Source organism: Chryseobacterium sp. GW821-FHT04C04, from assembly GCF_059420365.1.
The window spans coordinates 1,134,903-1,192,573 of record NZ_JBWKTO010000001.1 but is presented as its reverse complement, the minus strand read 5'-3'; the positions used below and the strand labels follow the sequence as shown (position 1 = coordinate 1,192,573).

Here is a 57,671-nt window from a genome sequence, read left to right as displayed (position 1 = left end):
TTTACCATAAAAATTGTTAGAAAAGAAAGAATCCGTCTCACGTTAAGTTGAGGCGGATTCTCTTTTTTAATATTCTTTCTTATAATTCCGGAGAACAAACTTGATTCCAGTTTCTATAATATCTCCCATAGATTTACAATACTTGAAATTGACATCGTAGGTAAGTTTTTGTAAAGCAGTCTTTAATTCTATGACATTGGCTTCCGGCGCGATATTGTCTTTTTTCATAATAGAAATAAGTTCATCGAATCTGTTTTGGCTGCTGGTCACTCTTTTTACAATTTGTGAGCGTACTTCTTTGCGATATTGTTCTATAGAACTAGGCTTTAGTTTTTCCAGTACCATATTCACCATTTGACTGTTTTCTTTGAAATACTGTGGAAGATACACTTTCAGATTTCCCTCATACGTTTGTTGGTCAAAATCAATGGGACGAATTCTGTAAATAACCTGGTCGAAATCGTGTATAGGAATCACAACATAATTATAAGAACGCATGTCACCAAGAAGCCCAATGAGGCACCGCTCATTGAATTTCACAAATTCCTTGGAAATCTGTGCCTTTTCCAATTCATTACAATTGAATAGATGTTTCTGAATAAAAACATCTCCGGGAATTCCTAAAATATGCTCCTCAATCAGCGTATTTTTATACACCAGAAAGTTAATTCGATTGGGAGAAAGCAGGTCTTCAAGTTCCAGCCCGAATATCCGGGAAGCATCCGCCTGTTTAATATAAAAATAAGTATAATTATCATTCAGTATATTTCTCACCCGAATCCGAAAAGGTTTAGAATTTCCGAAGGTGCAAAAGTCAATTGTATCTACTTTCAGATAAGGTAGAGTAGCAATATCCCCATCAGAATGAAGAAGGGTATAAATCTTATTTAAATTAGCTTCTATTTCTTTAAATTCATATTCAGAATATAATACTCCAAGCCACAAAGTATCTTTGCCCTCTTTATCCAGAATATTCACACTGTCGCTAAATCTGAGAAGGTCTTCATACAGAAACTTAATCTTGGTCGTTCTGTTATATTTTTCCAAATATTGCTGTAATGCTTCTGAAACTGGAAATATGGGTTTTCTAAACGCTATTTTTACATCTTTCATGACACGGTTCACTTTCTTTAAATATAAAAAATATTTTTTTGTAATGTCTGAGGAATTCCTATTTTAATATCCATTTGATACTTTTGGATAAGAGTAAAGCGGACAAAAATTTTATTTATTTTTTTTCTTGAATTTTTTTATTTATTTTTTCATAGCTTAGTGATATCGTAATATCGTGATTTTATGTTGAATAAATGTAAATAGAAAGAGGTAATTCAAGAAAAATCTTAGTAAAATTTTGTATGTTACAGTTTTTTTTTAAATTTAAACACTGGATTGGTAATTTATTTGATTCATCTGTAAATTACTCAAAGACAGATCCAAACCAAATTAATAAATCTCAAAATAACAATAATATGGCAATGTTTAATTATGGTGTTGGCGGAAACGAAGTAAAAGTAGACGCTAATGAAGCTATTCAGGAAATTCAGGAAAATAAATCACTGATAGTAAGCCAGCTTACAACAGACGAGTCTTATACTCCTGAAATCGTAACAGGATTAAAAACAGTGGAAGACGTTTTCAAACATTTCCAGCCTTCAATATCGGTACAACACGAAACGGAAGACGGTGGAATGGTAGAAGAAGAATTCCGATTTCAAAACCTTGGAGACTTTACCCCTAAAAGCCTTACTCAGAAGTCAGATTATCTGCAGCAGCTGAGCATAGAGCAGGAGCAGTACAATAAAATAGTACGTCAGCTGAAAACAAACAAAATTCTACGCAATATGCTGGAGAACGATCAGACAAGAGCGGCGTTCATAGAAGTATTGAAAGAAGTGGGACAAGAACTTGAAAAATAACTAAAGACTTACATTAAATCATGGATAGCAAATTACAGGCACAAGAAAGCCAGCAGCAGGGGCAGCAGCAACATGCAGGACAGCCGAAAGGCAACCCGCTTGCAGAACTCAATAAAATGGGAGGATTTGGCTTTGTTGAATCCGTCGTAGACGGTATTGCCAATATGAACCCAACAAGAAAGGCAAGAAAAGAAATCTTCCTGAATGACAGCAATAAAGCGGACGAAAGAAAAGAACTTCTTCAGAAGATCAATCTTTGGGTAAGCCTTTTAGAAGGTAGTGAATCAGCAGATAAAATGGCTGAAACGTGCAAAACCAAAGCACAACAAGCCGATCAGAACTTAAAAACAAACCTAAAAAGTACACTGGATGCCGTTCGTATGTTGGAAACCAACTACAGAACAGTCGCTCAATTCTATAAAAATACAGAATTGGATAAAGTGGATAACGTAAGCATCGTAAATGCAAGCCTTGAACAGGTTTCCGACCTGGATAACCCTTTGTTCATCGATGCAATCTCAGAAGAATTCAAAAATTACTACGACCGTCTTGACCTTAGAGATAACTACTCAATCCTTGCAATACCAGGATATTTAGGCTCCAATAAAGTCATCGAAAAATGGGCAAAAATCTGTAACGAAAACAAAGTAATGATGGTTACAGACTTCGCCAACCTTGATAAGCCGGATGATGTGGTAGACTTATTCCACTCTGCAAACCTTACAGGAGGAGAACTTCACAGAAGTAACGTTATTATGACGTGTAACTGGCTGGTGGGACGTGGTAAAGCAGAAGAAGTAGGAGAAGAAGATAATGTAGAACTTCCACCTTCCACTTCATTAGCAGGAAAAATTCACAAAACCCTGATGTCTCAGGTGGCAGCAGGTAAAAAACATGGTAATATCAACGAAGTAGATGCTGTAAAATTCGAATTGAAGAAAAGTGAAATTTCTCAGTTGGAAAAAATGGGTCTGGTACCAATGGTTAACGAGTATGGAAAAATTATGGCCTTCTCTGCGAAGACATTATTTACAGGAGACAATATCGGTCTTCAGACGTATTCCGTAGTTCGTGTATTCGACTATGTAACCAAAGTATTACTGGACTTCCTGAACAGAAGAGCTTTCGAAAACTGGAATGCTAAAAACGAAGACGATTTGAGAAGACAGATCGTAACGTTCCTTGACAATATCAAAGGACCGGACAAGTTGATCGAAAAATTCAAAATTGTTCGTTTCGAGCAGGATAGAGTAAACAAAGACAGAGTATGGCTGGATATCCGTATGACCCCTTATTTCCCTACAAAAAGTTTCGTTATTAAATTGGACGGACACAAAGGAGATGATGGTAATGAATGGGATGCAGAATATACTCAGGAATAAAATAAACTTACCTTAAATAACAAAAACCGATGCAATTTTACATCGGTTTTTTTTCAACCAACACCTAATTTAATATGAATAAAAAACTTATCATTGGTTTACCAGCCATAGTGATGACACTTTTGATAAGCTGTGAAAAAAAATACCAGAGTCCGGGACATTATGAAAATGATCTTTTTGCAGACGAACGTCAGGAGGGAAAGGCATACATCATGAATGAATCTGAATGCTTTGATGGCAGTGAACTGGTTATTGCAAGTTCAACTGTAAAACTGGCAGACAGCTCCAAAGGCCGCGGGAAATCATTCTTTCTTTATAAAGTAAAATCAGGAAAAGTATTAAAAACGGTAAGAGATTCTACGGTAGATACTCCATTCATGTTTTTATCTCCTTATAAATTGAAGATAAAAAATACTGATTCTATATATGTTTACCTGAAAAAACTGGAAGGATACCGTTTTATAGCTAAAGACAGAAACCTAAAATATCAATGGTTAAAGGCTGCTCCCGTATATTCTGTGAAAGCTGGCAAATAAATTTTATCTTTGCAAAATATAAGATAGCTCGTCAATTTTCAGTATATGCTCAGCATGACATTGCTGATCCTGATTGTTTTCAAAATAATACAAAGGGTATTCATTTTGTCTAAAGGGAAAGTTGAAGGATCTCATAAAAAAGCAAAACAAAAAATTTTTGGAGAAGGATAGCAGAAATTCAGACTTTTTACATGTCGGTAACAAAATTCTGGAATGGTATGGGAACAATGCAAGAGACCTGCCTTTCAGACAGACAAAAGATCCGTATAAGATCTGGATCTGTGAAATTGTGTTTCAGCAGACAAGGATCAATCAGGGATTGAACCATTATAATAATTTCATTAAAAGATTTCCGGATGTAAAAACATTGGCAGAAGCTGAAGAAAATGAAGTTTTGCTATACTGGAAAGGATTAGGGTACTATTCCAGGGCCATTAATATTCATAAAGCTGCCCAGCAGATCATGAATGACTATCATGGAGTATTTCCAGATCAGTATGAAGAAATTCTAAAATTAAAAGGAGTGGGGAAATATACCGCTGCAGCTGTTTCAAGTATCTGTTTCGGGGGAAGAATGCCTGCTGTTGACGGAAATTTCTACCGTGTCTTGAGCCGTATTTTTGCCGATGATTTTGATATTTCGAATTCAAAAGCATTTACCTACTTTTCTGAGCTGGCAGTTTTGGTGATGCCTGAAAATGTCGGAGATTTTAATCAGGCGATGATGGATATAGGCTCAGAGATTTGCAAGCCTAAAAACCCACTTTGTGGAGAATGCCCTGTCAATGAAGACTGTCTGGCATTTTCTATACAGAAAATTTCAGATTACCCAGTAAAAACGAAAAAAGTAAAAGCAGAAGACCTTGCGCTAACCTATTATTTTGTTCACAGCAATGGACAATTTCTGATCCGCCAGAGAAAAGAAGACTTCATCTGGAAAAAATTATTTGAATTTCCTGATGCCATTTCTTCGAATATGGAAACATTTATTACAGGTTCAAAAACGGTCAATCATAAGCTGACTCACAAGAATTTAAGCATTGAAATAGTTAATGTTGAGGTTACTTCTGAGAAGATATGGAATGATTTTATCGCTGAGAATCAATACCTGATTACCGATGTTGAGGGTTCTCATGAAAAATCGTTTCCGAAGCCTTTGGAAAATTACATTCAAAACTCTCTGAAAGACTGAAATTTGTCTTCCGAAATCTGAAATCTAATTTGTACTTTTGCAAAATGATTAAAAAAGTCATTTTTATTTTTGTATCACTGCTTTTAATTTCATGCGGAAAAGACACTACTCCGAAACCTTATGGAGAACTGCGTCTTGAGTATCCGGCACCGAAATATCAAAAGTTTGAAAACGATTGTGCCTATACCTTTGAATATTCGGAGTTTGCTTCCATTGCACCCGCAAAAAAACCTTGCTGGTTCTATCTGAACTATCCTAAAATGAAGGCTAAGCTTTTCGTTACCTATTATCCGATACAGAATGACTTTGCAGACCATATCAAGGAAGCTGAAAAAATGGTATATGAGCATACCATCAAAGCAAGTTCCATAGACACAAAATCCTTCGAATACCCTGAAAAGAAAGTATACGGGAACTTCTATGAACTGAAAGGGCAGAGTGCTTCCAATCTTCAGTTTTACATTACAGACAGTACGAAACACTTCGTTACTGCTTATTTATACTTTAATACGAGGCCGAAACCGGACTCTCTTGCTCCTGCAGTGAACTATATCAAAAATGATATGAAACACCTGCTGGACTCTTTTGAATGGAAAAAATAATTACTTTTAATATACATTGAAAAATATATGAAACTTTTAGTTGTAGGAAGTGTTGCATTTGATGCAATTGAAACACCATTTGGTAAAACGGACAAAATTTTAGGAGGTGCAGCCACTTATATCGGAATCACTTCATCAATTTTAGGCGTTAAATCCGGAATTGTTTCTGTAGTAGGAGGAGACTTTCCACAAGAACATCTTGATATGTTCACAGACAGAGATGTAAACATCGAAGGAATTGAAATCGTAAAAGAAGGAAAAACATTCTTCTGGTCTGGAAAATACCACAATGATCTGAACACAAGAGATACTTTGGTTACAGAAGTAAACGTGTTGGAGAATTTTGATCCAAAAATCCCGGATTCAATGCAGGATGCCGAAATTTTGTTACTTGGAAACCTACACCCTGGAGTTCAGTTATCAGTACTTGAAAAAATGAACAACCGTCCTAAGCTTGTGATCCTTGACACCATGAACTTCTGGATGGATTCTGCATGGGATATCTTAATGGATATGATTGCGAAAACAGACGTAATTACCATCAATGATGAAGAGGCAAGACAGCTTTCAGGAGAATATTCTTTAGTAAAAGCTGCTAAAAAGATCCACACAATGGGACCTGATTACGTAATCATCAAAAAAGGAGAGCACGGAGCGTTACTTTTCCATGATAATAAAGTATTTGCTATTCCGGCACTTCCGCTGGAAGATGTTTTCGACCCGACTGGAGCTGGAGATACATTTGCCGGAGGTTTTGCAGCCTATCTTGCTAAAAAAGAGAAAATTGATTTCGATACTATGAAGTCTGCTCTTATCGTAGGATCTGCAATGGCTTCATTCACGGTAGAGAAATTCGGAACAGAAAGAATAGAAGAAGTAAGCGAGGCGGATATGTTCAGCAGATTGAGACAATTCAAAGAATTGACGACATTTGATATCGAACTGCAGTAAATAAGTCTTTTTAAGAAATATTTATAATAAAAAATTGAGTGAAATTCGTTAAGAATTCTAAATTTGCAACTTGTTAAAATAGTAAAATGACAAATAAACTAAAAATCACTTTTCTTCTTGGGGTTTTCATCATGATATTCTCTTCAAACATGATGCATGCCCAGCTAAAACAAGGAGATTTGGTGGATGGTATTGCCGCTGTTATCGGGGATGAGATTGTTTTGGAATCTGATGTGAATGAGCAGATGAATTATGGGAAACAGCAGGGAGCTTCAAACACAGACAAATGTGAATTCCTGGAAAACCTTATCAGCAATAAGCTTCTTGTATATGAAGCAAAAAAAGATACCTTAATTGAAAACCGTTCTGCAGCAATCAAAGAACAGGCTAACGCAAAATACCGTCAGTTGCTTTCTCAATTTCCGGATGAAAAAACATTGCTTGCCGCTTATAAGTTCAGAAATGGTTATGAAATGAAGAATGCTATCGAAAAGATAGACACAGACCAGTATTATGGACAGGCAAAATACCAGAGAGTTACTGATAAAGCTGACGTAACACCCAATGAGGTAACTGACTTCTACAATATGTATAAAACACAGTTGCCACAGATAAAAGATGAAGTTACTTTGGCCCAGATTATGATCTATCCTACATTAACGGAAGCTCATAAGCAGGACCTTATCAACAGGTTGAAAAAAATCAAACAGGATATTGCTGGAGGTGAAACTTTTGAAAGCCAGGCGAGAATCTATTCTGAAGATGAAGGATCAGCGGCTAATGGAGGTTTGTATAAAAATATTAACAAAGGGCAGATGGTTAAGCCATTCGAAGCTGCAGCGTTAAACCTTCAGGAAAATGAAATTTCAGATCCTATTGAATCTGAATTCGGATTCCATATTATCCAGTTGTTGAAAAGATCTGGTAAAGTATATGACGCAAGACATATCTTACTAAAAGCAACACCTACTGATGATGAGATCAAAACAGCAAAAGCAAAATTAGACAGTATCAGAGGTCTTATTGAGAATGGTAAAATTACATTTAAAGATGCTGCTTTTAAATTTTCAGATGATAAAAGAACAAAATTCAATGCAGGGGTTATTCCTGGTGCTGATGGTTCTGATAAAATTGAAAGAGAAAGTATTCCGGGAACAATCAGCTACGAATTAGCAGGTTTGAACAAAGGAGATATTACCACTGCTTTTGAAGATGAAGAAAACAAGAGAAAGCAGATCAAGATCATCAAAATTGATGATGTAATTCCTTCTCACCAGATTACTCTGGAAACAGACTTCAGCAGAATCAAGCAGATGGCGCTGAATAAAAAGAAAAATGAAATGGTTGAAAAGTTTGTTAACTCTAAGTTACCGACAACTTTTATTTCAATTGACGGACGTTACGACAACTGTAACTTTAAGTCGAACTGGAAGAAACAATCCATGAAAAAATAATAAAAAAGCCTTCAGAACTTCTGAAGGCTTTTTTTATACATTTAGATTTCCAAAAAATAAGGTATCGGCTAAAACTTATTATTTTCTTCTCTATACCTGAAGGAAGTATTTAATATATTTACAAAAACTAAGAGTATGGACTCTACTTTTTACCTTAGAAAATTTCATTCGGCAGCAGCCGAAATTCCTGAGAAGATACTTAGCAATAACGGATTGAAACTGTCTGTAGAGATCGTTTTGGAATCTGTTGCACTTAAGGTTTACCATCCGGAATGGTCTGGAAATCCTCAGTCGCCTTTAGATGCTGAGGGACGGATTTTCTTTTCGGTTTGGATCAACGATAAGACCATCAGTGAAAGAAAAATATATTACAATATCCATGCTCTGAAGCTAAGAACGTTAAAAAGCTATAGAATAGCCAGCAGAAATTTTGCCCAGGATTTTAGGAGAGAATTTGTAAAATACCAGAAAGAATGGCCTAATGTGAGGGTAAATTATGGTCCTCTAACATTAATGGAAGGCTGGGTAGAGATAAAAGAAGATAATATAGAAAAAGATATACAGGAACTTGCTCAACGGTTTTTGAAAATAAGCCCTATTATTGACAACGTTTTGAAGCAATATAAGAAATAATAATATTAGGTTTTTCTATATATTTTTAGTCAATAGAAGGTTCTGATAATCGTTGTTTTTAGTATTTTTACATATGAGCAATTTTATAGATTTCAACACTGCAAAAAAGCTTCGTGATATGGAAGCTGCACAAAATAGAATTTCACATCTTTTTAATATTAAATATCCAATTATCCAGGCAGGTATGATCTGGCATTCAGGATGGAGATTGGCTTCTGCGGTTTCCAACTGTGGTGGTTTAGGGATAATCGGGGCGGGAAGTATGTACCCTGACATCCTAAGAGAAAACATTCAAAAATGCAAACTGGCTACAGATAAACCTTTTGGAGTTAATGTACCGATGCTGTATCCTAATCTTGAAGAAATCATTCAAATCATTTTGGAAGAAGGTGTAAAGATTGTATTTACCTCTGCAGGTAACCCAAAAACCTATACAGAAACCCTTAAGAAAGAAGGAATAACTGTTGCTCACGTGGTTTCTTCTACCAAATTTGCTGTAAAATGCGAAGATGCAGGAGTAGATGCTATCGTAGCGGAAGGTTTCGAAGCAGGAGGACACAACGGAAGAGATGAAACAACTACTTTCTGCCTTATTCCGAATGTAAAGAAACATATTTCTAAGCCGTTAATTGCTGCAGGGGGAATTGCTTTAGGCTCACAGATAAAAGCGGCTATGATTCTTGGTGCAGACGGTGTACAAATCGGGTCCCGTTTTGCTGCCACTACAGAAGCAAGTGCCCATGAAAACTGGAAAAAGAAAATCACAGAATTGCAGGAGGGAGACACCCATCTTACCCTGAAAGAATTGGCACCTGTAAGGATGGTTAAAAATAAATTCTTCAATGAACTTGAAGATATTTACCAAAACGGAAGAAATAAAGAAGCTTTGAACACTTCACTAGGAAGAGCCAGAGCAAAACGCGGAATGTTTGAAGGAGATATGGAAGATGGGGAACTGGAAATAGGTCAGGTTTCTGCCCTGATTGATGAAGTTCTTCCAGTGGAAGCTGTTTTCAATCAACTTTTAAAGGAATTTGAAGAAACAAAAATGCCTACTTTTTAAATATAATTGTATTCAATGGAGGGAAGAATAATTGATGTAAAGGGTAAAAAATTATATATTGAACACCATAATCCGTTTAAAGGCAGACCTACCATTGTTTTTCTGCATGATTCACTTGGTTCAGTACAGCTTTGGAGAGACTTTCCAGTCAAATTATCTGAGGCTGCGGAATGCAATATTCTTGCCTATGACCGTTTAGGTTATGGAAGATCATATCCAATGTCTACTTATGAAAGACCGGTAAATTATATGGAACTGGAAGCACATTTGCTGAATGATCTATTGATGGAAATTGAACCTGAAATTGAGGATGTTATTTTATTCGGACATAGTGATGGAGGAACGATAGCTTTGATTATGGCAGCGGTTTATCCGGAATGGGTTAGGGCCGTTATCTGTGAAGCGGGTCATATTTTTGTGGAAGATGTAACTTTAAAAGGTGTTTATGACGCATGGGAAGCCTACAAAACCACCAATCTTGCTGAACGTTTACAAAAGTACCATGGTGATAAAGTAGAAATGCTTTTCAGAGCATGGACAGAAACCTGGACGCGGGACGATTACAGAACCTGGAATATTGAATATCTGCTGAAAGACATCACAGCTCCATTACTATTTATTCAGGGAGAAGCTGATGAATACGGTACACTGGATCAGGTTGAAAAAACAATTTCGCAGGTGAGTGGAAGTACTGAAAAATATATCATTCCCGGCATAGGACATACCCCGCATAAAGAAATCCCGGAACTCGTATTGGAAAAAACAACAGCGTTTATCAATAAAAATTTTTAATTCGGAATTACGCACAATATATTAAATAAGGCACCTTGGCAACGGGGTGTCTTATTGATGTAAAAAGGGTAATGAAAAAGATTGAAATGATATCCTCGTTAATTACAGCAACCGAAGTTCAGCCGCAATATTTTCCTTTGCCTGAGCCTCATATTTATCCTTAAAATAGTCTGTTTTAAAGATGCTTTCGAGTTCCAGAAAATGTTTGAGTACTTTTTTTCGTCCCGGTTTATAAAGGAAATCAGGATAAATAGAATATTCTTTCCTTATATTCTGGGTGTATTCTAAATAGGTTTTAAAATCTTTACCCAATACAGAAAGGTCAGCATCTAAAAGATAATTGGTGTCCTCATGATCAGACTTCTGGTGCAGTTTTGTGGCAAGAATCTGCTCAGAAATCAATGAAATTTTGTCTTTATTGACATGAAATTCAGCAAGTCTTTTCTCCGCCTTAACAGCACTTTTTTCCTCATTAGACTTGGAAGTGGCATCATAGATAATGTCATGGTAAAATACTGAAAAAGAAATAGCCGTAAAATCTGAGATATTTACCTTCACCACTTCAAGCTCTCGAAATATATTTGCAAGATGAAGCAAGTCATGATAATGTCTGCCTTTTTCAGAATATTTGGTTTCAATCTCATCCCATAGATTACGGATTAGCTGATAATCTTCTGTAAATGGAGAGCAAAGCTGCTCAAATTGATTTTTCAGATGCATAGAAATAATGGTATAAAAAAAGGAACTTTTAAAAAGTTCCCTGATTTGCTTCCAGAACAGCCTTCAGATCAGCCCAGCCGCCGCCGTTATAACCGTCCTTTAATCCTTGAGTATTAAGGTACTCCAATGCTTTTCCGCTTCTGTTTCCACTTCTGCAGAATAAGATTACCGGTTTTTCAATAGAAAGAATTTCGTCTTGTCTATCTTCCACCTCACCTAAAGGAATATTCTTAGCACCATCTATATTACCGTCCATTTCAAGCTCCATTGGCTCACGAACGTCAATTAATTCATAGTTTCCGGATTGTATTACTTCTATTAAAGACATAATTGTTTGTTTTAAACATTAAATTAGAAACGAAATTACGCAATTTTTTTTTGAAAAAAATCCTAATGAAAACATAATTTTTCAGAAAAGAAACCAGTTGTGGTATGAACTTCCTCCAAAATCAGAAGATTGATAAAATAATCTTAATTTTGCAGTGTGAAATCTATGAATGCAGGCGCTGAAAAATATTCTCAACTGATAAAATCCAAGGCAAAAAGTTTTGGATTCCAGAGTTGTGGCATTTCCAAAGCAGATTTTCTCGAGGAAGATGCTCCCCATCTTGAAAAATGGCTGAAGAATAATTATAACGGCGAAATGAAGTACATGGAAAATCATTTCGACAAAAGGCTTGATCCCAGACTTTTGGTGGAGGGCTCCAAGTCTGTTATTTCACTTTCTTATAATTACTTTCCCGAAGAAAAAATTTCAACATTAGAGAATTATAAGATCTCAAAATATGCCTATGCAGAAGACTACCATGAAGTAATCAAAGAGATACTCCGTGAGATGGTAGCCGAGCTGCAGGAAGAAATAGGAGAATTTGGATTCCGCGTTTTTGTAGACTCTGCACCGATTATGGAAAGAAGCTGGGCCAGGAAAGCTGGGCTAGGGTGGGTAGGAAAAAATGCCAACCTGATTACCAGACAAAATGGATCTTTTTATTTTCTTGCCGAAATTATCTGTGATCTTGAGCTTATACCGGATCATGCAACTACAGATCATTGCGGAACATGCAGGAAATGTATTGATGCCTGTCCTACAAATGCCATCGTTTCTGAAAAAATTATTGATGGGAGCCGTTGTATTTCTTATGCAACCATAGAACTGAAAGAAGAGATTCCGGATTATTTTAAAGATAAAATGGAAGACTGGATGTTCGGCTGTGATATCTGCCAGGATGTATGTCCCTGGAATCGTTTCTCAGCACCCAATAAACAAAGCCGTTTCAAACCTAATGAAACTTTGAAAAACTTCAAAAAAGGAGAATGGAAAGAACTTACTCAGGAAATTTTCTCTGAAATCTTCAGAAAGTCTCCCGTAAAACGTACCAAATTTACAGGGCTGAAGAGAAATATTGAGTTTCTGCAAAGGTCTTCTGATTGATTTTTCCCTGAACTTTCGGTGACAATTCCTCCTTTGGAATTTTTTGAAGTTCCAAACCAGAGCTGATAATCGACCGTTCCTTAAATTTTCTATTTTAAGGAAGTAAAGATTTACGACAGTAAATTTCTTGAAAAACTTTTCCTATAAAGAAAAATTGATTCTCAGGAGATCAGAATCTCACCGAAAATCAACGTTTTTTTTGTACTCTTTTAGGAGCTGTTTTTACTCTTACTTTAAATCTTTTTTGGGATTTGATATTTTTACGCATATTTGTGAATATTTCGTAACTAAATATAGCCTTTTTTTCGATTAAAACAAATACTTTTACTGAAAATTATAGATTAAATTTTATTAAAACATGACTGTGAAAACGATAGTATTGTATCTCCTGAAAGTGGTAGGAATTATTTTAGGAATTGTGGTTATTTATGTAATTCTTGGGCTATTGATTCCCTATATTCCGGTTTCGGCTAAAGATGATGGAGAGAAGAAAGAAATTCCAATCTATATTTATACCAATGGAGTGCATACCGACATCGTAATGCCTGTGAAAAACGATTTGCAGGACTGGAGCCTGAAAATTCCTTTTGCCAATATAAAATCCAAAAAGACAGATTATCAATATATCGGAATAGGATGGGGGGACAAAGGTTTTTATCTTGATACTCCGACCTGGGCTGACCTGAAATTTTCAACAGCCGTGAAAGCTGCATTCTGGCTAAGCGATTCTGCCATGCATTGTACTTATTATAATACGATGAAAGAAGGTGATGACTGTAAAATGATCATGATCAGCAGAAGCCAGTATCAGAATTTGGTGAAATTTGTAGAAGATAAATTTGACAGAGATCAAAACGGAAACTTTATGTTGATCCCTACAAACGCTGTATACAGCGATAATGACGCTTTTTACGATGCTAAAGGCACTTACAGCTTTCTTTACACTTGCAATACCTGGTCAAATAATGCTTTAAAAGCTGCCGGACAAAAAGCCGCACTTTGGACTCCTACAGATTTCGGAATTTTTCAGCACTATAAATAAGAATGAAGAAAATAGGTCTTTTATTTGTCGTTTTTTGGATGTGTTCCTGCTCTAGGGAGAAAAAAGATAATATAAGAAGCATTGCTGAACCCACTATCGTTGCAGAAAAGAAACCTGAGGTTGAGCTTTCCAAGCTGAAAATAAAAGCGGAAGAAGCCTTGGAATTCTGTACTTCAAAAAATCTTAACCGTGACTTTTGTATTCTGATAGATATGAGCCTTCATTCCGGAATTAAGCGCTTTTTTGTCTGGGATTTTAAAAATAATAAGATATCAAAAGAATATCTTGTAGGGCATGGTTGTGGCTCCAATTCCTGGAGTAAAGATAATTCTAAAGCAAATCCGGGATTCAGTAACGAAGATGGAAGCCACCTTTCATCTCTGGGAAAATATAAACTCGAAGGAAGAGGCTACAGTGATTGGGGAATCAATATAAAATACCTGATGCACGGTCTTGAAGAAACCAACAGCAATGCGTTAAAAAGATTTATTGTCTTTCATTCATGGAACATGATGAGTGATACCGAAGTATTTCCCAAAGGTTCACCCGAAGGTTGGGGATGTCCTACCGTTTCCAATAATGCAATGAAAGAAATTGATCCGATGATTCAGAAATCCGGAAAACCTGTGCTGATGTGGATCTATAATTAAATCTTTGTCATACATTTGTTTCATAATCATTATAGAAATTGATTTCATCCTATGAAACATACGCTTTTCCGTGAACAGCAGCTCAACTGTGATATAGAAACCGCCTGGAAATTCTTTTCTTCAGCCAATAACCTTTCAGAAATTACCCCGAAAGACATGGGTTTTATCGTATTGACAGAAATGGAAGATGATGAAATTTATGAAGGAATGATCATCGATTATTACGTTTCTCCGTTATTCGGAATTAAAATGAAATGGCAGACTGAGATCATCCACGTTGACTTTCAGAAAAGTTTCATCGATTTCCAGAAAAAAGGTCCGTACAAATTATGGAATCACCATCATGAATTTATTCCCAACGAAGAAGGTGTTCTGATGAGAGATACCATAGACTATGAACTTCCAATGGGATTTTTAGGCGAAATTGCACATCGTGTTTTCATCAGAAAAAAACTGGAACATATTTTCGATTACCGTTTCAGGGTCCTGAGTAAATTGTTTTAATTACGGGCTTTAGCCGTTTAAAAACGATAACAAAAATTCCATTGGCTTTAGCCAAAACATAAACTTATCTAATTGCATTCTACTTTTGTCACTTTCGTGGTTGAAAATATCTATGATTCATCCATTGTTTAAGTTTTTTTAACAGTTCAATGACCTGAATTCCCAGTAAAAATCGCTATTTTTGCAGGATTATCGTTTTTTACTGAAAAACTAATGTGTTCTGATTGACATGGCAGGTCTGAGGTCATTTTTCTTATTTTATATTATACTGGTTTTTACCCTTTTCAATTCGAACTGGGCAGAAAAATCGCTGCATAATATTCCTCATATTCCTCCTGTAAATAACATTCATGTTCTTGATGTTTACGAAGAAGCAGACATGAATACGCATGCGTTGCCTTCTGTTTCCAAAATTGTAAAACAGGTAGTCAGAAAAAACGACCATTCAACCTCGGATTTTTCAGGGATTTTAAAAGTGATCCCGAAAATTACCCTTCCGAAGATTGCTGTATCCACTATTTGCGGAGTTAAGTCTTTTCTCCATCTCCTCCAGTTGTACTAAGTTTAAGTTTCTGAAAACCAAATCATTTTAACGGAAATCTTATAACTTAAACATTTATAAATGTATTTTAAAAACGTAATAATTTGCATGCTTGCAACATTATTCGCTGTGTCATGCAGTAAAGACAAGGAAAAAAACAGCCCAAAAGAAAAAGAAGTTCCCGTACTGGAAATCAAAGAAAAGGACACATTGGTGAGCAACCAGTTTGTCACCGATATCCAGGCTAAAAAGAATGTTGAAATGCGATCCAGGATCGGAGGCATTATACAGCATATTTATGTGAACGAGGGACAATTTGTACATCAGGGGCAGGCTTTATTTAAAATCAATGATGCCGAGCTGCAGATGGAACTTTTGAAGGCAAATGCGGCATTAAAGCAGACCGAAGCAGATGTACGTATTGCAGAAGTAGAACTGAAGCAGATTCAGAGTCTTCATGCTAAAAAATTTGTAGCCAACAACGAACTGGAACTGGTAAAGGCCAAGCTGTCTTCCGCGAAAGCAAAACATGCCTTTGCTGATGCAGAAAAACAAACCGTCCTCCAGAAAATAAGCTTTACGAGAATTACAGCACCTTTTGATGGGGTAATTGATGTAATTCCTCTTAAGGACGGAAGTTTGGTGGAAAATGGAATCCTATTGACCACACTGTCTCAATTGAATGAAGTCTATGCCTACTTCTCGATTCCTGAAAACTTATATTTTGAGCTTTTGGCTGATGATAAGATTGGAAGTCACCAAAAGATTGAACTTACGCTGCCTAACGGAGTCAATTATCAGTTTAACGGAGCTTTAAAAACGGCAGAAGGAGAAATCGACAGGGCGACAGGTTCTATTCGCTATAAAGTGCTTTTCCCGAATCCGGACCGCCTGATCAAGCACGGTACTTCCGGGAAGCTTATTATTTCCGAACATCAGGCTAATGCGATTCTTATTCCACAAAAATCGACTTTCTCTATTCAGGATAAGACCTATGCTTTTATAGTGGATAAGCAGAATAAAGTGAAAATGACCAACATTAAGATCGGAGCCACACTGAGAGATTCTTATATCGTGGAAAGTGGTCTTAAAAAAGGAGATTTAATCATTTATGAAGGAACTCAGTCTTTAAAGGATGGTGATATTATCAAAATCAAAAAGAAGTATTAACCTTTCATAATCTTTAAATCAATTTACTATGGTAGAAATGTTTATAAGACGAAAGGTTCTTTCGTTGGTTATTTCCATATTATTTGTTCTGCTGGGAATTATGGCGCTGCTGAAGATGCCAATTACCCAGTTTCCCGATATCGTACCACCGTCAGTAACCGTTACGGCAAAATATACCGGTGCTAATGCTGAAGTGTCTGCCAATGCGGTAGCCCTTCCTCTGGAACGTGCCATCAATGGGGTACCAGGGATGACGTATATGTCTACAGTAACATCGAATGACGGTCTTACCCTTATTCAGGTTTTCTTTGAAGTAGGAGTAGATCCTGATGTAGCAGCGGTAAACGTTCAGAACAGAGTGACAACAATCCTTGATGAGCTTCCCGAAGAGGTAATCAGGGCCGGAGTTACCACTGAAAAAGAGGTAAACAGTATGCTGATGTACCTCAACATCACGAGTACAGATCCGAGCCAGGATGAACAGTTCATCTATAACTTTACAGATATTAATGTTCTTCAGGAGTTAAAACGTATTGATGGAGTAGGACGTGCTGAGATCATGGGCCAGAAAGAGTACTCGATGAGAGTATGGCTGGATCCGCAGAAAATGGCGGCTTACAATATTTCGGCAGATGAAGTGATTACTTCGCTGCAAAAACAGAATATTTCGGCAGCACCCGGAAAAGTAGGAGAAACATCCGGAAAAACATCCAGCCAGCTTCAATATGTGATCAAATATAAAGGAAAGTTTTTTGAGCCTAAGCAATACGAGGAAATTCCCATCAGATCTGATGTTGACGGGACGATCTTAAAACTGAAGGATATTGCTAAAGTAGAATTTGGAGCAATGAACTACGGAATGGTTTCCAAAACAGACGGAAGACCTTCTGCATCTATCATGATGAAACAGCGTCCGGGTTCCAATGCTTCCGAAGTAATTGAAAGTGTAAAAGCAAAAATGGATGAATTGAAAGTCACTTCCTTCCCTCCCGGAATGGAGTACAATATGGCGTATGATGTCTCCCGATTCCTGGATGCTTCCATCAGTGCAGTACTCATGACCCTTATTGAAGCCTTTATTCTGGTAGGAATCGTAGTGTTTATCTTCCTTCAGGACTGGCGTTCCACATTGATTCCAGTACTGGCAGTTCCGGTAGCATTGGTAGGAACCTTTGCTTTTATGAATATGCTGGATTTCTCAGTAAACCTTCTGACTCTTTTTGCCCTGGTTCTCGCCATCGGAATTGTAGTCGATAATGCGATTGTCGTCGTTGAAGCCGTCCATGTTAAAATGGAAGAAGGTATGAATGCAATGGATGCGACCATCAGTGCCACTAAAGAAATTGCAGGAGCGGTAGTGGCTATTACCATCGTAATGTCTGCCGTATTTATTCCTGTAGCATTTCTTGATGGTCCGGTGGGAGTATTCTACCGTCAGTTTTCATTAACGCTGGCCATCAGTATAGTGATTTCAGGGGTGAATGCATTGACGCTTACTCCGGCGCTTTGTGCAATTATTTTAAAACCTCATAATCATCAGAAGAAGAAAACAATCATCGACAGGGCTTTCCAGAGTTTCAATACAGGATTTGAAAGACTGACTAATGGTTACGTAGGCATTTTATCAAAATTTGCGACAAGAACTACAGTTACTTTTGGGCTGTTGTTTTTATTTGTCGGACTAACTTTTGTGACCAGTAAATTCCTGCCAACAGGGTTTATTCCAATGGAAGACCAGGGAATGGTGTATGTAAGTGTAACCACTCCACAGGGGGCAACGGTAGAAAGAACAGAAAAAGTACTGGATGAAGTCACAGGTATTGCGAAGAAAATGAAAGGAGTAGAAAACGTGACTACTCTTGCCGGCTACAGCATTGTAACGGAAATCGCAGGCTCATCTTATGGAATGGCAATGATCAACCTTAAAGACTGGAAAGAAAGAGATATTTCAGTGAACGATCTGATTGCAGACCTTTCAGAAAAAACAAAAAGTATTGCAGATGCCCAGATTGAGATCTTTGCACCACCAACGGTTCCCGGATTTGGGAATACCAGTGGTTTTGAACTGCGTTTGCTGGACAGAACCGGAGGAACCATCGAGAATACAGATAAAATTACCAAGAATTTTGTTAAAAAACTGAATGAGGCTCCTGAACTGCAGAACAGTTTTACCAGTTTTGATGCTACTTTCCCGCAGTATATGATCAATCTAGATTACGATATGGCAGCGAAGAAAGGAGTATCGGTAGACAATGCAATGTCTACATTACAGACCATGCTGGGATCGTATTACACCACCAATTTTATTCGTTTCAGTCAGATGTATAAAGTGATGGTACAGGCAAGCCCTGAGCACAGAGACACCCCTGAAAGTATTCTGAATTTATATTTAAAGAATGACAAAGGGGAAATGGTTCCGTTTTCCACATTCATCACCATTGAAAAAGTGTACGGACCTGAAGTACTGACGAGGTACAATATGTATATGTCTGCCATGATCAATGGAGAGCCTGCTGACGGTTACAGTTCCGGAGATGCTATTGCAGCTGTAGAACGTATAGCCAAAGAGACACTTCCGAGAGGATTCGATATTGAATGGTCGGGGATGACCAGGGAAGAGATTTTATCAGGAAACCAGACTGTTTATATCTTTCTGATCTGTCTTCTATTCGTATATCTTTTATTAGCAGCACAATATGAGAGTTTCCTCCTTCCGATGCCTGTATTATTAAGCCTTCCGATGGGAATCTTCGGTTCTTATATCGCACTGGTGCTCGCTGGGTTGGATAATAATATTTATGCACAGGTGGCACTGGTCATGTTGATTGGTCTTCTCGCCAAAAATGCTATTCTGATCGTAGAATTTGCGGTGGCAAGAAACAAACAGGGATTTGATATCATTTCGTCAGCTATTGAAGGAGCAAGACAACGTCTTCGACCAATTCTGATGACCTCTTTCGCATTCGTAGCAGGACTTATCCCGTTGTGTATCGCGTCAGGAGCTGGTGCAATTGGTAACCGTTCTATTGGTACAGCGGCGGCAGGAGGAATGCTGATTGGGACTATCTTCGGATTAGTTGTGATTCCGGGACTGTATATATTCTTTGCAAAACTTGAAAATAAGAAGAAAAATGAAAAGATTAAATCATAGATATATAGTGTATGGGATTGTGTCGCTGAGCCTTGTTTCATGTGCTGTTCCCCAAGTAACAGCATTGAAGAAAGCTCAGGAATTCCCTGATGAAATGATCAAAACGGATAAAAATAAATCTCCGGATGAATTCCAGCAGATCAATCTGAAGGCCTATTTTACAGATCCACACCTGCTTGAACTTTTTGATAAAGTGGTTCAGGCTAATCCGGATTTCCAGATTGCCCAGCAGAGAGTGGAGATTGCTAACAGTTTCCTTCAAAGATCAAAGATGGATCTGCTGCCTTCCCTTGAAGTAGGAGTAGAAGCTTCAGGTAACCGATACGGAAAATATACGATGGAAGGTGTTGGGAATTATGATACCAATCTTTCACCTAATATTACAGAAAACCAGAAAATCAACAGAGATTTTACCCCAAATTACTGGCTGGGAGCAAGAAGCAGCTGGGAAATTGACACCTGGGGCAAACTGAAAAATAAAAAGATTGCTGCCCAGAAGAAATATCTGGCTTCCACGGAAGGATTGAGACTATTGCAGGTAGAGCTTTTCACGGATATTGCAAACCTATATTATCAGTTGGTAGCCTTAGATAATCGTCTAGCTATTTATCAGAAGAATTATAAGCTTCAGCAAAGAGCTTTTGAGATCGTTCTGGCACAACGTGAAGTTGGAAAAGCTACGGAATTGGCGGTACAGCAGTTCAAGGCTCAGAACAACAATTGGCTTGCAGAGATTGAGCACATAAGAGTGGAGATCGTTACGGTAGAACAGGCGATCACTACACTCACAGGAAGCTATGGCGGAGATGTGAAACGTGGGAAAATACTGATGCCTACCAATATGGAAGTTCTAAATAAAACCATTAATGTAGAAAATGTGATACACTCCAGACCGGATGTAGCCGCAAATTATTATGTGTTGGAAGCTTCTCAGGCTGATGCAAAGGCTGCAAGAGCTGCTTTTTATCCCAAGATCGATCTTGGTGCCGGCTTTGGAATGAATTCTTTTTCTATAGAAACATTCTTTAAACCAAGTTCACTGGCAGGGCAGTTGTTGGGAGGATTAATGGTTCCTGTTTTCAATAAAGGACAGCTGAAATATGAATTTAAAGTAGCAAGCACGGAGCAGGAGATTGCTTTTTTAAACTATCAGAAAAGTATTACAACTGCTTTTAATGAACTTCAGTCTATTTTGAAGCAGACGAAGATCTATGAACGTGTTTTGAAACTGAAATCAGAAGAAGTAGGTTTTCTTGACCGTGGGATAGAGGTTTCCAATGATCTGTATCTGACGGGATATGCCAATTATTTTGAACTGATCAACTCTCAAAAGAGCAAACTTACTGCTGAACTGGATCTATTACAGTTCCAGCACCAGAATACCAGAAATAACGTCCTGCTGTTTAAAGCACTGGGAGGGAAACTGGATTAATTTTTTACTTTTTTTTACGATGAAAGAAGCTGTCTTTTTAGATGGCTTCTTTTATTTTACCTCTTACATTGTAATCAGGTTCTGCATATTTTTGGAATGCTAATGTATATCAACAAAAAAGAGACTGCCTTTAGGACAATCTCTTTCTATGTTTCTTAAAATAAATCTGCTTTACAGGCAGAATCATTTAGATGTAAATATTATTTAACAATCTGGATTTCAACAGCTGAAAATCCTTTAGGAGACTTCTCTTTTTCGAAAGATACTTTGTTTCCTTTTTTTACCGGTTCCACACAGTTGTTGTTGTGGAAGAAGATATTTTCTTTGCTATTGTCTTCAGTGATGAAGCCATACCCTTTTTCACTAAGGAAAGTAACAATTCCAGTTTTTCTTGGATCTTCCTCAATAATAGGAGCTGCTCCCAATTGAATATCATCAAGGTTTACTTCCTGTCTTTGTTCAGGTGGAGTAGAAGTTAATCTTCCGAATTCATCTACATACATGAAGACATCCTCTGCTCCTTTGTTGTTGTTCGTCTTACGATCTTCGCGTCTTAGCGCCTTTTCTTTTTGCTTTTGAATTTTTTTCTTGAAATTTTCCTTTTTAGAAAAAGAATCTGCCATAAATTATTTTTAGTATTTAGTTTCTATAAATTAATTGGTTCAATCTGGTCCGTTGTAGACCTTATAAAGCCTGCCGATGTTTCCTGTTTTGGAGTTTTCCAATCATACAGAGCTTACAATTCCGACAAGTATTTGTTCTTAATAGAAAAATAAAAGTTAAAAATATGACTGCTCAGAAAGCAAAGACTGAATAAAAATATTCAGGTCGTTACAGAAAACAAAGTGATGACTTAGTTAATAATGTACAAATATACAACAATAAAATGAATAATCCGGTTTTAAATGATTGATTATCAGAAAAGGTTTTGTAGTACGTTTTACGCTCTGAGCCTAAGAGCCTGAAAAAAAATTGAGTCAGTCTATAAAAAAATCCCCAGAAAGCTGAGGATTATAAAAAAAATATATTATAAAAATGAAGTGGTGTATAATACGGATGGGTACGCATCAAATGTTATGCCTAAAATGGGTGCGGGTTTGGGAATTATATCCCTGTGTTTAATAAAAAAGGAATGTTTCAAGCCGTATCTGTTTGGTAAATAGCCCACTATTAAAAAAATACTGTTTACTTAAAAATATAAATGTTTTTTGTTTCAATTTATATATATGAATTAAAAATAATGACCCTATTTATTTTTGATTGTAATGGAATTTCCGAAAATTTCACCATGTTGAGATGACTTTTATTATCCATCTTTGTCTCATAAACATTTAAAAATAAGAAGAATGTCAACACAAAATGTAAAAGGAAAAGTAGTTTTGATTGCCGGAGGAGGTAAAAACCTTGGAGGATTATTAAGCAGAGATTTTGCCGCAAAAGGAGCAAAACTGGTGATCCATTATAACAGTGAAAGTTCTAAGGCAGAAAGTGAAAAAACACTTGCTGAGGTACAGGCATTAGGTGCAGAAGCATTTTTGTTCCAGGGAGACCTTACCAAGGTAGATCATATCACTAAGTTCTTTGATGAAACAATTTCCCGTTTTGGAGGCGTGGATATTGCCATCAATACAGTAGGAATGGTACTGAAAAAGCCATTTGCAGAGACCACAGAAGAAGAATATGACACGATGTTCAATGTCAATTCAAAATCTGCCTACTTCTTTTTGCAGGAAGCCGGTAAAAAACTGAACGATCAAGGGAAAATCTGTACGATTGTTACTTCATTGCTGGCGGCTTATACCGGCTTATATTCCACCTATGCAGGAGCCAAAGCTCCGGTAGAACATTTTACAAGAGCTGCTTCCAAAGAATTTGGAGCAAGAGGAATTTCTGTGACTGCAGTAGCGCCGGGTCCAATGGATACCCCTTTCTTCTACGGACAGGAAAGTGATGATGCCGTGGCTTATCATAAATCAGCATCAGCATTAGGAGGGCTTACAGATATCAAAGATATTGCTCCGCTCATAGAGTTTCTGGTAACAGACGGATGGTGGATCACAGGGCAGACGATCTTTGCCAATGGAGGATATACAACCAGATAATATATTGAAAGATATAGTAAAAAAAACTCACTGAAAATAGCTTTCAGTGAGTTTTTTATTTTTGAAGGGATAAGAAAATTAAGTGGTTTTAACCTTTCCTTTTTCCAATATACTTTTGATAATAAAGAATAATCCAAGAAGCACAAATGGAATGCTGAGAAGCTGTCCCATATTCAGGCTCATTCCGTGTTCGAATTCTACCTGGTCTACTTTGATGAATTCAATCAGGATTCTCATGATGAAGATTAATAAAATACTAATACCGAAATAAAATCCTCTTCCGATTTTGAAAATATTTTTCTTATAAATAAAGTAAATAATGAAGAAGATAACAGCATAAGAAATGGCTTCATAGAGCTGTGCAGGATGTCTCGGCAGATCATCCACCTGACGAAATACAAACGCCCATGGAACATCTGTAGGAGTTCCTATGATTTCAGAATTCATAAGGTTCGCCAGCCTGATAAAAGTACCAGCCAAAGGAAGTACAATGGCTATCGCATCCAATACCGTCATGAACGGGATAGAAAATTTTCTTGCATACAAAAGAAGCATAATAACCAATCCGATGCCACCACCGTGGCTGGCAAGACCTGCAAACCCGGTAAAATGATAGATTCCGTCTGCTCCTTTCTGGATGGGCAAAAATACCTCAATAGGATGCTGGGAGTAATAATCAAAATCATAAAAAAGACAATGTCCCAATCTGGCTCCCACCAGAATTCCTATAAGGGCATAGGAGAATAAAGCTTCGTGCGCCTGTGAACTAAGCCCTTCTTTTTTATAAATTCTTTTTAAAATATTTAATGATAAAACAAGTCCGGCAAGGAAAAGCAAGCCGTAATATTTTATAGGAAGTCCTAAAATATTGACGATTTCGGGATTAACGTCCCAGTTGATATATAATACATTCATTGCTGCAAAGATAAGAAAATAGGATTTTCTGAACAGGATGGTACCGTTTTGAGAATTTATTAATTGAATTTTAATAGGTTATGAATATTTCTTTCACGATACCCAAAATTTAAAATCCTCTAAGTAGAAGCCCTATAAACCAATTCTGCATCCATCAGAATAGATTGGCTTGGGGCTATGCTGTTTTTTATTTTTTCCAATGCCAGTTTTGCAGCTTCTTCACCCATTTTTTCCAACGGCTGCTGTACGCTGGTCAGCTGAGGATATACCATAGATGATAACTCCGTGCCCGAAAAGCTTGCTATAGCTACTTCCTCAGGTATTCTTACTTTTTGTTCAAGAAGAAAATTCATTGCTCCCATGGCTAAGGTATCACTAAAAGCAAAAATACTGTCAAACTCTATATTCTTATTTAATAGCTGCTTAACTGCTTTTTTTCCATGTTCGAACGTCATTCCATCCGTCTGAATAATCAGGTTTTCATCAAAAATATTGTATTTCATGAGAATGCGTTTATAACCGTTTACTCTTTCTACAGCATTTCGGATCGTGGAAGGTCCCATAATATGGACAATTCTTTTTCTTCCTGTCTTGATTAAGTATTCCACCATTAATGAAGCTTTAATAGAATCATCAATAATTACCTTCGATACATCCAGAGATTTGTGAGGAATTCTGTCAAAGAATATTAAAGGAGTTCCCTGATCCATAATGTTTTGATAGATATCATTATTGTGGGTTTCATGACAGAGATTAATAATAATGGCATCCACATTAAATTCCTCCAGAAGCTGAAGGTTTTTCCTTTCTATAAGAGGATCTTCATCAGATTGGGTGATAATAATACGATATCCCAGCGGATAAAGAATATTCTGAATTCCTTTAAGAATACTCGAGGAAAAAGGAGTAATCATTTCCGGTACCACAAACCCTATTGTCCGCGATTGCCCGGATTGTAAATTCAAAGCTGTAAGGTTCGGTTTATAGCCCAATTTTTCCGCTGCATCCAACACCCTTTTTCTTGTTTCTTCATTCACATTTTTATCATGAAGCAGCGCTCTGGAGATGGTAGAGGTGGATAATGACAAAAATTTGGACAGATCTTTAATCGTAATACGTCTCATCAGCCTTGTTTTTTGGCTAAAAATAATAAAAAAATAGACAATTGGGAACGTTCCCTGATTTTTGGGAACGTTCCCAATTTGAATTTTGTAAAAAAAGTATCCTGTTAATCATTTGTTAATATAGTTTTAACGAATTAGTTAATATGATAACAATTTTATGTTTATGAGTATGATTTATTACAATTATGATGTATCAAAAATCCGCACAGGAATTTTACATATCGGCGTAGGAAACTTTCACAGAGCTCACCAGCAGTTTTATACCAATATGCTGCTCAATGAAGAAGGTCAGGGAGATTGGGGGATTTGTGGAGTATGTCTGCTGCCGTCAGATGAAAAAATCGTAAAGAATTTAAGAGCTCAGAATCTTCAGTATTCTCTTACTGTTTGCGGAAGAAATGGAAAAGATGAGGTTTATAAAATAGGTTCTTTAAAGGAGCTGATCTGGGGAATAGAAGACCCGGAGGCTGTGATCGCAAAAATAGCAGATCCTTCTATTAAAATTATCACATTGACAATTACAGAGGGAGGATATAATCTTGATAAAGAAACCGGAGAATTTATATTGGATGATGAAAAAATCCAGCATGATCTGAAGAATCCTTTCCACCCTGAAACTGTTTTTGGTTTTGTTGCAGAAGGATTGCGCAAAAGAAAAACACAAAGTGGAGGTGCATTGACTCTACTTTCATGTGATAATCTTCAGCATAACGGAAATACAGCAAAAAGAGCTTTTATGTCATTTATAGAAGCGCAGGATACAGAACTGGCAGCGTGGGTAAAGGAAAATGTAACCTTCCCGAATAGTATGGTAGATCGTATTACACCGGCCACAACTTCTGAAGATATTGAAAGATTAAATAAACGGAATGGTACAGATGACCGCTCTCCTGTATATTGTGAAGACTTTACACAGTGGGTCATAGAAGATAACTTTATCGCGGGTCGGCCGTCATGGGAAAGAGTGGGCGTAGAATTTACGAATGATGTAACTGCATTTGAAAATATGAAACTAAGCCTGCTGAATGCTTCCCATACGCTGTTATCTTATCCGGCATTCTTAATGGGCTACCGTAAAGTAGATCAGGCGATGGAAGATAAAAATCTTGTCAAGTTCATCAGGGATTTTATGGATACAGACATTACACCTTTTGTTCCTGCCCCAGAAAATACAGATCTGGAAAAATATAAACGAACATTGATCGAAAGATTTGCCAATCACAGTGTAAGTGATCAGGTAAGCCGTTTATGTTTTGATGGAATTTCAAAATTCCCGGTATATATTATTCCTAATCTTGATAAAATGATAAAAGGAGCGAAAGACCTTACCAGACCAGCGTTTCTTATCGCTTTCTACAGACATTATCTTAAATATAAAACAGATGATCAGGGAAATACTTTTGAAATAGCAGAACCCTGGATTACGGAGACTGACAAGAAGCTTATTGCCAGTGAAAATCCACAGGACTTCCTGGAATTGTCAGCTTTTAAAGGAGCTCAGTTAAAAACCTCTGAGCAGTTCATAAAATTATACAACAGTTTTGTAGAAGACATAAAAAACTCAGGAACCGCCTCGGTTTTACAATCAATCATAAAATAACTATGTCATGCAGATCAATCCAGGTATAACCTCTTCAGACAATAAGACAAACAATCCTATACTGCCGTTTGCAATCATTACGTTTATCTATTTTATTGTAGGTTTTCTGACTACAGTGAATGAACAGCTGCAGGCACCTCTGAAATTTACTTTTCTGAGCCATGCAGGTAGTCTTAAAAACACATTTACTACTTTGATTTCCTTTTTCTTCTTTTTAGGATATCTTCTGAATGGGACACTGGGAAGCAGATGGGTAAATGCTTTTGGATATAAGAATACAATTTTGCGCGGGCTTTTCTTTATGATTTCAGGCCTTTTCATGTATCTGTGCTCATCATGGGTTGGGGATCATTATCCCGATCTGAAATTCAGTATAAAAGATGCCGTTATTCCTTTTGGATTTATCGTTTTTGTTATTGGTTCTTATTTAATGGGGACCTCAGCAGCCATCATTCAGGTGGTTGTAAATCCTTATGCAGCTTCATACGAACTGAAAGGGACACAGCCGGTACAGCGTCTGAATATTCTGACAGCGATCAATTCTATCGGAACCACTTCAGCACCCTTTTTTGTTACTGTAGTCATGTTCAGCGGAATTTCCATTGAAAACATAGAAATCAGACAGTTGCTGCTCCCGCTTTCTGTACTCATCATCTGTATACTTACCGTGATGATCATTACTAAAAGGCTCAACCTTCCTGATCTTGTACATACACGGGTCGTAGGAGAGGAAAAACTCGACAGAAGTGTCTGGTCATTCAGGCATTTTGTATTGGGAGTGGTGGCTATCTTTTTTTATGTAGGAACCGAAGTTGCCATAGGCGCTAATATTAATCTGTATGCTTTTGAACTGGTAGATTCCGGTCATCCTATTACATTTTTCGGAAAAACAGATATCATTGTCGGAGGAATGGATCTGGGAATTCATGCCTTATTATCGACCCTGTATTGGGGAGGTTTTCTTGTAGGAAGAGCAGTATCCAGTTTCTTCAGTAATATTTCTGCAAGAAATCAATTGGTAACTACAACAATATTGGCCGCAGTGCTTGCTATAACGTCTATGGTTACTCAAAATCTATGGTTTCTTGTCGCCATCGGTCTCCTGCATTCATCCATGTGGAGCTGTATTTACACGCTTTCCATCAAAGGATTGAACAAGTATACTTCAAAAGCATCCGGTATTTTTATTTCTGCCGTATTTGGTGGAGCGGTATTTACCCTTATTCAGGGAGGTTTGGCTGATATTTTAGGCTCTTGGAGATGGACGTGGTGGCTTACGGTGATTTGTGAACTGCTCATGCTTACTTACGCCCTGTTTGGATCACGTATAAGAGAAAAAGACCTTATTTACTAATCATATATTTTCTTTTAATCAATGTAACTATCCTGTAGACTATTGCCGGATACAGGATACTTACTGCCTTAAAAAACACTTGAATCATGCTAAAAAACTACTTATTGCTTTTTTCTTCCGTTATAGGAAGTTGTTTAGGGGCGCAGGAACTGCATTCTGCATTACAGCTTCGAAACAGCCATTTGTGGCGTGGAATTGAAGTCTCTGCAGGATTTATTTATACCGGAGACATACATCTTGATTATAAGAATTTTTATGCCGGATTCTGGGCAGGTGGCAATTTTGATGGCTCCTATAAAGAATTCAATAACTATATAGGATACAAAAACAAGCATCTTACACTGGAATTATGGGATATTTATAACTTTTCACCCGGTGCGGCTTATAACAATAAGGAATTTTTTAACTATTCAGCGAAAGAAACCGGGCGTTTTTGGGATCTAAGATCTTATTATACCATAAGCGATACATTTCCTCTGGTACTCAGCTGGAATACGGTTGTTTTCGGAAGAGACAGAAACAGCGAAAACACAGGTAATAAATATTCGTCATTTGTTTCGGGAGAATATCCAGTGTACACAAAGAATGATCTTGAAGTAAGAGGAAGAATAGGTTATGCTTTTACTTTAGACAGCCATGGTGAAAAGAATAATTTCTTTGCTAAAGAATCAGGATTCAATGAAATAAGCCTTATCATTTCAAAAAGCTTTACCATTGAAGGCTATAAAATTCCCATCGGGATTTGGGGAATGTGGAATCCAGTCAATAATAATGCATTTCTTCAGTTCTCTGTGCAGGCTTATTCATTCTGAAGCAAGGAAATTCAAAATACTAAACCTTTAAAAAACTCAATACATTTAATTACTTTTATATAATGGAACATAAAAAAAATAAAGCAGTCTGTTTCGGTGAAGTGCTCTGGGATATTTTTCCGGGAGAGCAGCGAAGAATGGGAGGTGCCCCTTTTAATGTGGCTTATCACCTTTCCAAAATGGGGGTAGAGGTCAATATGATAAGCAGTGTTGGTGATGATCAGATCGGGAATGACCTTTTGGATAAAATGAAAAACTGGAATATTCCTGCAGATTATGTTCAGGTCAATACGAAGTATCCAACCAGTACGGTAATTGCAACAGTAGATGAAAATAACGATGCTCACTATGATATTGTGGAGGGGGTAGCATGGGATTTTATTGAAACAACCGTGAAAAACCAGGAGATCCTCAAAATAACAGATGCTTTCGTATTCGGAACATTGGCAGCCCGAAACGAAAAATCCAGAAACACATTATTTCAATTGCTTGAAATCAGCGATTATAATGTTTTTGATATCAACCTCAGAGAACCTTATTATGAGGTCGGAATGATAAAAGATTTACTCCACAAAACACATCTTGCCAAATTCAACAAAGCAGAAATGCGTATGATGCTGGATTTTTTAGGAAAAGATTATACCACCGAAGAAGACAGCATAAAATATCTGCAGGATAAGTTTGATCTTAAGGAAATTATGGTCTCAAAAGGAAGTAAAGGTGCCTTATACGCTCAGGGCGATGATTTTTATCTGTATCCCACCATACCAGTTACAGTAAAAGATACGGTGGGGAGCGGAGATTCATTCTTAGCAGGATTTCTTTCCAAAAAATTAGAAAAAGGAAGTACGGTTCATGATATGATGACTCAGGCAGTTTCTCTCGGAGCATTTATTACCTCACAGGAAGGAGCATGCCCTGAATATTCATTAGAAGATTTTATCAGATTCAAAAACGAATATCCAGTATCGGCTATACGCTAAAGCGGTAAAAACACCATTAATTTAAAATGATTCTTGATGAAACATTTGGTAACTTTAACCTATTACCAAAACAAAAGTTATGCATCATCAGGTGGAGAAACATTATGTCAACAGGATAGGCTGGCTTCGGGCGGCTGTACTGGGTGCCAATGACGGGCTATTGTCTACCACAAGTATTGTTATCGGGGTTGCTGCCGCAGCTTCGGAACGTCACATCATTATTCTTGCCGCACTGGCAGGGATGATTGCCGGAGCGATGTCTATGGCAGCGGGTGAATATGTTTCTGTAAGCTCACAGGAAGACACAGAGAAGGCAGATCTGCTTCGTGAAAAATATGAGCTTGAACAAATGCCGGAAATAGAGCTTAAGGAGCTTGCCAAGGTGTATGAGAATCGTGGTTGTACCAAAGAAACTGCTATGCAGGTGGCCATTGAACTTACAGAACATGATGCATTGGGAGCACATGCCCGCGATGAATTAGGAATTAATGAAATCACACAGGCAAAACCTTTACAGGCAGCAATGGCTTCGTTCGGTTCATTTGCAGTGGGAGCATTATTGCCGTTTACTGTTTCTCTTTTAGCTCCTATAAAACAGATGGTATACTTTCAATATGGATTTTCGATCATATTTTTAATGCTTTTAGGAGCTGTTTCTGCCAAAGCAGGAGGTTCCGGTATTAAAATAGCGGTGTTAAGAATTTGTTTCTGGGGAACCGTTGCCATGGGAATAACAGCTCTTGTTGGACGTGTTTTTGGAGTGAATTTAGCCTGAAAATTACAACAGTATTCTTCTGAATAAAAACATCCCATTGTTTGAAAAACAGGTGGTTTTCTCTCTATTTTAATAGTTTGTTTTTTTGCTTTGTTAATGGTAATGGTTTGATTTACAGTCTGTATTTTACCTAACGAGTGTTAGTCGTAAAAGTACTACACTTTTTCAGATTTATGCTGAAATTTTATTTTGTTATGATCAATACTTCTAAATTTGGTGATATAACAAACATCAAATTATAAATATTTAACGATTAAAATTTACCATCATGGCAGAAAGAAATTCAAGAGGAATCTTAAAATTCAACAACGGCGAAGGACAAAAGCTGTTAAAATTGAACTACAGCGTATCGAGAGCTACAGACGTATCAGGACGTGTAGCATCAGATCCTTCCAATGCTCTTATCAAGATTACAGTAGAAGCTACTGAAAAATCTGACATCCTTGAAAGTTTATTGAACGGAAAATACAAACCTACAGTAGGAGAGGTAACTTTCAATAAATCTCACGAAGAAGGTACTTTAACGACATTGAAATGGACAAACGGGTATGTAATTCAGCATGAAGTAGATTTCGATGCTGTAGATGAAAACAGTATGTACATCAGTTTTGTGATAAGTGCAGAACAGATCGAGCTTGGAAATTCATCTTATGACGGAGCTTGGCCTGGATCTCAGGGATAAAATCTTTTAACATTCACCCCTATAAAAGCAGAATGGTACATCCCTTATAAGGATCGCTATTCTGTTTTTTCGTCAGTGATTGTTTCCTATAATAAGGAATGATGATTACACTAAGATTAAAAAATAAAGCTGATCATGTGAATTTTATATTGTGAAAAATTGATAACTTTATAGGAAAGCCATTTATTTTTAGATTTTTTTCAAAATAAAACGATCACCAAACACTCTCATAATATGAATAAAAACATTTCGAATTCCGAGAAGATTTCGGAGAATCATATTCCTGGAATCAACCGTGTGGTGAAACTGGATATTGTGATTGAAGGCAAGATGATAAAGCACTTCAAGCATTTCCGTTTACAGCAAAGCGTAAAAAAACACCATAATTTTGAACTTACATTAGCCCATGATACTCTGGACGGCGTACAAAATCATGACCTGGAAGAGGCTCAGCAGTTTTTAGGAAAGCGATTAACTGTTGTTTTTAAATATAAAAACGTAGAAGGAAGTCCGGAAAGAACCTTTGTAGGAGTCATTACAAAAGTAGGATTCAGCCAGGAAAATCATCATCTTGGTAATATCGTACTGAAAGGGTACAGTCCTACTATTTTATTGGATGCCGCACTGCATACTCAAAGTTTTGGGGGTGATAAGCCTGTGAATATGGGGATCATTGCTGAGGAAGTTATCAAGCAGGGAATAGAAAGCAGTAAGTTTGATGTAAAGGTGAATGCAAAAGCATCTTCCCAGATTCTCTACAGCGCCCAGTATAATGAGACCCACTACAATTATCTCTGCAGAATGGCAGAAGCCTATGGCGAGCAGTTTTACTATGACGGTGAAATACTGCACTTCGGGAATATGCCCCCTCAGAACAAATCCCTTGAATTAATATACGGAAGCAATGTTTCTGATGTGAGCGTAGAACTGAAAGCAGTACACATCAAGCCCCATTTTTATGGATATAACAGCAGCTCCAATACGAAACTGATTTCCGGAGAAACCCCTATAAAACATGTTGGCAATCTTGCCCAAACTGCTTATAAAAATAATGAAGGAATATTCAAAACACCTTCATTACAGGTAGCTCCTATGAAAGCAGCAACCGATATGGATGTAGTCATTTCCCAAACAAGTACTGCCGGCAGCAAGGCTGTAGAGGTTTTTACGGTTTCCGGAGGAACTACTATTCCGTTTTTATATCCAGGATGTGTCGCTGATATCAATATGCGGAGAACCGATACCAATAAAACCGCTTACTTCACCAAGCTGATGATGACGGAAGTAATCCATGAAGTGGATACGCTGGGACGTTACACAGGAAGATTTGAGGCTATTGCTTCAGACACGGGATATATTCCAACCCCCGATTTTACCATGCCCATTGCACAACCGCAGGTCGCCACAGTAATATCTAATACAGATCCGCTGGGACAAGGCAGGGTTACTGTAAGATTCGACTGGCAGCTGCATGATACAACCAATTTTATCAGAATGATGTCCCCTGATGCGGGAGGTACAGATCAAATTACTCAGAACAGAGGATATGTAGCAATACCAGAGGTGGGAGATCAGGTGATGGTAGGTTTTGTCCACCACCATCCGGACCGCCCTTTCGTAATGGGAGGAATGTTTCATGGTGGGACTGCTTTAGGAGGCGGGGTAGATAACCATTTGAAATCAATACAAACCAGAAGCGGAATTCGAATTTTAATGAATGATACCGAAGGAAGTGTAAACATTATAGATCCAAGCGGGAACAATTATTTTATGGATGGAAAAGGAAATATTACCGTTACTGCTCCTAAGAATATGACTTTTAATGTAGGAGAAGACCTGGCGATCAATGTAGGAAAGGATATGAAAACAAGCGTAGGAAACGATAATGCCATTAATATTATCAATGATCATAAGTTTTCCTCAAAAAACTATAAGCAGACGGTCAATGAAAATAAAACGATCAATGTGACAGGTGATCTTAAAGAAACCACTTCAACAACAACTCATAAAGCGAAAAACGGAGATATTTTACTGCAGAGTTCAGGGGTCGCCAAAATGCTGGGTAAAATAGATGCTAAAGTGAACAAAGGATAAAGATGCTGAAAAAATCGCTGATTCCCCTTTTTTCACCTTTATTAGGGGTGTAGGAGTAATGACCCGTAATTTTTTTAAGGTTGTAAGATATTAATAATGAATAAAATAATAAAATACCTGTTAAGCTTTTTATTTTTCACCCAGATCTCGTGTCAGGAAAAGAAAGAACATCAAAAAACTAAAACTATGACAAAATACGAATGGACTGAAGGAACTTCTGCCCCCTTAGGATATCCTATGGAAGTATACAAAGGAGGAATAGAGTGTGAAGGTGGAGAATGGGTAGGATTAAGTTTTGGGATAGTATCTGGAAATCATGGCTGGGGATCCATTAATAATGGTATGAGCAATGGTTTCAAAAGCCTGCCAAAGCGGTTAGATTTTATCTGGATGTCTTATATGGAAAATCAGTTTTACCAGATAGATACCGATATCGATACCGAGATGGTAAGAAAATATTTTAGCAAAGGGTTTGAAGTAAAAGGAGCAAGCGGAAAAGGACAACATTTAAACTACGATGTTATTGCTGTAGGGATGGCACCCGGAGGAGTGGTCGTTGTTTGGGTGGCTGGAATTGGGTGGCAAAAAGAAATAGGGAGGTATCAGGGTAAAAAAGTAACCATTCCGGAATCAGAAATTGCTAAGCTCGACAGCCATGAAAACCGATTTTGGCGCAAAGATTATTTGGAAATGGTACATACACGAGAACAGATTATTCCAAAAAAAATACAGGAAGAAAACAAAGGAAAGCCTATACCATTGGGTTTATGGGATGTTTATAGAACAAGGTTTAGTTGGAAAGCCGTTTTTGAACTCCCGGAAAATGCAAAATTAAACCCGCTAAGAGATGTTGGGATTACTATGATAAATGGTGAAAAAGAACAATTTGATGCGGCAAAAAATCCTTTATCAGACTATGATGTTAGAGCAATTCCTGGTTCAATCTCAATGTCAGTATTAGATAAAGATAATAATAGATACGGAGCAGCATGTAACTTGGATGAAAAATCCAGCTTTGACGCTTTTAACAGTGTTTTTGGAGATAATCCCAAAAGTACCAAAGCAGAATTAGTCATAAAAGTGAATGAGGCGTTTAGCTTTTTTACGGTAAAGCTAAAAGGGGAAAATGGGAAAGAAGCTTTTATTAAGACAGATACATTAGAAATATTTAAGTCGAAAAAGAAAAATTAAGAGAAGTCTCAAATTTAGGATTATGGGAAAAACATTTGTGTACAATACTGGAAATTATGCACCTCCTATTGATGAACTGCATTTGGAGGTAGGTGTTTTCTTTGACGGAACTTTGAATAATCTTAAAAATACTGAGCTCCGTCAAAAATATAAGGATGGCAAAAACAAAATTGAAAGCACGGATTCTGAAGAGGAAATTTTACGAAAAGAAAAAGCGATAGAAGATACGACTGAAAAACAGGAAGATGAGTATGATGATTTAGATGATAAAAAAAAACCAGATGCCGGGTCCGAATATGAGCAGTATCTTAAAGGGATTCATAGGAGCCGTTTAGATAAAATGGGGGTTGATAATAGTTTTAGCAACGATTTTACCAATGTTGCCAGATTGTATAAGTGTTGTGAACAAACTAATTATGCTATTTATATAGAAGGTATTGGGACGCTGGATAACCGCAGAGATGTTGATGACGGCTTCCAATATGGATCGGGTATAACAGGGGTAAGAGGAAAAGTAAGAAAAGGATGTGAAAAACTGGCGGATAGAATTAAAGTGATCATCAGAGATAGTTTAAATGCGGATAAACAATTTACAAAAATATATATAGATACTTTCGGATTCAGTCGTGGAGCAGCCGCCGCAAGGAATTTTGCTTACGAAATCAATGGTAAAAAAAGAACAGTAGATGTTGAGATAAAAAAATCGCGAAAGATAGTAGGATATACTCAGATGGATTCTCCCGAAGGACCCATTACGATTCCAGAATATGGAGATATGTGGATAGATAAGGATAAAATAGAGGTAGATCCTAATTATCTTGTGGATGGAAAGCTTCCTAAATTTGGTTTTCTGGGATATTATCTTTTAAGTAAAGATGTAGTGACCCAAGAAGAATTGGAAGAGCTAGAATTGTATGTCCGTTTTATTGGGGCGTATGATACCGTATCTTCTTATGAAGAATATGGTGATATGGGAGGATTGAGACGTGTGGGATGGGAAGGAATGAAGCATTCTACGTTAGGATCTAGTTACAATTTTGGAGATGATGTCGAACAGTTACAGTTGCTGAATCCTGGACCTTATTCCAGAGCAGTTCATTTTACAGCAGGCAATGAACATCGGGAAAATTTCTCATTAACCAGTTTTCCGGGCAGTATTGAAAAAGAATTTCCGGGAGTACATTGTGATATTGGCGGAGCTTATGAAAACGGAAAAGAAACAGTAGATGAAATAGAAACGTCTAATCATAAACCCGTGTGGTTCTTAAACAAGCGCAGACAGCAATTGATTGATGAACATTGGTATAATGAGGACCAAATTGAAATTAACAATAGTTTCCTCAATGTTATTACGATGGGAAGTGTATACCGTAAAATCACAGGAATCCGTTTCCTGAGAAAAGAATACAGTTATATTCCGCTCCATTTCATGGAAGAACAAGGTAAAGACCAGTATGACCATCAGATGATTGCAAAAACAGAAATAAGCTATTCTATAGAGCACGACCCATATCTGCCTTCAGCAAAAGATCTTTTGCATCATTATGTCTTTGAAGATGGCAAAAAATGGAATTTTAAAACAGATGAGGTCGTTGAAAAAGAAAAACAGGAAAGAGCAAGAGAAAGATTAGAAAATCCAGAACCTGTACAAGCGCCCATACCTGATGAAGTGATTGATAAAGATGGTAATAAAATTAAAACAAAAACACTGCAGGAGGTTGTGGTTACTGCCTATCATCCTCAGACCTTATTGAGAATTATGCGTAACAAATATCTTCATTGGTCGGCAAACAGAGACTGGATGGGAATGGATCCCAATAGTAATTATGAAAGAATAGTATATCCCCTGAAATAATGTTTACGCTGCTTGAAAATCTTCATCAGAAAATATATAGGCTTGAAACCATTGTAAAGGAGCAAAGAAACCCGGTTTATGCTATTACAAAAAGCTATGCCCGGCAGATTGAAGTGTATTATCTTGGAAAAACTAAAGAAGATCATCAATTTCAGATTCTGGTGGTTGAGTTCGATTTTTCGGATCAGGATACTGCCATGGGGAAATTTATAAAAAAAATCAGTTACCTGTTTGATGAACTGGAATGCTGGGTTGATAACGAAGGGAATATTACCGCAGTAGATAATCTGCTTTTCTTACGGTTAAGATGGGGCAACATTCAGTCTGAATTATCAAAAACGCATAAAGGGGAAGCTATAGATAATTATTTCAATCAGATTAGCAGCCTATTAGAAAATGAAGCAAAACTGATTGATTTTCTGACAGGGTATAATATGTTCGGTTTGCTCTTCAACGGTTTGCTGGAGTCATTCGATACCAAAAGAAAAAGAATATCTCCGGACGGATTTACAGAGATCATGACTCCTGAAAAGGATGGAGAGAAAATGATTTTAAAAGTTTCTGCGCAAAACCTGGAACAGACAGAAATCGATGATTTCAAAGGAATATTTATCTGCAAAGGAAACCAATATGAAGAAGGTTTTATAGAAATAAAGAAACAGAATTTTCATTTAAAACATTCATTATTATGGATAGGTTAAATAACGAAGGAGAAGGAAATGCTCCGGAAACTCAAACTCAAAATACGGCACAGGATACTGATAAAATGAAAGCTGATAATAAGCAGAAGATGGAGGAGAAGCGTGCTGAAAATGAGGAGAAAGATAAAGCAGAAGATGGGTTAAAAGTTGTCATAGATACTGCAACTCTGGAATGTACATTATGTACTGTTCCCCAGGGAATTATGAAAGTGAATTATGATACTCCAACGATACAGGAAAAGAAAACCGCAACAGTAAAAGAAAGGGGACCGAAAAGTTTAATTTTCACAGGAAACTGTAAAAAGAGTCCACAAATGGCAGCACCATGTGCTTCTGTTATGAATGTAAGAGACTGGCAGGATGTAGGTACCTATCTTTCTCAGGAACAATTTATATTGTTACAGAAAAGTACCATTCCATGTACTTATGGAGGTGTAGATATTAAAATTATCGATAGCGGACAAATTCATCAGCCGGAAACCGTTGATGCCGCCGGAGCTCCCATCCCTGAATCAAAAGAAAAGATAAATGGCTATTTTTATAATTATAATGGAAGTTTTGAAGGAAATGTAAAAGGGCAGAAAAAAGGAAATGAAAATGATGTATATGCCTGCGAAGGAAAAGGGGCGGAAGAAGATATTTACAAAAGTCCTAAAAAGCTAAATATTGTACATAGTGATTTTCAGAAAGTGTGTAATATTATTAAACATGAAGGTCTTTCATCAGAAAAAGAAGAATATTTATATATAGCACATACAAATTATAATGAAGCAAAGAGAGTTGGAAAAACAATGTTCCAGTTATTAAACTCCAGTTATTCCAGTGTGGATGCTAAGGATAAGGTTGAGATGAAAACTTCAGAAAAAGATACCATTTCTTTATATTCCAGAGCGGGGGCAATTGATGCTCTCTTAAGAGACGTGGATGAGGTTAAAAATGATCCTACCGATAATGCAACACAATGGGATGGCGAAGATTTTCTTGCTTGGGGTATTGATACTGACTTAAAACCTGACAGTACCACAAAATACGGTCATAATAAGTTTGATGAGTATGATTATATAAAAATAAGTAAAAGCCTGTATGATTCGTTTGAAAGTAAAATAACTGGAAGAAGAGGATCAACTTTAGCTTATAACTCAGTTCATGAAGAAGGTTGTGATAAAGGGACACATACACACAAAACGGTAAAAGGGAAAAATAAAGCAATTTATTCTCTCCCAAATGATGATTTTGCAAAAAAAGACTATTGGACAACAGGTGATTTTTATTATAAAAATGGAACAAAGAGATCCTTTGGTCTGGAAGCAACCCGAGTTGCCGGATATACTATATTTTGGAAAAAAGTAAAAGTTTAATTAATGAGAAAATTAGCATATATATTATTCATTTTGGCAGTGTTTCATACAAATGCCTGTGCACAAGCGCCTAAATCATATATTATCACTCATATTGTTAATAAAACGATTGATAAGGGAGAATATGTCGATGATAAAAGAATTGATAAAAAAGATAAGATAAGTACAAATAACCTTATTTATATATTCAGTCCAAAAAAAGACAGTATTGCTTTTTACAGATTTACCGACTCGCAGGTATCAGAAAAGAAAGTTCCGGATGTATATACTTTAAAGAAAAACGAAAATACTCTTTTGTTAACCTTTAAAAGCGAGAGTTATACAAATAAACTTAAAATTGCTTTTAATGAAAAAGATAAAACAATTTTAGTGGGAGACAAAGATGTATTTTATTTAAATGGTCCTTATTTTAGCTATTTGCAGAAAAACGTTAAAGAGTATTTAAACATTCCAGATCTTATTGATTTTTTGGAAGACTTCTTGCCGGGATATAATCTTGGTGATTTAAAATATATCTCTTCATATGAAAAGTATAAACATAAAGACTTTAAAATATTAGAAGGCTATATGGAGTCCTATAGAACCCAGGCAAGTGATTATCTGGACAAATGGAATCTGAAATTTTTATATGATGATAAAGGAATGCCAAAATATGTTGTAAAAGAATCTATGGAAGGAGATCAGGAACTGGAGAAAAAAATGATACCATCCGATAAAGGATTTTTGAAATATACTCAACATACCAATATTGAAAGCAGGCTTATCACCGACAGTGAAATTTTTATAGATCCAAACAAAAATGTATATGATGAAAAAGTGACTTCAGTTCAGGTAGGATTAGGAAAAGAAACCCGATATGAAATTAAACATATTTCTTATAAAAAAATTCCTACTAACGTGTTTAAGCTAACTTCTAAGAATGTTTCCAAAGTCATTTCATCAAAGTAAGAAATTTCTTTGTTTAGTTATAAAAAAGAGTAAAAGAAAATGATAAAATCGATCTTCTTATTATCCTTATTGCTTCCATACTTTTTATATTCTCAAAGTATTTCCGGGAATTATTTTTCTGTGAGTTCTAAATGTAAAATTTCCTTGAAAATTGACACAATGAATCATTTTGTTTTTGACATTAACAAAGGTAAAAGAATACGAGGAACCGTAAGATTAGCTAAAGAAAGTAAGGTGACATATTTAAATTTTAAGAATGGTATTGGTGGAATGTTTTCTAATGATACAATCTTTATTCAAAATTCTGGTAATTCTATGAATCCGTACTTACATTTTAAAGAATGTAATGAAAATTTCATTCATTTAGTAAAGAAAAGATTACCATACAATTAAACTCAAAAAGACTATAAAGCCTTTTAATACTATTTTCTTTTAAAATTCAAACTAAATATGAAAATATTCTTTTAAAAGTGTATTTTACATCACAAATTCAAGTAAATGAAGAATATTTTTATAGTGTTTTTTGTGATGGCTATTCATTCGACGATTTACGGCCAAAAAGATAACTATACCTATTTTATGAAGACCTGGAATTTCATAAAATATTATCACCCTGATGTTGCTGGCGGCAAAAAAGATGCTGACAGTCTGTTTTTGGAAACTGTCGGGAAAGTGAATGAAAAAACAAATGAAAATTCAATCATCACTCTTTTGTCAGGAAATCTAAATAATAAGTTTTCCAGCACTCCAGTTACTGATCATCCAAAAGATATATTGTCTGTCAATCAAAACTTTAAATGGTATCAGAAAAATAAAAACATCAGCCCGGAAAATAGAACATTATTGAATGATATCTACCATCATAGATTCATTACTGAGGTCGAAAAGAAAGATAAAATAGCTGATTCTAAAACAAACGAATTCAAAAAAGATGAAAATCTCCCATTAGCATACCGCTTGCTGGCATTAGCAAAACTACAAGGGACTATTGACTATTTGTATCCCCACAAGTATCTGATGGATAAAAATGCTGAAACCTATTTCTCGAATTGGGTAGATCAGACTATCCGTTGTACTTCAAGAAAAGACTTTGAGATCATTCTGGCAAAAGTAGTTTCTACAATGGAAGACACCCATTCTTTCAGATTTTATGATCAGCTGAATTATAAAAATGCAATTTTCCACCGGTTATATTTTCCACCTTTCGATTATGTGCTGATGAATGATCATGTATTGGTTACCCATCTTCTATTACCTGAAATCTGTTCCAAAGCCAATATCCATGTGGGAGATAGAATAACGAAGGTCAATGGTAAAAGCATCCGTGAGATTATTAAAGAAAAGAGAGAGCTATTTTCCACTTCCAACCCTGAAACGTTTTTGTATCTGATTTCGGATTTTCAGAAAAATCTGATCTGGCCTGATGATCTGGCTCGTAAAAATTTAGAGATACAGTCAAAGGATAATAATACCCATCTTGCAGACACAGAGTTTGTTAATTTTTCAGATAAACAACAGCGAGCTATTGTGACGGAATATATCCAGAACAAAGCCCGTTTGAAGCAGCAGTATACAATAGAGCATAAAGATATTGCCTACTTTAAAATCCATGATGTTTTTGCTTTCACCAATAATATTCCTGATGATAAGCTGGATGAGCATATGGATTCTATTTTCAAAGAAGCATCATCGAAAAAGGTTATGGTCTTTGATATGAGAGGATATCCGGACTGGGGCGGCTTTGTATTTCATTATGTCTACAAGTATTTCTCCCCTGTGGAAAACCATTTTGGAAAATATTATAAACCCAATCCAAAAAATATTGGAACTTATATTCCCATCAGTTATGAAGAATTTGGAACTTACTATCCTGATCTTAAAAATAAAACCATTCATCCTTATAAAGGTAAAGTTTTTATGATTGTCAACCCAGAAACCCTTAGCATGAGTGAGTGGAATACAATGAATCTTCAGAATATTTTTCCTCAGGCCCAAACTATTGGTCAAAGAACAGCAGGAGCAGATGGGGATATCAGAACGATAAAACTCCCCGGAGGCTATGATCTTGAATTTACAGGCAATGGTATTTTCTATTACGACGGTTCTCAAACCCAAAAAATAGGAGTAAGAATCAATGAATATATAAAGTATTCTGATGATGACATTCTTCAGAAGAGGGACCTTGAACTTGAGAGGGTTTTGAAAGGACTTGACTAAAGATATGAGGAAGGTGAAGACTAAAAGATATTTCTTTTTACACAGATTATTTACATGAAAAAGTAAGAACACTTACAAAGCGCAGGTGTTCTTACTTTTTTATTTGTGTTGATAGAATTTTGCCTGATAAGAGGTAAATGGAAACTTTTTTACCTGTTTTTATTTTGTTTGAATGATTAATCAATACGAACTACAGTAATTGTAAAAGGAGCTAGAATAGTCGTTGGATTCGGTGTTGACCCGAAAGATAGGGCTTGAAATGAAAGAATCTGGCCTGCGTTCATTTTTACTAAAGTAGAATTAATACAGGTAACGAATGATGAAGCTCCGTTGGCTTCAGGTAAAGTAACTTTAGTATTGGTAAACGACTGCTGAACTCCGTCCAAACTGATCTGGGCATATCCTAAATAACCATCTCCATCATCTTCTGATGCTGCTCTTTGAGGATAATTAATGCTAAAATCAACCTTATACAATCCTGTAGAAGACGGTATGAAACTATTTCCCATCATTTCACTAAGATTGTCAAAATTTTTAGCGGAAGGGACCGTATTGGTAAAAGTATTGTTTGATGTAATCGATACTGTTCCGGTACCTCTTGCAGCACTGATGGTCGTTGAGTTTTGTAATTGTACAACGCCGGTACCGCTTATTGTTAAACTGCCTGTAGTTCCTGAAGCTGGCTGCAGCCCTTCAAGTCTTATAGGGTTTATAGCATTGATATGAAGTTTATTGGTTGCAGCGGAAGTCCCGATTCCAATATTTCCTGATATGGGATTGATTCTCATTCTTTCGACTAAACCTCCGCCAACAGAGTTTCCAATATAGAAATGCTCTTCTGAACCATTGGTAAGTGTTGCCCCTGTACGGACAGATCCTACTGCCCAATTGGCTCCTCCGGAAGAAGGCCCGTTATTGGTAAAACCTAGTAACGAATAATTTCCCGTAGCCAAAGGAGAAGTGTTTCTTAAAGCTACAATTCCGTATTGGTTTGTTCCGGCTGTAGCATCAATCAGATTATATCGGTTTAAACTTGGAAGAGTAGAAACTACATGAAATTTTGTCTGAGGGGCAGCAGTTCCTATTCCTATTCTGTCATTAGCCCCATCCACTGAAAACGTAGACCCGCCAACTGAAAAACCGTTAGTAGTTGTCGTAGTGAATGCCAGAGAATGGGCATCTTGTGTCACCACTCTGTTTCCTGAAAGACTCCCGTCTATATTATAAAGGTTCATTGAAAAGGGAACCCATTGGAATCCAGTAAAATAGTAATATCCAATATTATGAATACTGCCAACCTCTGCTACACTTGGGGGTGGGGGTACACCGATAGGATCAGTGATGTCTGTGATATAAACGAAGGCTCCTGTTTGTGCAATTCCGTAAGTTCCCGGATCTTTATCTGCTAACTGTTGTTTAGAAATTCTAGGAGGTAGAATACCATCTTTCATGCTTGTACTTGTAGATCCGGTAACATCTAAAGTTGCCTGTGGATTGGGTGTATTGATCCCTACCTGTGCATGTGCCATCACTACTATGCATAATAATGCGATCAGAGAATAAAATTGTTTGATTTTCATGTTGCTGGTTATTTAGTTTTTAATTTCTTGTCATTGTTTTTAATTGATTGTGTTTTTAGAAAATGTATTTCAGTAAGTGTCTGTAAATCAAGGGTACAAATTTATTCTAATTTTGAAATTTATGCGATACGTAGAAATACTGCATTTTTATACAATAATATCTACAGAAGTAAAAAGGGGAAAAGAGTAGGATAACAGACGTTTTGAGTTTTTCGTTTATAATGGCTAGCTGCCAAATTTGTGAAAACAGAGTTTTGAATGTCATTATTTTATCTAACCTTTTGTAAAAGTATAGCTAATTCTATTCTATAAATCATTTGGGTTTGATGGCAAGTTATTTAATAATGATAAAATAATAAGAGGAAATATAAGATTGTTGTTGAATGATTTTGAAAAAAAGTAAGCATATAAAATAATTATAATTAGACTCAATTTTTGAAGAACACGAAGTTTATTTTGAATTCCTTTGCGATGAACATCTTCGTAAATAGGCAGGTTATAAATACAATATCAAAAAACGATCTGTAATTTTCAAAAAATATTGACGTAAGCAGATTTTTTAGATAAATGCAATTCATATATTTGGATGTTATCTGCTACTAGATTTAAACAAACGGAAAAAAATAAGAATATGGCTTGGATTCCAATTTATTTAGAAAAAAAAGATATAAAAATCTTAAATGAATTTTTAAATTTAGAAAAAGATATTGCATTCTTAGTATCGACTGGAAAAAATGAATGGATTGCAAAATCTCAATGGGATATTTTGAATGATATTGAAAAAGATCAATTTTTAGGAGAGGAATGCATTCCTAAAACATGTCAATATTCTTTATGGCATATTCCTAGCGGAAAACTACCGATTGAAAATGAAAATCAATTTATTGAAAATCCATGGAATGGTTGGATAGAAAACTCACCAAGTCAAAGAAGAACTCCATATTTTGGCACAAGTTGTACTAAAATTTTTCGCTTAACAATACAAATTGATGATAAGGAAACTCCGATTTCAGGTATTGAATGGATAAGAAATCATTATAAAATTATTGGAACTGAAGCCGAGAAATCCACAGATAAGTTCTGGAATAAATTGAGAAGGTTTATTAAGAAAAATTCAAATCAAATTCCACGTTGCAATCATATTGAAGGGAAACCTGAAATTTTTGCGTTTATAAATGCTTACAAAGAAATATCAAATGGAAAAAATTGTGCGCTAAATCCATAGATTATCTTGCCATGCGTAAATTTGAAAGTTATCTTCAATATCACAAAATCCTTATTCCAAATGAGAATTCCACTATTTTTATTGATGTCATTTTTAATATTTTCTTGCAAAGAAAAACCAGAATTAAAAATGGATATTAAAACTGTGAATATAAATTTAAATCGAAATAATAATCAATATTTAAAAGAATACCATCCTGAAAAAATTGGTCAAGAAGTCGAAATTCAATTTATAAAAAATAAAAATAATAATAAATTATATGGAATTATGAGTTGCTCATTCAATAGCAACTTCATACTTGACAACGATGATTTTTCGTTTGAAACTTTTAAATGTGATTCTAACTTTCCCGTATATATAAAGTTTGAAAAAAATACTTCTGAAAAATATAAATTACTGGTGACAAAAAACCATAATTCAAAAAGTAATTATTTCAAAATTGGATATAAAAAAATTTTTTTTCCAAATAAATATTATTCTTTTAAATCTTACTGGGAAAAAGTCGAAAACAAAAAATATGAAATTCTATGGAGCGAACCAATAAAATTTGAAATTAAATAATAAAATATACTGCAGATAACAGTATATTGACAAAATGCGAAGTTAATTACAAAATTGAATTATTTGAAACATTGGTATGCCTCTAATTTCACACTGTTTTATTTAATTTTAGCAATCTTAAAAAGCATCGACTTCATTTGTTCGAAAATTGAACCATCACCCATTTTTATCCCACACTTAGACAATACCTCTTCCGTTTGATATGGATAAAAACTAAGTCTCAAAAAACGATTTATAAATTAGATAAAAAAATCAGCCGCCCGTTTAGCTACCCTAAAAATAAACCTCTGAAAATCAAATGATTTCAGAGGTTTTTTGTACCCATAACCGGAAGAAATATCGAAACGTTTAGTATTTTTGTTCTTATGAGTTCTGCAAACCAGATTGTAAAAGTTCAAAACAGTTTGATTTGTGAAAATTTTTTCCAATTTTCGAAATGAAAAAGTTAATTGTGAATAGTATTATTTGATCTGACAAATTCAATAATAAATACTCTATATACAGCATTTATTACTTTATAAAGGAGTGTAAATTATGGACATTATTGCAGTTTTTTCATTAAAAGAATTAGGATCTCCGGTATTGACCTGACATTTTATAGTATCTCCCTGCTGTAATTTTAATGACAAAACTTGGTTAACCGTGTATTGATTGCCAGATAAAACCAGCCCTCCTGAGCTTTGTGTATAACCAGTAGTTACAATAGCGAAACTCGCACTGGAACCAGTAAAGTTAGATAAAAGAATACTTGCTGAAATCTGATAAACCCCGGGAGTTTGTACTGTAAAAGTATTTGTAGATGAATTCCATGTGCCCAGACTAGGTGAAGGGCTGATGTCCACAGTATCAAAAATAACAGTATTTATTACTTGTCCACCTAGGAATGGAGTAGGATTAGGGGTGTTAAGTTTCACACTTAATACTGTTTGAGGGATTTTTAGATTGGCTGTTAATACATTAGGATTAATTTGTGATACATTACCGTTAGTATCAGAAATCAGAAGATTTGAATTGTTTATTGCAGTAGCTTGAGGCAATACCCTGATTCTTGTCTCTCCATTTACATCTAACGTTTTCGTTGGTGTATTTGTATTAATCCCAACTTGTGAATGAAACATATTAACAAATAATAGTGTTAATAGTAAAATAAAATTTCTATTCATGATATGTAAAATTTTGAATTAGCAAAATTGAATACAAAAATCAATTGATTTTTGTATGTTGAGCCTTCTTTTAAATGATGGCTGTTCGTTTAAAGTTTTATTATAGTTGTGCTTGTAGATTTTCCTTTCACCTCTAATGTAGCGTAATGCATTTGGGTGTTGAGTCCTATTTGTGGATATAAAGCGTATGAAAATAATACAAAGAGTAATAAATATTTTCCTTGGAAATAATCTTATCTTTAAATTAAACAGATATATCCGTATCCTTAATAGTCAATACCTAATGGTTATTTGACTTGATCTTATATGGGAAGAAATTTTCATTTTTTTATTTTAAAGTTTACGTATAGGCTTGCATATAGAAACAAGAAGATTTAAAATGTTATTAATTACAAAATGTTTTGAATTTAAAAATTCAGCTAAGAGTTTTTGGTTATTAATTGTGCAAGATTACTTTTTTTATTAAAAAATTGCAAAATTTCAAAGTACTCAATTACTACTCTATGATTCGTAATTAAAAATAAAAAATTGATTTTCAAATCATTACGATATATGTGTTCCAATTGTTCCACAGTGTCTCTATTTATTGGTAAAAATGAAAGTTTTCAATTCATCAGTTGTTTATATATCGGTATGTAGTAAAGAACATCTTTTTTCGTTTCTCTCAAAATCAATCTGACGACGATGTAAATTTGGTTGAGGTAATGATTTTATAAATTGAGAAGCGTTGTAAAAAGAATTAATACACTCAGATTAAAATGTACCTTCTTTAAAGAAGCAGAAATTATCATAGTACATGAGTTAGTAATATTGTTATACTAAAACTACCGATTATGGTGTCATGTAGATTATGGATAGGACGAGATTTGAACCTGTAAAACTATATGGATGAATATCAATAGCTGAAATACAGACAGAAATTATACAATATGCTGAAAAGATTTTTAAATATAATTATTTCTTCACTCTCTTTCTGCGTAATCTGGCAAGGGTTTCGGGTGTAATTCCGATGTATGAAGCAATCATATGCTGAGGAATTCTGTTGACAATATGCGGATATTTTTCAAGAAAGTTTTCATATTTTTCTTCCGCGGTAAAACTCAAATTGGCAAGGATCCTACTTTGGGAGACAATCAGACTTCTCTGGATAATATGGCTAACCAGCTGGCTTAATTGAGGAATTTCCAAACAAATATCATCAAAATCAGTCTTCTCTATCAGAATTAATTCTGTAGCTTCTATTGCATCAATATTAAACCGTGAAGTGGTTCCGTTTATCATACTGTCTCGATCTCCTGCCCAGTAGTTTTCAGAGGCAAAATTGATAATATGCTGAGAGCCATTTTCTGCTACAGAAAAAGTTTTCAATAATCCACTACATACAAAGGCATTGTATCGGCAAACGTCCCCTTCCTGCAATAAAAATTGCTTTTTTACTAATTTTTTGGGACTGCATACAGATTCTATCAGGTGAATTTCCTTATTTGAAAGAATAATTTTATCGGTAAGGTATTTGACAAAGATTTCGAACATCGTAATGATAGTTTAAGTTCTTAGATATAATTCACAAATTAAATACAAAGAAATAGAACTTTTTGGTTCTATCATATTTTCCATCCATCAATTAACCTGTTATATGGAAAAAATCCATTAACAGATATCTGCTAATGGATCGTTCAAATGTATTTACTTTTAAAATTGATGAATAAGTTTCTGATTTTTTTAAGCAACCTAAATTTTTGGAACAAAGGTATCTCTTAGGACATTCATATAGTTTTCATCACTTCCTCCATTCCTGATATCAATGAGTGGCTGTAAATCTGAACCGATAACGTAACGCAGTGTATTACTTTCATCAGTAGCTGCCTTAAAAATTGTTTCTGCTACATCAGTAGCCGTAGAACCTCCACTACTATAGATACCCTGAAATACCTCATCCATCTGTTTCAGATAACTTGCATAATCAGTTAATGTTTGATCTTCTGCAAAATTTGCTTTCGTGGTTTGTTCAAAATTAGTTGCAATATTTCCGGGTTCAATGATTCTTACGTTGATATTCTGGGAAGCCAATTCAAATGAAAGAGATTCAAAGAACCCTTCCAAAGCAAATTTAGATGCAGCATAAACCGATACAAGGGGAACCGTTACACGCCCCACTCCTGAGGTAATGCTGATAATATTTCCACTTTTTTGTGCACGAAAATAAGGCAGTAAAGCTCTTGTAATTTCCATAGTTCCAAAAAGATTTACTGAAAACTGCCGATGAATCTGTTCTGAAGTAGTAGCTTCAAAAAGCCCATGCTGTCCATAACCTGCATTGTTCATGAGAACATCAATTTTACCGAAATGAGAAACAGCGGTTTCTACAATTCCGTTGAACGTTTCCGGGTGTTCCACATCAAGTTTCAAAACAAGCATTTTGTCATTGTCTTTTAGAACGTCTTGTTTTTCAGGATTACGCATGGTAGCCACAACATTCCATCCCTGTGCTGCAAAATATTGGGCTGTTGCCTGGCCTATTCCGGATGATGCTCCGGTGATAAAAATTGTTTTATTCATTTAATTAAGTTTTTATATTTTTTTAAATGAGTTGAATCAGGAAAAAAGATTTTTCATAAATTTCATATATTCTTCTTCTGATCCGGATGTCCGCATCTCAATAATGGGCTGGATATCTTTTCCGGAAATATAACGAAGCTTTTTAGTCCCGTCAGTTACTGCATTGTATATTGTAGCCGCAATATCAAGAGGCTCGGAACTGGTGATGGAAGCGTTTTTTCGTAGAGTTTCCATTTTGGAGTTCAAATGCTGAATATATTGAGTATATTCATCTGGTACAGAAGTATCAGCTGTACTTTCTTCCAATGTATGATGGAAATTCGAGGAAGTATTCCCTGGCTCAATAATCTTTACTACAATATTCTGTGATGCCAGTTCATACGAAAGGGACTCAGAAAAGCCTTCCAAAGCAAATTTGCTGGCATTGTACAATGACATCAAAGGTACTGAGAACCGCCCGCTGCCTGAAGTAATATTGACAATCATACCTTCCCCCTGATTTCGGAAAGTAGGCAATATAGATTTCGTAACATTCATCGTTCCAAAAACATTTACTTCAAATTGATTTCTGATCTGCTCATCAGATAAAGATTCAAAAATTCCATATTGGGCATATCCCGCATTGTTGAGCAGCACATCAATGATACCAAATTTTTCAACAGCAATACGGATTGCACTTTCTATACTTTCTATCTGTGTAATGTCTAACGGAGCAATTAAAATATTATGTATCGGCTTTAAATCTTCAGCGTCAGTAACCTTCCGCATGGTAGCAATAACATTCCAGCCTTTCTCAGAAAAAAGCAAAGCTGCCGCCTTACCAATACCACTGGAAGCTCCCGTGATTAAAATAGTCTTTGCCATGCTGTAGGAGATTATGAATTAAATAATTGACGCATGTGTCTGGTAAAAGTCAAATCATCCATGGACGTCCGGTCTTGGATCCAGCTTTCTGCATCCTTTCCTACGACATACCGGAACTGGTCGGAATTGTCTGTAGCTGCCTTGAAAATCTCATCAGCCACCTGTTCAGCAGTTGACATATCTTCACCCATTTTTCCCAGCTTGGCCAATGCAGCTTCACTGAATTCATTGTAACTTGTTAATTCGGGATTTACTGCAAAAAAATTGGCTGAGGTTTCATGGAAAGGTGTGGAGACCCCTCCAGGTTCTACCAGTTTCAGGCTTATATTCTGTGAAGCCAACTCATAAGATAACGCTTCAGAGAAACCTTCCAGTGCAAATTTTGAAGACACATACATTGAAATCAATGGAATGCCGATTCTTCCCCCTGCAGAACTTACGTTGATAATGCTTCCCTCTTGCTGTGCTCTGAAATGTGGAAGAACAGCACGAATTACATTCATAGTTCCAAAAACATTGACACGGAATTGCTTTTCAATTTGTTCAGTTTGTAAAGCTTCAAATAATCCATACTGACCAAAAGCAGCGTTATTTACTACTAAATCAATTTTTCCGAAACGATTTACAGCTTCCTGGATACTATTTTCAATGGATGATACATTCTCCAGATCCAAATACGTTACCAATACATTTTCCAGTTGGTCCAATTCTTTTTCAGCTTCAGGAGTACGCATTGTTGCGGCTACATTCCATCCATTTTGGGCAAAAAGAAGGGCTGTGGCTCTCCCTATTCCTGTGGAAGAGCCCGTAATTAAAACGGTCTTGTTCATATGTGATATTTTAAATTAAAGTTGAGATGGATTTATTCCAAAGTGGTTCTTGAAAGCATATGAAAAATGTGGAAGGGTTTCAAAGCCAACCTCCAGATAGACATCTTTAACTTTCATTTTTTTATTTTCAATTAAATAATAAGCTTCCTCCAATCGTTTCTGCTGCATCCATTTATGAGGAGGCATTTGAAAGAGCTTCTCAAAATCACGTTTAAAAGTTGCCAGGCTCCGTCCTGTTAAAAAAGCAAGCTGCGATAAAGGCACATTGAAACGGAAATGGGTATTCATAAAAGCTTCGAGATTGATTTTCCCCGGCATCCCGAAATGAAATAATATGTTTTTAAACTCTTTCTTATTTCGTAACAGTAAATGAATCATTTCCTTCTTTTTAATGGTGGCTAATTCAGCACTGATTTTATTACCAAACCAGGCTTCAAGTCCTTTAAAATAAGCCTGAATCAGCTCATCCTGTTGTAATGTAAACAGGTTTTCTTTCGGGTTTCCTTCAGAAAATATTTGATGCTGTTCAGAAAATGATTTTAAAAGAGCTTCATCCAGAATAATGGAAATCGCTTCAAAACTCTCTTCCTGATATGGATATTTTACAAATCGGACCAAAGCATTTTTCCTGTACAGTACCACGTCGCCCTTCCTGTATAAATGTTTGGTCGTTCCGTCATAGGCCTCCATTTCACCTGAGACAATGAATGAAATACCATGTTCAGTGATGAATTGTTCACCAGCCTTGCTACTTTTTGTATAGCAATGGCACTGAATACCATGTAAATCTTCTGCCTGTTTCATTGTTGTTTATCTTTTCCACCAATAGGTTGGTTTTGTATATAGATTATTGAGATTTACAACCTCACCAATTAAAGGGGTTATAATAGGCTGCTCCTGTTGTAAAGCTCTTTTGCTTATACGCTCCAAAGGTTCATACCAGGAATGATTGGCCAATACAAATTTAGATGAATGTACTGGAAGCAATACTTTTGCATTCAAATCCCGGGCTGCCTGAATAACTTCTTCGGGCATCATGTGAATATATTTCCAACTCAGATCATATTGCCCGTTTTCCAAAACTGCAAGATCAAAAGGACCAAACTGGTCTCCGATTTCTTTGAAATGCACATCATAACCGCTGTCACCACCTAAATACAGTTTTTTGGACGGAGTCTGCAGGACATAGGAAGCCCAAAGTGTATTTGCGGACCAAATGCTTCGGCCGGAAAAATGACGTGCTGGCGTTACTACTGCCGAAAACCCTTCTCCCAGATCCACTGTTTCCCACCAGTCTTTTTCAATAATCTGTTCCGGCTGATATTCCCAATGTTCCAAATGGGAACCTACTCCTAAGCCAACAATTACTTTTCCTACTTTGTCTTTCAGCTTTATTAATGTCGTATAATCCATATGATCGTAATGATCATGTGAAATAAAAAGGTAATCTATATCAGGCAGATCTTCAGCAGTGGTAACATCGGAGCCTTTGAAAGCTTTGCCACTGCCAGGAATAGGCGATGAACTTCCGCTTAATATAGGATCGACCAAAATATTTTTACCATCCACTTTAAGAAAATAAGAGGAATGCCCCAGCCAGACTAAAGATGTCTGGTCATTTGAAAGCTGTTTCCAGTCAATCATTTTTGATGGAATAACCTCCTTAGGCCTGATTTCTTTCGACTTATCAAAGAAATAATCATACAATGCCACATGCAGACTTTGTGTGATCTGAGGGGTATGATTTCTATTATGAAATTTACCCTCTTTAAACTGTGGTGATTGCTTTATACTTTCCAGTCTTTTGCCCGACGGCCGTTTTCCAAATAGCGGATGCATCATAATGAATATTGCTAATATCATGAAAACAGCAAACACAGTTATAACCCTTTTCAAAGCTTTAGAAACTTTTGTCGCTTTCATCTCTTTTTTCAGTACAAAATTAATACGGAAATAAGTTATAAGGTTTCCTTAAAAGTTCAAATTTAGTTTCCTGTAGAGCTCAAATTTAGAATAACTTATTTAAAATATTGATTATAAAATAGAAGAACCTTCTTTTCTTAACCTACTGATATTTTATTGCAAAAAAGCACTCGAAATAGTATTTTGAATAATAATAAATGAAAATTTTTACACTACCATTTTATCTGTATATGTATTCAATTTCAGAGAAATTATTAGATATCTGTTACATCATACTTGGGTAATAATGTTTTAGCAAGAGAAAAATAAAATAAATAAATTCTTTCCATTTGCCCAACGGTTGAAAATAAATTTTCTACAATCCATCACAAAAAATGAAAACAAAAATCACTCACTCAATCCTGTCTTTTAATAAAGACCTAAGCAATACTTTCGATATTTAGTGATTATTAGTATGCTTTTCTCATCCATAATGTAAAATCTTCGGATGAATTTAGCCCTAATTTTTTCCTAAGATTATATCTGTTGTTTTCAATAGTTCTGATCGACTTAAAAGTATATGTTGCAATTTCTTTACTTGTAAAACCTAAATAAATATAGGAGCAAAAGATAATTTCAGAAGTTTTCAGGCTGGGATTAATTTCTTGCATCTTTTTTACAAAATCAGGGTGTACTTCCTGAAAACGTCCCCAAAAGTTAGAATCATTATTTACAACCATATCACTTAATTCAGCAAAAGAATTATTAACTTTTTGTTGCAAATTTTCAATTTCAATTATCTTTTCATTTATTTCTGATTCTTTAATAGTGAGTTTAAGCATTTGTTCTTTTATAATTCTCTTTTTCTTCTTTCTTATTATCTGATATTTTACAATTACAATTATCAATAACAGAGAAAAAACCAAAGATATAATCAAGGTAATGATATAGCTTTCGATTTGCTTATCATCATCTTTTATCTGTTTTTTAGCTAACTCTCTGTTTAATTCTTTCTGAAAAGTTTTATTATACTCCTTAAGATCAAGCCGACGCCTGTCTTCTGCTTTTTTCAAATAATAAATTTCATTTTTACTATCTCCAAGCATTTTATATACCACAGCTGCCTTAGAATCAACATTTGCGGAAAACTGGTTAAATTTTTTTTTATTGTCTATAGCCTTCAAATAAAATTCAATGGCAGTATGAAAATCTTTTTTCTGGAAATAATAATCACCATAAATTTCATAGAACAGAGCCATATAATCTATTTTGTCTTTTAAAGCTTGATCATATGCTTTTCGAATAAAAGGGTAGGCCTCAGTAGTTTTTTTTTGTTCTAAAAGAAGCCAGCTTTTATAGAAATAAATAAATGCTTTATTTTGGTAAATTCGTTTTGACGAAGCGTATTGTTTTAAAGGAATCTTCTCAATAGTGGCGATGGATTGATTCGCGTACTTATTAGCCAGTTTATAATTTTTTACTTCCGTATAATAATCACTAATATTTATATACAAATAAGCAAGTATTAATTTTGACTCTAAATCATTATGTGATTTTACTAAAGGTAGTGCCTTATTATAATTTTGAAGCGATTCTTCTAATAACGTCATCCGGGAATAATATCCAGCCTGCAGGGCTAAAAACCGTGCTTGCAATAAACGGTCATTATTAACTATATCAGATTGAAAAGCAAGATCAATATATTTTGAACTTTTTTCAAAATTTCTAAAAAAAACCTGAGATCGTGCAATGTAGTAGTAGGCTTCTATTTTTCTGCGAGAATCATGTGTTTTTTCAGCTTTGTCAAGTGCTTTTTCAGTAAACCATAAGGACTTATCAAAATTCTTGTTGACATAATTGTCAGATAAAGTAAGTAAACGATCAATCTCAACTGATACAGTTCCATCTTGGGAAAAACAATTAAAACCTAATATAAATAATATTGGGAAGAATATTTTTTTAATCATCATCATCATCGCAAAATTAATAATAATTATAATTAATTAAACTAGAAATCTAATTTTCACTATCTAAAATTAACATATAAAATAATAATTAAAATATTATATTTTATTAAAATTGTTGCTAATCGCAATCTTTGTAAACTTCTAATTCTTCAGTATGAAGTACATCATTTAATTGTTGTTCAACGCTAAGAATACCTGCTTTTGGATTATCTTTTTTCCATTCCCATGAAAAATTCCCCTTGGATTTAATCTTTCCGAATGGATAACATTACTTCAGTTACTCAAAAATAAAAGTTCAAAACGAATCTGTTATTCTTCACCAAATGGGGCCGTTTCAGCAGGAATGCGGGTGATGCTATTCTCAGAAAGCACAATGTAGAACCTCAGGCTATCGGACAGCCGTTGGAACTGTCAATTCCTGAAAAATTTGAATTTTACGGAGATATTGGTCGAACCACCAGGATTATTATTCTATTATCATTTATCTTGCAGATAAACAGTAATTTAGAAGTATAAAAAAAACCGGAGAAAAAGTGAATTATCACTTTCCTCCGGTCTTGTACCCAGGACCGGGATCGAACCGGTACTCCTAAGAACTGGTGTTTGAGACCAGCGCGTCTACCAATTCCGCCACCTGGGCTTGATGTTGAGTTCAAACATGTTGTTTGTTTCAAATTGGTGTGCAAATATATAAACTTTTTTCAATGTTCAAAAGCTTTTTGAAGAATTTTTTTTAAAAATTAAGTTCCAAACCATCGTAGGCAAGGTGCATTCCGGGAGGAAGCTCCTTATCTTCAACATCATGCAGTCCCAAATGGTGGCTGATATGAGTAAGGAATAATTGCTTAGGTTTTAGTTCCTCAAACAGCCTGATCACATCCGGAAGGATAAAATGGGCAGGGTGAGGATCAAATTTCCTGATGCAGTTTAAGATCAGAACATCCAGATTCTTCAGTTTTTCCTTTTCCGTTTCTGAAATAAAGCCGGCATCTGTGATGTAAGCAAGGTTTTTAAACTTATATCCGAAAACGGTAATTTTATAGTGAATCACCTCCACAGGAGTGATTTCTGTATCCAGAACGTGAAACGGTTTGTTTTCAATCTCATGAAGCTCAAAAGCGGGTGCTCCGGGATATCTTACATCAGCAAAAGCGTAAGGAAATCTGTTTTTTATTTCATGAGCAACTCTTGAATAGCAGTAGAGTGGAACATCTTTTCCACTTTTAAAAATCAGTGGACGCATATCATCCAAGCCGATTACATGGTCATTATGCTCATGAGTAATCAACGCAATATCTACGTTATGTTCGTGGTTGGTAAGCATTTGCTGTCTGAAATCCGGACCACAGTCGATCAGTATTTTTTTATTTTCTTCCGTAGTGATCATCACGGAAGAGCGCAAACGTTTGTCTTTTGGATTTTCGGAAGTACACACTTCACATGTACAGCCTATAACGGGTACACCTTGAGAAGTACCAGTTCCTAAAAATTTCAACTTCATTTTCTTTTGAGGTTGGTTTAATTTTGGTAAATTTACGAAAAATTTCACGTCCTAATGTATCAGAAACTAACTCCTAAACAAAAAGCATTAACAATTAATCTAGATCCTGCTATTTATGGTACTTTCGCAGAAATTGGAGCAGGGCAGGAGACTGTTCGCCACTTTTTTAGAGCAGGGGGAGCTTCCGGTACGATTGCAAAGGCAATGTCTGCCTATGACAAGGATTTTAGTGATGCCATCTACGGAAAAGAAGTAAAAAATAGGTACGTTACCCAAAACAGGCTTCGCAAAATGCTTCGATATGAAGTCGCTTTGATTGAAGAGAGAATTTCCAGAGATAATAATCCCGACAGAAAATTCTTTTCTTACGCCAATACGGTAACCACCATCAATTTTGACAAAACTGTAAAAGGCCACGGCTGGGTAGGAATCCGTTTTCAGACCAAAGAAAATGAAGATTACAATGAGATCGTAATCCACGTAAAATTCAAAGAAAATGATGCTACCCTTCAACAGGAAACTTTAGGAAACCTTGGGGTAAACCTTATTTTCGGGGCTTTCAATTACTTTGACAATCCAAGAACTTTAGTAGAATCTCTATACGACGATATTGCAAAAGACAACCTTGAAATTGATATGATAGACTTCAGCGGACCTGCTTTTGCCTACGTTGATAACAGACTGATGTCCCTTCAATTGGTAAAAAATGGAATGACCGATGCGGTGATCTTCAATTCAGAGGGGAATAATATGCTTCCGGCAGATGTTTTGTACAAGAAAAATATTTTCGCGGTAAGAGGAAGCTTTAGACCGGTAACGAAAGTAAACATTGATATGCTTAAAAACGGTATGGATATGTTTTTCAAAGATGCAATCTGTACCCATGAAGAAACAGAAGTCCTTATTGAAATAACGATTTCCAATCTGAGAGCAGACGGGGACATTGATGAAAGGGATTTCCTGGATAGAGTAGATATTTTGGGTAAATTGGGATACACGGTTATTATTTCAAATTTCTCCGAATATTACAGACTGATCGATTATTTCGCTTCTTACACAAGTGGGGATATTGGAGTCGCAATGGGGGTAAATAACCTATTGATGGTATTTGACGAGAAATACTATAAAAATATGTCAGGAGGAATTCTTGAAGCATTCGGTAAGTTTTTCAGAAACGGAATGAGAGTGTATCTGTATCCTTATAAAGATCCTGAAACGCACCAGTTACTGGATTCTTCAAATCTGAAAGTAGAAGAAAACCTGAAAGAATTATACAAATATTTCAAGCACAACAACCGTATTGTAGATATTACGAACTATAATCCGGAGTTCCTGGAAATTTATTCCAGAGAAATACTGAGAAAAATAGCATGTTGTGTGAAAGGCTGGGAAAGCCAGGTTCCGGAAGGAGTTGCAGAAATGATCAAAGAGCGCGGAATGTTTGGATATAAAGAAGAACTTTCGTTAAAACAATTCTCTTAAAAAATATATACAATGTCAGAATTAAAGAAAAGACTTTCCTCAATTCTTGAAAGTCCTAAGCATAATACAGAAGAAAAACTTGAAAAAGTATGCCACCTGTTGGACCAGGAGATTTCTTACTTCAACTGGACAGGTTTCTATTTCAAAAACGGAGATAAAGAGG

Annotated in this window: 52 protein-coding genes and 1 tRNA gene (1 of these 53 only partly in view); 36 read left to right on the top strand and 17 right to left on the bottom strand. The window is 35.8% G+C overall.

Annotated elements, in window-relative coordinates; genetic code table 11:
* Nucleotides 1-66: 66 nt before the first annotated feature.
* On the bottom strand, nucleotides 67-1,113 hold the full coding sequence (locus AC07UM_RS05365; protein ID WP_494684743.1) for a hypothetical protein: 1,047 nt from the start codon (nucleotides 1,111-1,113) through the stop codon (nucleotides 67-69).
* 356 nt (nucleotides 1,114-1,469) lie between these two features.
* Between AC07UM_RS05365 and AC07UM_RS05360 the strand changes: the two genes are divergently transcribed.
* The 10 genes from AC07UM_RS05360 (at nucleotide 1,470) to AC07UM_RS05315 (ending at nucleotide 10,521) form a co-directional block, all read left to right on the top strand.
* Nucleotides 1,470-1,916 carry a type VI secretion system contractile sheath small subunit gene (locus AC07UM_RS05360; protein ID WP_494684742.1) on the top strand — a complete coding sequence of 149 codons (447 nt, stop codon included), beginning with the start codon at nucleotides 1,470-1,472 and terminating at the stop codon, nucleotides 1,914-1,916.
* A gap of 20 nt (nucleotides 1,917-1,936) precedes the next feature.
* On the top strand, nucleotides 1,937-3,298 hold the full coding sequence (locus tag AC07UM_RS05355) for a DUF5458 family protein (protein ID WP_494684741.1): 1,362 nt from the start codon (nucleotides 1,937-1,939) through the stop codon (nucleotides 3,296-3,298).
* 74 nt (nucleotides 3,299-3,372) lie between these two features.
* A complete protein-coding gene (locus AC07UM_RS05350) occupies nucleotides 3,373-3,834 on the top strand; it encodes a hypothetical protein (protein WP_103232790.1) in 462 nt (153 codons plus the stop codon).
* 157 nt (nucleotides 3,835-3,991) lie between these two features.
* Nucleotides 3,992-5,026, top strand: a complete 1,035-nt coding sequence (gene mutY / locus AC07UM_RS05345) for an A/G-specific adenine glycosylase (protein WP_494684740.1) — start codon at nucleotides 3,992-3,994, stop codon at nucleotides 5,024-5,026.
* A gap of 44 nt (nucleotides 5,027-5,070) precedes the next feature.
* Nucleotides 5,071-5,628, top strand: a complete 558-nt coding sequence (gene gldD / locus AC07UM_RS05340; protein ID WP_124530482.1) for a gliding motility lipoprotein GldD — start codon at nucleotides 5,071-5,073, stop codon at nucleotides 5,626-5,628.
* 27 nt (nucleotides 5,629-5,655) lie between these two features.
* On the top strand, nucleotides 5,656-6,579 hold the full coding sequence (locus tag AC07UM_RS05335) for a PfkB family carbohydrate kinase (RefSeq protein WP_124530481.1): 924 nt from the start codon (nucleotides 5,656-5,658) through the stop codon (nucleotides 6,577-6,579).
* 86 nt (nucleotides 6,580-6,665) lie between these two features.
* Complete coding sequence (locus AC07UM_RS05330; RefSeq protein WP_494684739.1) at nucleotides 6,666-8,033, top strand: peptidylprolyl isomerase; 1,368 nt, start codon at nucleotides 6,666-6,668, stop codon at nucleotides 8,031-8,033.
* Nucleotides 8,034-8,168: 135 nt separating this feature from the next.
* Nucleotides 8,169-8,666, top strand: a complete 498-nt coding sequence (locus AC07UM_RS05325; RefSeq protein WP_494684738.1) for a hypothetical protein — start codon at nucleotides 8,169-8,171, stop codon at nucleotides 8,664-8,666.
* A gap of 118 nt (nucleotides 8,667-8,784) precedes the next feature.
* Complete coding sequence (locus AC07UM_RS05320) at nucleotides 8,785-9,729, top strand: NAD(P)H-dependent flavin oxidoreductase (protein ID WP_494684867.1); 945 nt, start codon at nucleotides 8,785-8,787, stop codon at nucleotides 9,727-9,729.
* A 15-nt stretch (nucleotides 9,730-9,744) separates the two neighbouring features.
* Nucleotides 9,745-10,521, top strand: a complete 777-nt coding sequence (locus AC07UM_RS05315) for an alpha/beta fold hydrolase (protein WP_494684737.1) — start codon at nucleotides 9,745-9,747, stop codon at nucleotides 10,519-10,521.
* Between the two features lie 102 nt (nucleotides 10,522-10,623).
* On the opposite strand, the gene AC07UM_RS05310 is transcribed toward AC07UM_RS05315, so the two are convergent.
* Together AC07UM_RS05310 and AC07UM_RS05305 are read right to left on the bottom strand one after the other, a co-directional pair.
* Nucleotides 10,624-11,241 carry an HD domain-containing protein gene (locus AC07UM_RS05310; protein ID WP_494684736.1) on the bottom strand — a complete coding sequence of 206 codons (618 nt, stop codon included), beginning with the start codon at nucleotides 11,239-11,241 and terminating at the stop codon, nucleotides 10,624-10,626.
* Nucleotides 11,242-11,269: 28 nt separating this feature from the next.
* Nucleotides 11,270-11,569 carry a rhodanese-like domain-containing protein gene (locus AC07UM_RS05305; protein WP_124530475.1) on the bottom strand — a complete coding sequence of 100 codons (300 nt, stop codon included), beginning with the start codon at nucleotides 11,567-11,569 and terminating at the stop codon, nucleotides 11,270-11,272.
* A 165-nt stretch (nucleotides 11,570-11,734) separates the two neighbouring features.
* On the opposite strand from AC07UM_RS05305, the gene queG reads away from it, so the two are divergent.
* The 8 genes from queG to AC07UM_RS05265 all read left to right on the top strand — a co-directional run bounded on the left by queG (nucleotide 11,735) and on the right by AC07UM_RS05265 (nucleotide 21,163).
* Entirely contained in the window at nucleotides 11,735-12,673 is a 939-nt protein-coding gene (gene queG / locus AC07UM_RS05300) for a tRNA epoxyqueuosine(34) reductase QueG (protein WP_494684735.1), read from the top strand.
* Between the two features lie 358 nt (nucleotides 12,674-13,031).
* Nucleotides 13,032-13,715, top strand: a complete 684-nt coding sequence (locus AC07UM_RS05295) for a TIGR02117 family protein (protein ID WP_494684734.1) — start codon at nucleotides 13,032-13,034, stop codon at nucleotides 13,713-13,715.
* A 2-nt stretch (nucleotides 13,716-13,717) separates the two neighbouring features.
* The gene (locus AC07UM_RS05290) at nucleotides 13,718-14,365 is read left to right on the top strand and encodes a murein L,D-transpeptidase catalytic domain-containing protein (protein WP_494684733.1); all 648 of its coding nucleotides are present in this window, start codon (nucleotides 13,718-13,720) and stop codon (nucleotides 14,363-14,365) included.
* 51 nt (nucleotides 14,366-14,416) lie between these two features.
* A complete protein-coding gene (locus tag AC07UM_RS05285) occupies nucleotides 14,417-14,869 on the top strand; it encodes an SRPBCC family protein (RefSeq protein WP_494684732.1) in 453 nt (150 codons plus the stop codon).
* A 229-nt stretch (nucleotides 14,870-15,098) separates the two neighbouring features.
* Complete coding sequence (locus AC07UM_RS05280; RefSeq protein ID WP_494684731.1) at nucleotides 15,099-15,431, top strand: hypothetical protein; 333 nt, start codon at nucleotides 15,099-15,101, stop codon at nucleotides 15,429-15,431.
* A 60-nt stretch (nucleotides 15,432-15,491) separates the two neighbouring features.
* Nucleotides 15,492-16,580, top strand: coding sequence for an efflux RND transporter periplasmic adaptor subunit (locus tag AC07UM_RS05275; protein ID WP_494684730.1), 1,089 nt, complete (start codon nucleotides 15,492-15,494; stop codon nucleotides 16,578-16,580).
* Between the two features lie 28 nt (nucleotides 16,581-16,608).
* The gene (locus AC07UM_RS05270; protein WP_494684729.1) at nucleotides 16,609-19,731 is read left to right on the top strand and encodes an efflux RND transporter permease subunit; all 3,123 of its coding nucleotides are present in this window, start codon (nucleotides 16,609-16,611) and stop codon (nucleotides 19,729-19,731) included.
* Complete coding sequence (locus tag AC07UM_RS05265; RefSeq protein WP_494684728.1) at nucleotides 19,712-21,163, top strand: TolC family protein; 1,452 nt, start codon at nucleotides 19,712-19,714, stop codon at nucleotides 21,161-21,163. Before AC07UM_RS05270 ends, AC07UM_RS05265 begins: the two co-directional genes overlap by 20 nt.
* Before the next feature lie 200 nt (nucleotides 21,164-21,363).
* On the opposite strand, the gene AC07UM_RS05260 is transcribed toward AC07UM_RS05265, so the two are convergent.
* A complete protein-coding gene (locus AC07UM_RS05260) occupies nucleotides 21,364-21,786 on the bottom strand; it encodes a cold shock domain-containing protein (RefSeq protein ID WP_109738810.1) in 423 nt (140 codons plus the stop codon).
* Nucleotides 21,787-22,509: 723 nt separating this feature from the next.
* Between AC07UM_RS05260 and AC07UM_RS05255 the strand changes: the two genes are divergently transcribed.
* Nucleotides 22,510-23,265: an SDR family oxidoreductase gene (locus tag AC07UM_RS05255; RefSeq protein ID WP_494684727.1), complete on the top strand. Its 756-nt coding sequence runs from the start codon at nucleotides 22,510-22,512 to the stop codon at nucleotides 23,263-23,265.
* A gap of 78 nt (nucleotides 23,266-23,343) precedes the next feature.
* Here the strand turns inward: AC07UM_RS05255 and lgt are convergent, their stop codons facing one another.
* A complete protein-coding gene (lgt, locus tag AC07UM_RS05250) occupies nucleotides 23,344-24,180 on the bottom strand; it encodes a prolipoprotein diacylglyceryl transferase (RefSeq protein ID WP_494684726.1) in 837 nt (278 codons plus the stop codon).
* Nucleotides 24,181-24,299: 119 nt separating this feature from the next.
* Nucleotides 24,300-25,304, bottom strand: a complete 1,005-nt coding sequence (locus tag AC07UM_RS05245) for a LacI family DNA-binding transcriptional regulator (protein WP_494684725.1) — start codon at nucleotides 25,302-25,304, stop codon at nucleotides 24,300-24,302.
* Nucleotides 25,305-25,467: 163 nt separating this feature from the next.
* On the opposite strand from AC07UM_RS05245, the gene AC07UM_RS05240 reads away from it, so the two are divergent.
* From AC07UM_RS05240 to AC07UM_RS05180, 13 genes are all read left to right on the top strand, one after another.
* Nucleotides 25,468-26,904 (top strand): mannitol dehydrogenase family protein, encoded by a 1,437-nt coding sequence (locus AC07UM_RS05240; RefSeq protein ID WP_494684724.1) that lies wholly within the window; start codon nucleotides 25,468-25,470, stop codon nucleotides 26,902-26,904.
* A gap of 7 nt (nucleotides 26,905-26,911) precedes the next feature.
* Nucleotides 26,912-28,258: an MFS transporter gene (locus AC07UM_RS05235; RefSeq protein ID WP_494684723.1), complete on the top strand. Its 1,347-nt coding sequence runs from the start codon at nucleotides 26,912-26,914 to the stop codon at nucleotides 28,256-28,258.
* A gap of 86 nt (nucleotides 28,259-28,344) precedes the next feature.
* Nucleotides 28,345-29,070, top strand: a complete 726-nt coding sequence (locus AC07UM_RS05230) for a hypothetical protein (RefSeq protein WP_494684722.1) — start codon at nucleotides 28,345-28,347, stop codon at nucleotides 29,068-29,070.
* A gap of 62 nt (nucleotides 29,071-29,132) precedes the next feature.
* Complete coding sequence (locus AC07UM_RS05225; protein WP_494684721.1) at nucleotides 29,133-30,053, top strand: carbohydrate kinase family protein; 921 nt, start codon at nucleotides 29,133-29,135, stop codon at nucleotides 30,051-30,053.
* Nucleotides 30,054-30,132: 79 nt separating this feature from the next.
* Entirely contained in the window at nucleotides 30,133-30,828 is a 696-nt protein-coding gene (locus AC07UM_RS05220) for a VIT1/CCC1 transporter family protein (RefSeq protein WP_494684720.1), read from the top strand.
* A 268-nt stretch (nucleotides 30,829-31,096) separates the two neighbouring features.
* A complete protein-coding gene (gene tssD, locus AC07UM_RS05215; RefSeq protein WP_105702924.1) occupies nucleotides 31,097-31,510 on the top strand; it encodes a type VI secretion system tube protein TssD in 414 nt (137 codons plus the stop codon).
* 234 nt (nucleotides 31,511-31,744) lie between these two features.
* Nucleotides 31,745-33,604, top strand: a complete 1,860-nt coding sequence (locus AC07UM_RS05210; RefSeq protein WP_494684719.1) for a type VI secretion system Vgr family protein — start codon at nucleotides 31,745-31,747, stop codon at nucleotides 33,602-33,604.
* A gap of 96 nt (nucleotides 33,605-33,700) precedes the next feature.
* Nucleotides 33,701-34,795, top strand: a complete 1,095-nt coding sequence (locus AC07UM_RS05205; protein ID WP_494684718.1) for a DUF2931 family protein — start codon at nucleotides 33,701-33,703, stop codon at nucleotides 34,793-34,795.
* Nucleotides 34,796-34,817: 22 nt separating this feature from the next.
* The gene (locus AC07UM_RS05200; RefSeq protein ID WP_494684717.1) at nucleotides 34,818-36,650 is read left to right on the top strand and encodes a phospholipase effector Tle1 domain-containing protein; all 1,833 of its coding nucleotides are present in this window, start codon (nucleotides 34,818-34,820) and stop codon (nucleotides 36,648-36,650) included.
* A complete protein-coding gene (locus tag AC07UM_RS05195; RefSeq protein WP_494684716.1) occupies nucleotides 36,650-37,351 on the top strand; it encodes a hypothetical protein in 702 nt (233 codons plus the stop codon). The genes AC07UM_RS05200 and AC07UM_RS05195 overlap by 1 nt, the downstream gene beginning before the upstream one ends.
* A complete protein-coding gene (locus AC07UM_RS05190; RefSeq protein WP_494684715.1) occupies nucleotides 37,339-38,709 on the top strand; it encodes a DUF4280 domain-containing protein in 1,371 nt (456 codons plus the stop codon). The genes AC07UM_RS05195 and AC07UM_RS05190 overlap by 13 nt, the downstream gene beginning before the upstream one ends.
* Before the next feature lie 3 nt (nucleotides 38,710-38,712).
* The gene (locus tag AC07UM_RS05185; RefSeq protein ID WP_494684714.1) at nucleotides 38,713-39,657 is read left to right on the top strand and encodes a hypothetical protein; all 945 of its coding nucleotides are present in this window, start codon (nucleotides 38,713-38,715) and stop codon (nucleotides 39,655-39,657) included.
* Nucleotides 39,658-40,155: 498 nt separating this feature from the next.
* Nucleotides 40,156-41,874 carry a S41 family peptidase gene (locus AC07UM_RS05180; protein WP_494684713.1) on the top strand — a complete coding sequence of 573 codons (1,719 nt, stop codon included), beginning with the start codon at nucleotides 40,156-40,158 and terminating at the stop codon, nucleotides 41,872-41,874.
* Between the two features lie 176 nt (nucleotides 41,875-42,050).
* On the opposite strand, the gene AC07UM_RS05175 is transcribed toward AC07UM_RS05180, so the two are convergent.
* Nucleotides 42,051-43,454 carry a phage tail-like protein gene (locus AC07UM_RS05175; RefSeq protein WP_494684712.1) on the bottom strand — a complete coding sequence of 468 codons (1,404 nt, stop codon included), beginning with the start codon at nucleotides 43,452-43,454 and terminating at the stop codon, nucleotides 42,051-42,053.
* A 631-nt stretch (nucleotides 43,455-44,085) separates the two neighbouring features.
* On the opposite strand from AC07UM_RS05175, the gene AC07UM_RS05170 reads away from it, so the two are divergent.
* Together AC07UM_RS05170 and AC07UM_RS05165 are read left to right on the top strand one after the other, a co-directional pair.
* Nucleotides 44,086-44,679 carry a hypothetical protein gene (locus AC07UM_RS05170; RefSeq protein WP_494684711.1) on the top strand — a complete coding sequence of 198 codons (594 nt, stop codon included), beginning with the start codon at nucleotides 44,086-44,088 and terminating at the stop codon, nucleotides 44,677-44,679.
* A 60-nt stretch (nucleotides 44,680-44,739) separates the two neighbouring features.
* Complete coding sequence (locus tag AC07UM_RS05165; protein WP_494684710.1) at nucleotides 44,740-45,240, top strand: hypothetical protein; 501 nt, start codon at nucleotides 44,740-44,742, stop codon at nucleotides 45,238-45,240.
* A gap of 515 nt (nucleotides 45,241-45,755) precedes the next feature.
* Here the strand turns inward: AC07UM_RS05165 and AC07UM_RS05160 are convergent.
* From AC07UM_RS05160 to AC07UM_RS05115, 10 genes are all read right to left on the bottom strand, one after another.
* Nucleotides 45,756-46,403 carry a complement C1q domain-containing protein gene (locus AC07UM_RS05160; RefSeq protein ID WP_494684709.1) on the bottom strand — a complete coding sequence of 216 codons (648 nt, stop codon included), beginning with the start codon at nucleotides 46,401-46,403 and terminating at the stop codon, nucleotides 45,756-45,758.
* 954 nt (nucleotides 46,404-47,357) lie between these two features.
* A complete protein-coding gene (locus tag AC07UM_RS05155) occupies nucleotides 47,358-47,936 on the bottom strand; it encodes a Crp/Fnr family transcriptional regulator (RefSeq protein ID WP_494684708.1) in 579 nt (192 codons plus the stop codon).
* Between the two features lie 198 nt (nucleotides 47,937-48,134).
* A complete protein-coding gene (locus AC07UM_RS05150) occupies nucleotides 48,135-48,962 on the bottom strand; it encodes an SDR family oxidoreductase (RefSeq protein WP_494684707.1) in 828 nt (275 codons plus the stop codon).
* Between the two features lie 36 nt (nucleotides 48,963-48,998).
* Nucleotides 48,999-49,826 (bottom strand): SDR family oxidoreductase, encoded by an 828-nt coding sequence (locus tag AC07UM_RS05145; protein WP_494684706.1) that lies wholly within the window; start codon nucleotides 49,824-49,826, stop codon nucleotides 48,999-49,001.
* A gap of 11 nt (nucleotides 49,827-49,837) precedes the next feature.
* The gene (locus AC07UM_RS05140) at nucleotides 49,838-50,656 is read right to left on the bottom strand and encodes an SDR family oxidoreductase (protein WP_494684705.1); all 819 of its coding nucleotides are present in this window, start codon (nucleotides 50,654-50,656) and stop codon (nucleotides 49,838-49,840) included.
* Nucleotides 50,657-50,671: 15 nt separating this feature from the next.
* Entirely contained in the window at nucleotides 50,672-51,460 is a 789-nt protein-coding gene (locus tag AC07UM_RS05135; RefSeq protein WP_494684704.1) for a helix-turn-helix domain-containing protein, read from the bottom strand.
* Nucleotides 51,461-51,466: 6 nt separating this feature from the next.
* Nucleotides 51,467-52,579, bottom strand: coding sequence for an MBL fold metallo-hydrolase (locus AC07UM_RS05130; RefSeq protein ID WP_494684703.1), 1,113 nt, complete (start codon nucleotides 52,577-52,579; stop codon nucleotides 51,467-51,469).
* Between the two features lie 449 nt (nucleotides 52,580-53,028).
* Entirely contained in the window at nucleotides 53,029-54,534 is a 1,506-nt protein-coding gene (locus AC07UM_RS05125) for a tetratricopeptide repeat protein (protein WP_494685220.1), read from the bottom strand.
* A gap of 551 nt (nucleotides 54,535-55,085) precedes the next feature.
* Nucleotides 55,086-55,165 (bottom strand) — tRNA-Leu (locus AC07UM_RS05120).
* A gap of 93 nt (nucleotides 55,166-55,258) precedes the next feature.
* Entirely contained in the window at nucleotides 55,259-56,026 is a 768-nt protein-coding gene (locus tag AC07UM_RS05115) for an MBL fold metallo-hydrolase (protein WP_494684701.1), read from the bottom strand.
* A gap of 54 nt (nucleotides 56,027-56,080) precedes the next feature.
* Between AC07UM_RS05115 and AC07UM_RS05110 the strand changes: the two genes are divergently transcribed.
* Complete coding sequence (locus AC07UM_RS05110; protein ID WP_109738820.1) at nucleotides 56,081-57,508, top strand: nicotinate-nucleotide adenylyltransferase; 1,428 nt, start codon at nucleotides 56,081-56,083, stop codon at nucleotides 57,506-57,508.
* A gap of 12 nt (nucleotides 57,509-57,520) precedes the next feature.
* A protein-coding gene (locus tag AC07UM_RS05105; RefSeq protein WP_103235133.1) for a GAF domain-containing protein crosses the window boundary here: on the top strand, nucleotides 57,521-57,671 show its 5' end (the start). Its footprint extends 299 nt past the window's final position; only the first 151 of its 450 coding nucleotides appear in the window; the start codon lies at nucleotides 57,521-57,523; its stop codon lies off the right edge, out of view.

Coding starts and splice junctions, on each gene's coding strand:
- gldD (WP_124530482.1), top strand. CDS start 5,071: ATGATTAAAAAAGTCATTTTTATTTTTGTATCACTGCTTTTAATTTCA.
- AC07UM_RS05110 (WP_109738820.1), top strand. CDS start 56,081: ATGTATCAGAAACTAACTCCTAAACAAAAAGCATTAACAATTAATCTA.
- AC07UM_RS05170 (WP_494684711.1), top strand. CDS start 44,086: ATGGCTTGGATTCCAATTTATTTAGAAAAAAAAGATATAAAAATCTTA.
- AC07UM_RS05245 (WP_494684725.1), bottom strand. CDS start 25,304: ATGAGACGTATTACGATTAAAGATCTGTCCAAATTTTTGTCATTATCC.
- AC07UM_RS05190 (WP_494684715.1), top strand. CDS start 37,339: ATGGATAGGTTAAATAACGAAGGAGAAGGAAATGCTCCGGAAACTCAA.
- AC07UM_RS05335 (WP_124530481.1), top strand. CDS start 5,656: ATGAAACTTTTAGTTGTAGGAAGTGTTGCATTTGATGCAATTGAAACA.
- AC07UM_RS05115 (WP_494684701.1), bottom strand. CDS start 56,026: ATGAAGTTGAAATTTTTAGGAACTGGTACTTCTCAAGGTGTACCCGTT.
- AC07UM_RS05255 (WP_494684727.1), top strand. CDS start 22,510: ATGTCAACACAAAATGTAAAAGGAAAAGTAGTTTTGATTGCCGGAGGA.
- AC07UM_RS05315 (WP_494684737.1), top strand. CDS start 9,745: ATGGAGGGAAGAATAATTGATGTAAAGGGTAAAAAATTATATATTGAA.
- AC07UM_RS05125 (WP_494685220.1), bottom strand. CDS start 54,534: ATGATGATGATGATTAAAAAAATATTCTTCCCAATATTATTTATATTA.
- AC07UM_RS05180 (WP_494684713.1), top strand. CDS start 40,156: ATGAAGAATATTTTTATAGTGTTTTTTGTGATGGCTATTCATTCGACG.
- AC07UM_RS05220 (WP_494684720.1), top strand. CDS start 30,133: ATGCATCATCAGGTGGAGAAACATTATGTCAACAGGATAGGCTGGCTT.
- AC07UM_RS05230 (WP_494684722.1), top strand. CDS start 28,345: ATGCTAAAAAACTACTTATTGCTTTTTTCTTCCGTTATAGGAAGTTGT.
- lgt (WP_494684726.1), bottom strand. CDS start 24,180: ATGAATGTATTATATATCAACTGGGACGTTAATCCCGAAATCGTCAAT.
- AC07UM_RS05305 (WP_124530475.1), bottom strand. CDS start 11,569: ATGTCTTTAATAGAAGTAATACAATCCGGAAACTATGAATTAATTGAC.
- AC07UM_RS05325 (WP_494684738.1), top strand. CDS start 8,169: ATGGACTCTACTTTTTACCTTAGAAAATTTCATTCGGCAGCAGCCGAA.
- AC07UM_RS05280 (WP_494684731.1), top strand. CDS start 15,099: ATGGCAGGTCTGAGGTCATTTTTCTTATTTTATATTATACTGGTTTTT.
- AC07UM_RS05265 (WP_494684728.1), top strand. CDS start 19,712: ATGAAAAGATTAAATCATAGATATATAGTGTATGGGATTGTGTCGCTG.
- AC07UM_RS05355 (WP_494684741.1), top strand. CDS start 1,937: ATGGATAGCAAATTACAGGCACAAGAAAGCCAGCAGCAGGGGCAGCAG.
- AC07UM_RS05160 (WP_494684709.1), bottom strand. CDS start 46,403: ATGAATAGAAATTTTATTTTACTATTAACACTATTATTTGTTAATATG.
- AC07UM_RS05210 (WP_494684719.1), top strand. CDS start 31,745: ATGAATAAAAACATTTCGAATTCCGAGAAGATTTCGGAGAATCATATT.
- AC07UM_RS05320 (WP_494684867.1), top strand. CDS start 8,785: ATGGAAGCTGCACAAAATAGAATTTCACATCTTTTTAATATTAAATAT.
- AC07UM_RS05275 (WP_494684730.1), top strand. CDS start 15,492: ATGTATTTTAAAAACGTAATAATTTGCATGCTTGCAACATTATTCGCT.
- AC07UM_RS05130 (WP_494684703.1), bottom strand. CDS start 52,579: ATGAAAGCGACAAAAGTTTCTAAAGCTTTGAAAAGGGTTATAACTGTG.
- AC07UM_RS05365 (WP_494684743.1), bottom strand. CDS start 1,113: ATGAAAGATGTAAAAATAGCGTTTAGAAAACCCATATTTCCAGTTTCA.
- AC07UM_RS05290 (WP_494684733.1), top strand. CDS start 13,718: ATGAAGAAAATAGGTCTTTTATTTGTCGTTTTTTGGATGTGTTCCTGC.
- AC07UM_RS05225 (WP_494684721.1), top strand. CDS start 29,133: ATGGAACATAAAAAAAATAAAGCAGTCTGTTTCGGTGAAGTGCTCTGG.
- AC07UM_RS05145 (WP_494684706.1), bottom strand. CDS start 49,826: ATGGCAAAGACTATTTTAATCACGGGAGCTTCCAGTGGTATTGGTAAG.
- AC07UM_RS05360 (WP_494684742.1), top strand. CDS start 1,470: ATGGCAATGTTTAATTATGGTGTTGGCGGAAACGAAGTAAAAGTAGAC.
- queG (WP_494684735.1), top strand. CDS start 11,735: ATGAATGCAGGCGCTGAAAAATATTCTCAACTGATAAAATCCAAGGCA.
- AC07UM_RS05185 (WP_494684714.1), top strand. CDS start 38,713: ATGAGAAAATTAGCATATATATTATTCATTTTGGCAGTGTTTCATACA.
- AC07UM_RS05260 (WP_109738810.1), bottom strand. CDS start 21,786: ATGGCAGATTCTTTTTCTAAAAAGGAAAATTTCAAGAAAAAAATTCAA.
- AC07UM_RS05240 (WP_494684724.1), top strand. CDS start 25,468: ATGAGTATGATTTATTACAATTATGATGTATCAAAAATCCGCACAGGA.
- AC07UM_RS05155 (WP_494684708.1), bottom strand. CDS start 47,936: ATGTTCGAAATCTTTGTCAAATACCTTACCGATAAAATTATTCTTTCA.
- AC07UM_RS05310 (WP_494684736.1), bottom strand. CDS start 11,241: ATGCATCTGAAAAATCAATTTGAGCAGCTTTGCTCTCCATTTACAGAA.
- AC07UM_RS05270 (WP_494684729.1), top strand. CDS start 16,609: ATGGTAGAAATGTTTATAAGACGAAAGGTTCTTTCGTTGGTTATTTCC.
- AC07UM_RS05150 (WP_494684707.1), bottom strand. CDS start 48,962: ATGAATAAAACAATTTTTATCACCGGAGCATCATCCGGAATAGGCCAG.
- AC07UM_RS05200 (WP_494684717.1), top strand. CDS start 34,818: ATGGGAAAAACATTTGTGTACAATACTGGAAATTATGCACCTCCTATT.
- AC07UM_RS05165 (WP_494684710.1), top strand. CDS start 44,740: ATGAGAATTCCACTATTTTTATTGATGTCATTTTTAATATTTTCTTGC.
- AC07UM_RS05175 (WP_494684712.1), bottom strand. CDS start 43,454: ATGAAAATCAAACAATTTTATTCTCTGATCGCATTATTATGCATAGTA.
- AC07UM_RS05285 (WP_494684732.1), top strand. CDS start 14,417: ATGAAACATACGCTTTTCCGTGAACAGCAGCTCAACTGTGATATAGAA.
- AC07UM_RS05295 (WP_494684734.1), top strand. CDS start 13,032: ATGACTGTGAAAACGATAGTATTGTATCTCCTGAAAGTGGTAGGAATT.
- AC07UM_RS05330 (WP_494684739.1), top strand. CDS start 6,666: ATGACAAATAAACTAAAAATCACTTTTCTTCTTGGGGTTTTCATCATG.
- AC07UM_RS05135 (WP_494684704.1), bottom strand. CDS start 51,460: ATGAAACAGGCAGAAGATTTACATGGTATTCAGTGCCATTGCTATACA.
- AC07UM_RS05140 (WP_494684705.1), bottom strand. CDS start 50,656: ATGAACAAGACCGTTTTAATTACGGGCTCTTCCACAGGAATAGGGAGA.
- AC07UM_RS05205 (WP_494684718.1), top strand. CDS start 33,701: ATGAATAAAATAATAAAATACCTGTTAAGCTTTTTATTTTTCACCCAG.
- AC07UM_RS05350 (WP_103232790.1), top strand. CDS start 3,373: ATGAATAAAAAACTTATCATTGGTTTACCAGCCATAGTGATGACACTT.
- AC07UM_RS05195 (WP_494684716.1), top strand. CDS start 36,650: ATGTTTACGCTGCTTGAAAATCTTCATCAGAAAATATATAGGCTTGAA.
- AC07UM_RS05235 (WP_494684723.1), top strand. CDS start 26,912: ATGCAGATCAATCCAGGTATAACCTCTTCAGACAATAAGACAAACAAT.
- tssD (WP_105702924.1), top strand. CDS start 31,097: ATGGCAGAAAGAAATTCAAGAGGAATCTTAAAATTCAACAACGGCGAA.